The organism is Arthrobacter sp. D2-10, assembly GCF_054161285.1.
In genome coordinates this window covers 113,555-168,736 of record NZ_CP096431.1, presented here as the reverse complement: position 1 = coordinate 168,736, position 55,182 = coordinate 113,555, and the positions used below count along the sequence as shown (strand labels likewise).

Annotated in this window: 59 protein-coding genes, 4 tRNA genes and 1 pseudogene (2 of these 64 only partly in view); 28 read left to right on the top strand and 36 right to left on the bottom strand. The window is 63.9% G+C overall.

Annotated features, from left to right (window positions below):
• The 3 genes from M1D74_RS00910 to M1D74_RS00900 all read left to right on the top strand — a co-directional run.
• Positions 1-299, top strand: partial view of a hypothetical protein gene (locus tag M1D74_RS00910; RefSeq protein ID WP_458116176.1) — the 3' portion only. 37 nt of this gene lie to the left of the window's left edge; 299 of the gene's 336 nt are visible here — the last part of the coding sequence; its start codon lies beyond the left edge, outside the window; it ends in the stop codon at positions 297-299.
• Positions 300-373: 74 nt separating this feature from the next.
• A complete protein-coding gene (locus M1D74_RS00905) occupies positions 374-529 on the top strand; it encodes a hypothetical protein (protein ID WP_458116175.1) in 156 nt (51 codons plus the stop codon).
• A gap of 83 nt (positions 530-612) precedes the next feature.
• Entirely contained in the window at positions 613-828 is a 216-nt protein-coding gene (locus M1D74_RS00900) for a hypothetical protein (RefSeq protein WP_458116174.1), read from the top strand.
• Positions 829-1,091: 263 nt separating this feature from the next.
• On the opposite strand, the gene M1D74_RS00895 is transcribed toward M1D74_RS00900, so the two are convergent.
• From M1D74_RS00895 to M1D74_RS00885, 3 genes are all read right to left on the bottom strand, one after another.
• A tRNA-Phe gene (locus tag M1D74_RS00895) sits at positions 1,092-1,167 on the bottom strand.
• A gap of 56 nt (positions 1,168-1,223) precedes the next feature.
• Positions 1,224-1,297, bottom strand: a tRNA-Asp gene (locus M1D74_RS00890).
• 64 nt (positions 1,298-1,361) lie between these two features.
• Positions 1,362-1,434, bottom strand: a tRNA-Glu gene (locus M1D74_RS00885).
• Positions 1,435-1,575: 141 nt separating this feature from the next.
• Here M1D74_RS00885 and M1D74_RS00880 point away from each other — a divergent pair.
• From M1D74_RS00880 to M1D74_RS00870, 3 genes are all read left to right on the top strand, one after another.
• Positions 1,576-1,935: a metallopeptidase family protein gene (locus M1D74_RS00880; protein WP_309070130.1), complete on the top strand. Its 360-nt coding sequence runs from the start codon at positions 1,576-1,578 to the stop codon at positions 1,933-1,935.
• A gap of 37 nt (positions 1,936-1,972) precedes the next feature.
• Positions 1,973-2,890 (top strand): cation diffusion facilitator family transporter, encoded by a 918-nt coding sequence (locus M1D74_RS00875; protein ID WP_458116173.1) that lies wholly within the window; start codon positions 1,973-1,975, stop codon positions 2,888-2,890.
• A gap of 148 nt (positions 2,891-3,038) precedes the next feature.
• The gene (locus tag M1D74_RS00870; protein WP_458116172.1) at positions 3,039-4,505 is read left to right on the top strand and encodes an NlpC/P60 family protein; all 1,467 of its coding nucleotides are present in this window, start codon (positions 3,039-3,041) and stop codon (positions 4,503-4,505) included.
• A 13-nt stretch (positions 4,506-4,518) separates the two neighbouring features.
• On the opposite strand, the gene M1D74_RS00865 is transcribed toward M1D74_RS00870, so the two are convergent.
• On the bottom strand, positions 4,519-5,535 hold the full coding sequence (locus tag M1D74_RS00865; RefSeq protein WP_458116171.1) for a universal stress protein: 1,017 nt from the start codon (positions 5,533-5,535) through the stop codon (positions 4,519-4,521).
• Positions 5,536-5,799: 264 nt separating this feature from the next.
• Between M1D74_RS00865 and M1D74_RS00860 the strand changes: the two genes are divergently transcribed.
• Entirely contained in the window at positions 5,800-6,489 is a 690-nt protein-coding gene (locus tag M1D74_RS00860; RefSeq protein ID WP_309124310.1) for an FAD-dependent monooxygenase, read from the top strand.
• Between the two features lie 5 nt (positions 6,490-6,494).
• On the opposite strand, the gene M1D74_RS00855 is transcribed toward M1D74_RS00860, so the two are convergent.
• Positions 6,495-7,154, bottom strand: coding sequence for a copper resistance CopC family protein (locus M1D74_RS00855; RefSeq protein WP_309124311.1), 660 nt, complete (start codon positions 7,152-7,154; stop codon positions 6,495-6,497).
• Positions 7,155-7,266: 112 nt separating this feature from the next.
• Between M1D74_RS00855 and M1D74_RS00850 the strand changes: the two genes are divergently transcribed.
• The gene (locus M1D74_RS00850; RefSeq protein ID WP_458117213.1) at positions 7,267-8,697 is read left to right on the top strand and encodes an NCS2 family permease; all 1,431 of its coding nucleotides are present in this window, start codon (positions 7,267-7,269) and stop codon (positions 8,695-8,697) included.
• Positions 8,698-8,775: 78 nt separating this feature from the next.
• Here the strand turns inward: M1D74_RS00850 and M1D74_RS00845 are convergent, their stop codons facing one another.
• Entirely contained in the window at positions 8,776-9,597 is an 822-nt protein-coding gene (locus M1D74_RS00845) for a 3-hydroxybutyrate dehydrogenase (protein WP_458116170.1), read from the bottom strand.
• A 2-nt stretch (positions 9,598-9,599) separates the two neighbouring features.
• Positions 9,600-10,940: an MFS transporter gene (locus tag M1D74_RS00840; RefSeq protein ID WP_458116169.1), complete on the bottom strand. Its 1,341-nt coding sequence runs from the start codon at positions 10,938-10,940 to the stop codon at positions 9,600-9,602.
• Positions 10,941-11,176: 236 nt separating this feature from the next.
• Here M1D74_RS00840 and M1D74_RS00835 point away from each other — a divergent pair, with 236 nt between their 5' ends.
• On the top strand, positions 11,177-12,073 hold the full coding sequence (locus M1D74_RS00835; protein WP_309070054.1) for a LysR family transcriptional regulator: 897 nt from the start codon (positions 11,177-11,179) through the stop codon (positions 12,071-12,073).
• Between the two features lie 104 nt (positions 12,074-12,177).
• Here M1D74_RS00835 and M1D74_RS00830 read toward each other — a convergent pair whose 3' ends face one another.
• The 6 genes and pseudogenes from M1D74_RS00830 to M1D74_RS00805 all read right to left on the bottom strand — a co-directional run bounded on the left by M1D74_RS00830 (position 12,178) and on the right by M1D74_RS00805 (position 15,468).
• Positions 12,178-13,014, bottom strand: a complete 837-nt coding sequence (locus M1D74_RS00830) for a spermidine synthase (protein WP_458116168.1) — start codon at positions 13,012-13,014, stop codon at positions 12,178-12,180.
• 203 nt (positions 13,015-13,217) lie between these two features.
• A pseudogene (locus M1D74_RS00825) lies at positions 13,218-13,358 on the bottom strand (NINE protein); the annotation flags it as partial.
• Between the two features lies 1 nt (position 13,359).
• Positions 13,360-13,914, bottom strand: a complete 555-nt coding sequence (locus tag M1D74_RS00820; RefSeq protein ID WP_458116167.1) for an N-acetyltransferase family protein — start codon at positions 13,912-13,914, stop codon at positions 13,360-13,362.
• Between the two features lie 63 nt (positions 13,915-13,977).
• The gene (locus tag M1D74_RS00815; RefSeq protein ID WP_458116166.1) at positions 13,978-14,496 is read right to left on the bottom strand and encodes an N-acetyltransferase family protein; all 519 of its coding nucleotides are present in this window, start codon (positions 14,494-14,496) and stop codon (positions 13,978-13,980) included.
• Complete coding sequence (locus M1D74_RS00810) at positions 14,474-15,118, bottom strand: O-methyltransferase (RefSeq protein ID WP_458116165.1); 645 nt, start codon at positions 15,116-15,118, stop codon at positions 14,474-14,476. The genes M1D74_RS00815 and M1D74_RS00810 overlap by 23 nt, the downstream gene beginning before the upstream one ends.
• Positions 15,115-15,468 carry a thiamine-binding protein gene (locus M1D74_RS00805; protein ID WP_309070060.1) on the bottom strand — a complete coding sequence of 118 codons (354 nt, stop codon included), beginning with the start codon at positions 15,466-15,468 and terminating at the stop codon, positions 15,115-15,117. Before M1D74_RS00805 ends, M1D74_RS00810 begins: the two co-directional genes overlap by 4 nt.
• 138 nt (positions 15,469-15,606) lie before the next feature.
• On the opposite strand from M1D74_RS00805, the gene pta reads away from it, so the two are divergent.
• Together pta and M1D74_RS00795 are read left to right on the top strand one after the other, a co-directional pair.
• Complete coding sequence (gene pta, locus M1D74_RS00800; RefSeq protein WP_309070061.1) at positions 15,607-17,697, top strand: phosphate acetyltransferase; 2,091 nt, start codon at positions 15,607-15,609, stop codon at positions 17,695-17,697.
• On the top strand, positions 17,697-18,821 hold the full coding sequence (locus tag M1D74_RS00795; RefSeq protein WP_309123640.1) for an acetate/propionate family kinase: 1,125 nt from the start codon (positions 17,697-17,699) through the stop codon (positions 18,819-18,821). Before pta ends, M1D74_RS00795 begins: the two co-directional genes overlap by 1 nt.
• A 21-nt stretch (positions 18,822-18,842) precedes the next feature.
• On the opposite strand, the gene M1D74_RS00790 is transcribed toward M1D74_RS00795, so the two are convergent.
• Positions 18,843-19,154: an AzlD domain-containing protein gene (locus M1D74_RS00790; protein ID WP_309070063.1), complete on the bottom strand. Its 312-nt coding sequence runs from the start codon at positions 19,152-19,154 to the stop codon at positions 18,843-18,845.
• Complete coding sequence (locus M1D74_RS00785; RefSeq protein WP_309070064.1) at positions 19,151-19,870, bottom strand: AzlC family ABC transporter permease; 720 nt, start codon at positions 19,868-19,870, stop codon at positions 19,151-19,153. Before M1D74_RS00785 ends, M1D74_RS00790 begins: the two co-directional genes overlap by 4 nt.
• A gap of 101 nt (positions 19,871-19,971) precedes the next feature.
• Here M1D74_RS00785 and M1D74_RS00780 point away from each other — a divergent pair, with 101 nt between their 5' ends.
• A complete protein-coding gene (locus tag M1D74_RS00780; protein WP_458116164.1) occupies positions 19,972-21,147 on the top strand; it encodes a zinc-dependent alcohol dehydrogenase in 1,176 nt (391 codons plus the stop codon).
• On the opposite strand, the gene M1D74_RS00775 is transcribed toward M1D74_RS00780, so the two are convergent.
• Both M1D74_RS00775 and M1D74_RS00770 read right to left on the bottom strand, forming a co-directional pair.
• The gene (locus M1D74_RS00775; RefSeq protein ID WP_309070066.1) at positions 21,137-22,936 is read right to left on the bottom strand and encodes a glycoside hydrolase family 15 protein; all 1,800 of its coding nucleotides are present in this window, start codon (positions 22,934-22,936) and stop codon (positions 21,137-21,139) included. The genes M1D74_RS00780 and M1D74_RS00775 overlap by 11 nt on opposite strands.
• Before the next feature lie 12 nt (positions 22,937-22,948).
• Positions 22,949-23,839, bottom strand: coding sequence for a glycerophosphodiester phosphodiesterase family protein (locus tag M1D74_RS00770; protein ID WP_309070067.1), 891 nt, complete (start codon positions 23,837-23,839; stop codon positions 22,949-22,951).
• A 132-nt stretch (positions 23,840-23,971) separates the two neighbouring features.
• Between M1D74_RS00770 and M1D74_RS00765 the strand changes: the two genes are divergently transcribed.
• Positions 23,972-25,177, top strand: a complete 1,206-nt coding sequence (locus M1D74_RS00765; protein ID WP_458117212.1) for a DUF445 domain-containing protein — start codon at positions 23,972-23,974, stop codon at positions 25,175-25,177.
• Positions 25,178-25,189: 12 nt separating this feature from the next.
• On the opposite strand, the gene M1D74_RS00760 is transcribed toward M1D74_RS00765, so the two are convergent.
• The gene (locus tag M1D74_RS00760; protein WP_309070068.1) at positions 25,190-25,966 is read right to left on the bottom strand and encodes a hypothetical protein; all 777 of its coding nucleotides are present in this window, start codon (positions 25,964-25,966) and stop codon (positions 25,190-25,192) included.
• A gap of 111 nt (positions 25,967-26,077) precedes the next feature.
• Positions 26,078-26,344, bottom strand: a complete 267-nt coding sequence (locus M1D74_RS00755) for a GlsB/YeaQ/YmgE family stress response membrane protein (RefSeq protein ID WP_309070069.1) — start codon at positions 26,342-26,344, stop codon at positions 26,078-26,080.
• Positions 26,345-26,711: 367 nt separating this feature from the next.
• Here M1D74_RS00755 and M1D74_RS00750 point away from each other — a divergent pair, with 367 nt between their 5' ends.
• The 5 genes from M1D74_RS00750 to M1D74_RS00730 all read left to right on the top strand — a co-directional run bounded on the left by M1D74_RS00750 (position 26,712) and on the right by M1D74_RS00730 (position 31,452).
• Positions 26,712-26,969: a DUF6458 family protein gene (locus tag M1D74_RS00750; RefSeq protein WP_204533555.1), complete on the top strand. Its 258-nt coding sequence runs from the start codon at positions 26,712-26,714 to the stop codon at positions 26,967-26,969.
• Positions 26,970-27,209: 240 nt separating this feature from the next.
• Positions 27,210-27,977, top strand: coding sequence for a DeoR/GlpR family DNA-binding transcription regulator (locus M1D74_RS00745; protein WP_309070070.1), 768 nt, complete (start codon positions 27,210-27,212; stop codon positions 27,975-27,977).
• The gene (locus M1D74_RS00740) at positions 27,974-28,951 is read left to right on the top strand and encodes a 1-phosphofructokinase family hexose kinase (RefSeq protein WP_458116163.1); all 978 of its coding nucleotides are present in this window, start codon (positions 27,974-27,976) and stop codon (positions 28,949-28,951) included. Before M1D74_RS00745 ends, M1D74_RS00740 begins: the two co-directional genes overlap by 4 nt.
• A gap of 17 nt (positions 28,952-28,968) precedes the next feature.
• Positions 28,969-31,011, top strand: a complete 2,043-nt coding sequence (locus M1D74_RS00735; protein ID WP_458116162.1) for a PTS fructose transporter subunit IIABC — start codon at positions 28,969-28,971, stop codon at positions 31,009-31,011.
• Between the two features lie 165 nt (positions 31,012-31,176).
• Complete coding sequence (locus M1D74_RS00730; protein WP_458116161.1) at positions 31,177-31,452, top strand: HPr family phosphocarrier protein; 276 nt, start codon at positions 31,177-31,179, stop codon at positions 31,450-31,452.
• Between the two features lie 210 nt (positions 31,453-31,662).
• Here M1D74_RS00730 and M1D74_RS00725 read toward each other — a convergent pair whose 3' ends face one another.
• The 3 genes from M1D74_RS00725 to M1D74_RS00715 all read right to left on the bottom strand — a co-directional run bounded on the left by M1D74_RS00725 (position 31,663) and on the right by M1D74_RS00715 (position 33,513).
• Positions 31,663-32,403 (bottom strand): hypothetical protein, encoded by a 741-nt coding sequence (locus M1D74_RS00725; protein ID WP_458116160.1) that lies wholly within the window; start codon positions 32,401-32,403, stop codon positions 31,663-31,665.
• Positions 32,400-33,134: a helix-turn-helix domain-containing protein gene (locus tag M1D74_RS00720; protein ID WP_458116159.1), complete on the bottom strand. Its 735-nt coding sequence runs from the start codon at positions 33,132-33,134 to the stop codon at positions 32,400-32,402. Before M1D74_RS00720 ends, M1D74_RS00725 begins: the two co-directional genes overlap by 4 nt.
• Positions 33,135-33,300: 166 nt before the next feature.
• The gene (locus tag M1D74_RS00715) at positions 33,301-33,513 is read right to left on the bottom strand and encodes a hypothetical protein (RefSeq protein WP_458116158.1); all 213 of its coding nucleotides are present in this window, start codon (positions 33,511-33,513) and stop codon (positions 33,301-33,303) included.
• 401 nt (positions 33,514-33,914) lie between these two features.
• Between M1D74_RS00715 and M1D74_RS00710 the strand changes: the two genes are divergently transcribed.
• The gene (locus M1D74_RS00710; RefSeq protein WP_458116157.1) at positions 33,915-34,400 is read left to right on the top strand and encodes a hypothetical protein; all 486 of its coding nucleotides are present in this window, start codon (positions 33,915-33,917) and stop codon (positions 34,398-34,400) included.
• Positions 34,401-34,419: 19 nt separating this feature from the next.
• Here the strand turns inward: M1D74_RS00710 and M1D74_RS00705 are convergent, their stop codons facing one another.
• From M1D74_RS00705 to M1D74_RS00695, 3 genes are all read right to left on the bottom strand, one after another.
• Positions 34,420-35,700, bottom strand: coding sequence for an endonuclease/exonuclease/phosphatase family protein (locus tag M1D74_RS00705; RefSeq protein WP_458116156.1), 1,281 nt, complete (start codon positions 35,698-35,700; stop codon positions 34,420-34,422).
• 36 nt (positions 35,701-35,736) lie between these two features.
• On the bottom strand, positions 35,737-36,339 hold the full coding sequence (locus M1D74_RS00700; protein ID WP_309070079.1) for a hypothetical protein: 603 nt from the start codon (positions 36,337-36,339) through the stop codon (positions 35,737-35,739).
• A gap of 179 nt (positions 36,340-36,518) precedes the next feature.
• Positions 36,519-36,591, bottom strand: a tRNA-Lys gene (locus M1D74_RS00695).
• A 138-nt stretch (positions 36,592-36,729) separates the two neighbouring features.
• Between M1D74_RS00695 and M1D74_RS00690 the strand changes: the two genes are divergently transcribed.
• The 3 genes from M1D74_RS00690 (at position 36,730) to M1D74_RS00680 (ending at position 39,243) form a co-directional block, all read left to right on the top strand.
• Complete coding sequence (locus M1D74_RS00690; RefSeq protein WP_458116155.1) at positions 36,730-37,377, top strand: hypothetical protein; 648 nt, start codon at positions 36,730-36,732, stop codon at positions 37,375-37,377.
• Positions 37,378-37,614: 237 nt separating this feature from the next.
• On the top strand, positions 37,615-38,232 hold the full coding sequence (locus M1D74_RS00685) for a DUF47 domain-containing protein (protein ID WP_309070081.1): 618 nt from the start codon (positions 37,615-37,617) through the stop codon (positions 38,230-38,232).
• Complete coding sequence (locus M1D74_RS00680; RefSeq protein WP_309070082.1) at positions 38,233-39,243, top strand: inorganic phosphate transporter; 1,011 nt, start codon at positions 38,233-38,235, stop codon at positions 39,241-39,243. It begins immediately after the preceding gene.
• Positions 39,244-39,345: 102 nt separating this feature from the next.
• On the opposite strand, the gene pstB is transcribed toward M1D74_RS00680, so the two are convergent.
• From pstB to pstS, 4 genes are all read right to left on the bottom strand, one after another.
• Positions 39,346-40,125 (bottom strand): phosphate ABC transporter ATP-binding protein PstB, encoded by a 780-nt coding sequence (gene pstB, locus M1D74_RS00675; protein ID WP_309070083.1) that lies wholly within the window; start codon positions 40,123-40,125, stop codon positions 39,346-39,348.
• 28 nt (positions 40,126-40,153) lie between these two features.
• Positions 40,154-41,257: a phosphate ABC transporter permease PstA gene (pstA, locus tag M1D74_RS00670; RefSeq protein WP_309070084.1), complete on the bottom strand. Its 1,104-nt coding sequence runs from the start codon at positions 41,255-41,257 to the stop codon at positions 40,154-40,156.
• Positions 41,257-42,189: a phosphate ABC transporter permease subunit PstC gene (gene pstC, locus M1D74_RS00665; protein WP_309070085.1), complete on the bottom strand. Its 933-nt coding sequence runs from the start codon at positions 42,187-42,189 to the stop codon at positions 41,257-41,259. Before pstC ends, pstA begins: the two co-directional genes overlap by 1 nt.
• A gap of 149 nt (positions 42,190-42,338) precedes the next feature.
• Positions 42,339-43,454, bottom strand: a complete 1,116-nt coding sequence (gene pstS / locus M1D74_RS00660) for a phosphate ABC transporter substrate-binding protein PstS (protein ID WP_309070086.1) — start codon at positions 43,452-43,454, stop codon at positions 42,339-42,341.
• 262 nt (positions 43,455-43,716) lie between these two features.
• Between pstS and M1D74_RS00655 the strand changes: the two genes are divergently transcribed.
• The 4 genes from M1D74_RS00655 to disA all read left to right on the top strand — a co-directional run bounded on the left by M1D74_RS00655 (position 43,717) and on the right by disA (position 48,253).
• Positions 43,717-44,475, top strand: coding sequence for a hypothetical protein (locus M1D74_RS00655; protein ID WP_458116154.1), 759 nt, complete (start codon positions 43,717-43,719; stop codon positions 44,473-44,475).
• Between the two features lie 10 nt (positions 44,476-44,485).
• Positions 44,486-45,613, top strand: a complete 1,128-nt coding sequence (locus tag M1D74_RS00650) for an FUSC family protein (protein ID WP_309070088.1) — start codon at positions 44,486-44,488, stop codon at positions 45,611-45,613.
• 41 nt (positions 45,614-45,654) lie between these two features.
• Positions 45,655-47,031, top strand: coding sequence for a DNA repair protein RadA (radA, locus tag M1D74_RS00645; RefSeq protein WP_309070089.1), 1,377 nt, complete (start codon positions 45,655-45,657; stop codon positions 47,029-47,031).
• A 145-nt stretch (positions 47,032-47,176) separates the two neighbouring features.
• On the top strand, positions 47,177-48,253 hold the full coding sequence (gene disA / locus M1D74_RS00640; protein WP_309070090.1) for a DNA integrity scanning diadenylate cyclase DisA: 1,077 nt from the start codon (positions 47,177-47,179) through the stop codon (positions 48,251-48,253).
• Positions 48,254-48,272: 19 nt separating this feature from the next.
• Here disA and M1D74_RS00635 read toward each other — a convergent pair whose 3' ends face one another.
• Complete coding sequence (locus tag M1D74_RS00635; RefSeq protein WP_458116153.1) at positions 48,273-48,935, bottom strand: DUF4232 domain-containing protein; 663 nt, start codon at positions 48,933-48,935, stop codon at positions 48,273-48,275.
• Positions 48,936-49,054: 119 nt separating this feature from the next.
• Between M1D74_RS00635 and M1D74_RS00630 the strand changes: the two genes are divergently transcribed.
• Complete coding sequence (locus tag M1D74_RS00630; RefSeq protein WP_458116152.1) at positions 49,055-49,981, top strand: A/G-specific adenine glycosylase; 927 nt, start codon at positions 49,055-49,057, stop codon at positions 49,979-49,981.
• 66 nt (positions 49,982-50,047) lie between these two features.
• Positions 50,048-50,524, top strand: a complete 477-nt coding sequence (locus tag M1D74_RS00625; RefSeq protein ID WP_458116151.1) for a hypothetical protein — start codon at positions 50,048-50,050, stop codon at positions 50,522-50,524.
• Positions 50,525-50,554: 30 nt separating this feature from the next.
• Here the strand turns inward: M1D74_RS00625 and dhaM are convergent, their stop codons facing one another.
• From dhaM to M1D74_RS00595, 6 genes are all read right to left on the bottom strand, one after another.
• Entirely contained in the window at positions 50,555-51,283 is a 729-nt protein-coding gene (gene dhaM / locus M1D74_RS00620) for a dihydroxyacetone kinase phosphoryl donor subunit DhaM (RefSeq protein WP_309070094.1), read from the bottom strand.
• Entirely contained in the window at positions 51,280-51,918 is a 639-nt protein-coding gene (gene dhaL, locus M1D74_RS00615) for a dihydroxyacetone kinase subunit DhaL (protein WP_309123638.1), read from the bottom strand. Before dhaL ends, dhaM begins: the two co-directional genes overlap by 4 nt.
• A complete protein-coding gene (gene dhaK, locus M1D74_RS00610) occupies positions 51,919-52,920 on the bottom strand; it encodes a dihydroxyacetone kinase subunit DhaK (protein ID WP_458116150.1) in 1,002 nt (333 codons plus the stop codon).
• A 249-nt stretch (positions 52,921-53,169) separates the two neighbouring features.
• The gene (locus M1D74_RS00605; protein ID WP_309070133.1) at positions 53,170-53,343 is read right to left on the bottom strand and encodes a CsbD family protein; all 174 of its coding nucleotides are present in this window, start codon (positions 53,341-53,343) and stop codon (positions 53,170-53,172) included.
• 126 nt (positions 53,344-53,469) lie between these two features.
• Positions 53,470-53,979 carry an amino-acid N-acetyltransferase gene (locus M1D74_RS00600; RefSeq protein ID WP_309070097.1) on the bottom strand — a complete coding sequence of 170 codons (510 nt, stop codon included), beginning with the start codon at positions 53,977-53,979 and terminating at the stop codon, positions 53,470-53,472.
• A gap of 29 nt (positions 53,980-54,008) precedes the next feature.
• Positions 54,009-55,182: the 3' portion of a S9 family peptidase gene (locus tag M1D74_RS00595; RefSeq protein ID WP_458116149.1), read on the bottom strand. Its footprint extends 917 nt past the window's final position; 1,174 of the gene's 2,091 nt are visible here — the last part of the coding sequence; the start codon falls outside the window, past its right edge; the stop codon is at positions 54,009-54,011.

The window sequence follows — 55,182 nt, the reverse complement described above, 5'->3', positions numbered from 1 at the left end:
TCGACCGCAATTCGGCAGTTCTTGCCGTCACCGGTTGCCTCACCACGGAAAGCTATCGGGCCTTTCTTCCCGTCATCCGACGTGCCAACGCACTGGTGGACGGCGTGGCCGTGATTGTGGATCTGCGCAATGCCATCCACGTTGACGCAGCAGCGGCAGAAGCACTCAACGACAGCATTCGGCTGGAACATCACCACCACGAACTTGGTGCTGTCACGTTGCAGCTTCCCGATATGTACCCAGCATGCGGGCTACTGGCGAGCCTGCCCCCCGTACCGCGTCTGATTGCTGCGTCATGACCCGCGCACAAGGCACCGGCGCCTTAGGCTTGACGGCCGATGACCTCCCACCAGCCAAGGCGGGGATAGCAGCTTTGAGCACGAGACAGCTCAAACGCATGTGCGACGAGTACTTCACCCTGCTCGACCAGGTGAATCCTCCGGAATGCCTCCTGGCCGACTATGGAGACGCCTGTGATGAGCTGGCACAGCGGCTCACCCTGAAACGAAATGCCCGCACTACCCTCTAGATTCGCCGCCCCGCCGATCTTGACCCCTGTGGGTTATCCGTCTCGGCCCTGGAGCCATCACAATCGTCAAACCTGGAGACAACATGTTCATTGAGAATCGTCAATCAACGCACACGGGCCTGAGCCTTCCACACTACGACCAGGAGGGGCAGGTCGCACTAGGCTGGCGCACACAACAGCTTGCCGGAATTTCAGAAGGCGCACTGGGGCTCAATATAGCCACCGGCCCAGCCGAGGAGCTCGACAGGGAAACAGAGGATGATCGTTGCCTAACCACCGACATCAGTCCCACCGACTAGCACGTCCCGTCGGAACCGACTGGTCCTTCTGGCAGCTTTCGGTGCAGGGCTCGGTCTGCGTACCCTGCACATCAACGCGGATCGCGGCGATGACTTCGGTTCCGGCACAAACGGAACGGGTTCGCTTCTGCCGCTCGAATGACACACAGTTCCGCCCGAGCACACGGGCGACGTGGCGTGATTCAAACTCAAACACGGCCCTACGCGGAAACGAAGAAACCCCGCAGTTTCCGTGTAAACACTGGGAACTGCGGGGTTCTGGCTGGTGGCTCCGACCGGCGTCGATCCGGTGACCTTTCGATTTTCAGTCGAACGCTCTACCAACTGAGCTACAGAGCCTTGCAACCACCTGACGATGATCACCGTCGACGTCCGGATTTCTCCGACCATCTCAGCGACCCTGACGGGACTTGAACCCGCGACCTCCGCCGTGACAGGGCGGCGCGCTAACCAACTGCGCTACAGGGCCTTGCGATTTTGCAAGAGTTTCATCCTACCAGCACCGTGACGGTGCTTAGGACCACTCCCTTGCGTACCCCCAACGGGATTCGAACCCGTGCCGCCGCCGTGAAAGGGCGGTGTCCTAGGCCGCTAGACGATGGGGGCCAGGACCACACAAGTGCTTTACTCCTCGTTGTGGACCTCTAAAACTATAGGGCCTCGATCTCGATTACACAAAACCGGCTCTCACGCGCCGGAAAGTAACGTCCGGGCTACGGCAGTAGAGTTTCCTGCGTGCCCATTGACATGAGCCTCGAGGACTTCGAATCAGCCGTCGACGACGCCATCGACCAGATCCCCGACAGGTTGGCGCGGGCCATGAATAACGTCGCGATCTTCGTCAAGGAGGAGTTTGAGCCGGGGCCCGGTGAAGAACCTGACCCTGACCTGCTCGGACTTTACGAGGGAACTCCATTGACCGAGCGGGACTCGTGGTGGGACGCCGGGTCCCTGCCGGACCGGATCAGCATCTTTCGTCAACCGCTCCTGCGCATGTGCGAAAGCCGGGAGGAGCTGGTGGAAGAAATCCTCGTCACGGTGATCCATGAGGTGGCGCACCACTTCGGAATCGACGACGAACGCCTTCACGAGCTCGGCTGGGGGTAACCTGACCCTGCGCCAGATGGGGCTTCATACTTGTCATATGGGCGCACATACTCACGGGCACGCCGTCACAGCGACCGGCAAGCACCGCAAATCGCTGGTCCTGGTTGTTGCGATCACGCTCGCCGTCGTCGTTATCCAGGTGATCGGTGCGGCACTGTCTGGCTCGCTGGCCCTCCTTGCCGATGCGGGCCACATGCTTTCCGACGCCGCCGGCGTCTTCATCGCGCTGCTGGCTTCGTGGATCGCGGCGCGTCCCGCCACTGCTCGAAGCACTTACGGATACCAGCGGGCGGAGGTCCTGGCCGCCCTGGCGAACGCCATCATCCTGGTGGTAATCGCCTTCGTTATCACCATTGAGGCGATTCGCAGGCTGGGTGACGTGACAGAGGTTCGGACGGACATCATGCTCGTCGCCGCGGTCCTGGGCGGGGCAGCGAACCTGGTATGCCTGCTGATACTCCATGGCGGCCACAAGGAAAGCCTCAACATTCGAGGTGCCTACCTGGAGGTGCTGGGCGACCTGCTCGGCTCCATCGCCGTGGTGGTCGCCGCCGTCGTGATTGCGATGACGGGATTTCAGCAAGCGGATGCCATCGCTTCGATCCTCATCGCGCTCATGATCCTGCCGCGGGCGTGGAGCTTGTTAAGCGACGTGATCAACGTCCTTCTGGAATCAGCACCGAAGGGCGTCGACCCGGCAACGATCCGCGAACACATCTTGAAGGTAGAGGGCGTGGTTGATGCCCATGACATCCACGCCTGGACCATCACTTCCGGCGTGCCGGTGTTTTCGGCGCATGTCGTCGTGGATTCGGAGAGCCTGAATGCGGAAGGGGTGGACCGAATGCTGGACCGCCTCGCGCATTGCCTGAGCAATCACTTCGACACTGAGCACTGCACGTTTCAGGTCGAACCGCTTGAGCATGCGGTCCATGAGAGTCATCAGCACGCCTGAATCCTCCCGATCCACCGGCGCGACACGCCATGCCAAGTTCTCGATAATGGTGCTGTTGTTACTTAAGATACTCGTGTGCCTAATGTTGCCAATGTGACGATTGGGCCATACCCTCGGATGTGTTTGGATGTCGTCCGAGGATCGAGTCATGCTGCCAACCTTCCCTGCACGCAGGTTCCCCGTGCTCGCTGCCGTGCTTTCCGGAGCTCTACTCACCGTCGGGCTGACGCCGTCACCCGCGGTGGGCGCGCCGGACCTGCCCAGTGCCAGCGAGATCTCTGCGGCGAAGGACAACACTGCCCGGACCTCCCAGCTGGTCGACGAGATCGAGGCAATCCTTAAGACCGCTGCGACAGAACTGCAGGACGCGCAGGTTGAGGCGATGAAATCCCAGGGCGCGTACACCGACGCACTGGCCGAACTGGATGAACGCCGCGCCGCCGCAGAGCGACTCTCCGCGCAGACGCAGCAGGCAGAAGACGCGCACCGCGCGGCAACCACGGAGCTCGGGGAACTGGCGGCGGACATCTATCGCGCCGGGGGCATCATGCCGGACAGCAGCCTCCTCGCCTTCGCCCAGGATCCCCGAAACATCATGTACCAGGCATCAACGGTAGAAGGCATGGCGGCTTCGCAATCCCGAACTGTCAACCAGGCCGAAACCGCCGCGAGTTCGCTCGAGTCCCTGCGCGCCGACGCGAGAGAAGCCCAAACAGCCGCCGCCGACGCGGCCGAAGAGGCCACCCGCGCAGGTGCGGCTACCGAATCCGCCATGGCGGCAGCCGCCAGCCTGGTCGAACAAAAGCAGGCAGAGCGGGAAACCCTCGTTGCCCAGTTGGCACAGTTGCGCGACACCACTGCAGCCCTGGAGGAGCAGCGGATCGCGGGCCTCGAACAGGAACGCCGCGAAGCTGAACTTGCGCGTGTCCTCGCCGCATCCGCCGAGGTCACCCGGGCAGCTTCCACCGGGCAGTCAGCAACGCCTGCACAGTCTGCACAGACTACTCCGGAGACTCCCGCCGCACCGGCGCCGGCTCCCTCGCCACTTCCCGCACCGGCACCAGAGCCCGTGCAGCCGCCCACCGCACAGCGGCCTGTTCCGGCCCCGCGCCCGACAACACCTGCTCCCGCACCGGCACCTGCTCCGGTGGCGCCCGCACCTGCTCCGGTGGCGCCGAAGCCAACTCCTCAGCCGACTCCGCCGCCCTCACCGGTTCCGGCACCTCCCGCGACCAATCCGGGCGGCGTGGCCGCAGCCGTCAATTACGCCCGCGCGCGAGTCGGTGCACCCTACTTCTATCAGTGGGGCGGGAACGGCCCCCGGGGCTACGACTGCTCCGGTCTGGTTCAGCAGGCCTTCGCCGCAGGCGGTATCTCGCTACCGCGGACAGCTTCTGCTCAGTTCTACGCTGCCCGCACCCACGTTCCGCTCTCCCAGGTGCAGTTCGGGGACCTGGTCTTCTGGGGGGAAGGTGCCGGAATCTGGCACGTTGCGATCTACGTCGGCAACAACACGGTCGTGAACGCCCTCAATCCCTCTCAGGGCATCCTCGAAGTGAACCTGGCGAACATGAGCGGAATGGGCGCGCTCAATCCGATGGCTGCCCGATTCTAGGCGCCACCGCGTCCTAGGCGGCCATTGGTCCGAAACTGGCGCGGTCCGCCAGCCGTGGGTCCTCGCGGTCAGGAACCACAAGCACCGGGCCCTTCGCATGATGCAGCACGCCCTGGCTGGTGGAGCCCAGCAACATGCCGGCGAATCCACCGCGCCCCCGGGTTCCCAGCACAACCAGCTCGGCCGTGCGTGACGCTTCGATCAGTATCTCAACGGGCGGACCGTCCAGCAGTTCGATCGAAATCTCCAACCGGGGAAAGTGGCTCTGCAGCCATGCCTTTCCGGCGTTCAGCTGAACCATGATCTCGCTATGGAGCGCGTCCCGGTCAACCGGAGTCGGCATCCATGCGAGCGAGCCGGTGAACGGCGGCAGCGAACACACCACTCGCAACGGCAGTCCGCGGGACTCCGCCTGCTCAGCCGCGAGCAGCGACGCCATCCGTGCCTGTTCCGAGCCGTCGACGCCCACCACGACGACCTTTTCGACGTCCTCCGCCTTGGGGCAGGGCTCTCCCTTCGTCCTCGGCGCCGACACCCCGGCCTCGTTCAAACGGGGAGCGCAAAAGAGCGGCACGACGACGGTCGGACACTTCGCGTGCGCGGGAAGCGCTGAGCTGACTGATCCAAGCAGCCGGCCCACGAAGCCACCCCGTCCACGTGACCCGACCACCATCAGTTCGGCCTCCTCGGAGAGCTCAAGAAGCACCCCTGCGGCGTCCCCGCTCTCCACGCGCGGCACTATCTCAATGTCGTGTCGACTGGCGAGCCTGCCGATGGACTGGTCCAGAACCGACTGAGCACCCTCCCGGATAACCGTGTCGTCCACGGTTGCGTACCCTGCATCCATACTCGACGCCGCGAACACCGGTACCGTGTATGCCGTCACTACGTGCAGCGGCGACCGGCGGCGTTTGGCCTCGTGTGCTGCCCATACAAGGGCACACATGCTCTGGTCAGAACCGTCCACACCAACAACTATTCCGCGCCCCTGTGAATGCCTTGGCGCGCCCGGCTCGTGAGTCTCAAACATGTCCCGCCTCCTTGCGGTTGAACCGTTACTGACACCTTTGCTCAGCCGTCGAGTTATTTCTAGCCTACTCACCAGTAGGGGGTCTATTCAGCGCCCAAAAAGTTATATAGGCTTCGAGAATCGTTATCGGGCGGATGGTCTCCCTTGGGGTTCCCGCCCGCTTTAAGTGCGCTTGGTTGACCCGTTCGCAGCCAAGTGTCCGCACAGCCCGGAAGAGGCGCCGGGCTGTGCGGAGTTCTCCTTCCCCTCAGGAGGTTTTCATCGATGGTGCCGGAACCCGCCACCCGCGCGGCCGCAGAGTCTTCCGCGCCTGCCGCGGCAGAGATGACAACCACAGTGGTGATCGGTTCCGGACTGTCGGGTCTTGCCGTCGCCAGCGAGCTGAGTCGCCGCGGAGTCAAGTCCATCGTCGTTGAAAGCATGGAGTGCCTGAATTCGGGTGCCAATCGGACCGTCATGACGGACTCAGTGTCGCTCTCAGAGCGCACTGAGCTATTGCGCCTGCTGCGCTGTTATGCGTCCAGCCACTCGCTGGACATCCGGCAGGAGACGGTGGCGGAGGGCCTGTGCATGGTGGGCTATTCGCAACTGCTCCCGGCGCCCGTGCTCGGCTCCAAGAAGTGGGCTGTCCAGACCCGGAACGGCGTACTCCTCGCAGACCACGTGGTTCTGACGAAGTATCCCCAGAACCAGCTGCGGCGGTTCGTCCAGTCCCTCGGCCTGGCCGTGGGGATAGACATCAAGGCCGCCCTCCGCGCCATCGGGCTGTACCTTATCGGCGTAGGCGAGGTGCTAACGCCTACAACACGGGAGATAGTCCGGCAGGCCAAGGTCATCAGCGACGCGATCGTCTCGAAGGGCGCACTGGCCGCCCAGCTGGTCCAGCCCGTGAAGGCCTCTGTCCTGGCGGCCGGCCTTCCGCGCCCCGGACAGCCACCGGCCCTTAGCGCTTAAGCCCTTTATCCCGCGTCGTTATTGCCCTGCTTGAGGCGGCGCCGGGCTCCCAGCGCCAGAACTGTGGCAAGAGCAATCAACACCGCGATCATCAGGATGACGGCCCAGGACACGCCTGAGTCCGCTGCGGGCTCCTGATCGAGTGCGCCCGGCTCGGCGGTTTCGATGGGACCGGACGTACCTGCCGATGCCCCCGGCGTTTCCGAAGCAGCAGGGGAATCAGCACTGCCGCCGCCTGCGGCCGTGAACTCGAACGTCCCCTCGATGGGGTGCGAGTCGGAAGAAACCACACGCCAGTTCACCGTGTACGTACCGGCCGGGGCTCCATCCCGCAGTGCCTGGGTGGCCACCGTGTCCGTAATGGACACCTCGCCCTCGGCCCAGTCCTCGCCTGCCTCGTCAAGCACCTGCACTTCTGAACCGATCGTCGCCGGCACGTTACTGAACGTGAGCTCGATCATCTCGGGAGCGGCATCGAGCGTCGCGCCCGCCTCCGGGTTCGATGAGCTCAACTCGTCATGGGCGGTTGCCCCGTTCGCGGTGCCAAGGACCAGTGCCAGCGCCATCATCAACGCGCTCACCAGCAGAACGGCTATGCGCTGGACGGAATGTGCCCCCGGGAGCGCCGACGGGCTTGCTGCAACTACTGAGGAATGCTGCTTCATACCCCCAGCGTACGGGAGGCGGCTGGCAGGATCCTGAGCCGCTCATTGGATAGACTTTCGAGCGAACTCCCCCACCAGCAGAGGAATACCCGTGCCTGCACTGCGTACCGCGATGGACAGCTACTTTCAGGTAACCGCCCGCGGATCAACCTATTCACGAGAGATCAGGGGCGGGCTCGCCACGTTCTTCGCCATGAGCTACATCGTGGTGCTCAATCCGCTGATCCTTGCCGGAGCTGATGCCAGCGGCGAGAGCCTTGGCATCGAGCGCGTCGCCGCAGTAACCGCTCTCATAGCGGGTGTGCTGACGATTCTCATGGGCGCCTGGGCAAAGTATCCCTTCGCGCTGGCCACAGGACTGGGCGTCAACGCATTTGTGGCAATTACTGTCGCGACCAACCCGGAGCTGACGTGGCCGGAGGTGATGGGACTGGTGATGCTCGCCGGCCTCACCATGCTGGTTCTGGTGCTCACCGGCTTCCGTACTGCGGTTTTCAACGCGGTTCCCGAAAGCCTCAAGACGGCCATCGTCGTCGGGATCGGGCTCTTCATCGCCCTCATCGGTCTGGTGAATGCCGGCTTCGTCCGACGAATTCCTGACGTTGCACAGACCACCGTCCCGGTCGGGCTGGGTTTCGATGGGGTACTCCTCGGTTGGCCTACGCTCGTCTTTGTTTTCGGCCTGATTCTCACCATCGCACTGGTGGTCCGGAAGGTCCGCGGCGGCATTTTGATCGGCGTCATCGCGTCCACCATCCTTGCCGTCATGATCGAGGCTGTGGCTAACGTTGGGCCAAGCGTAGGGCCGGAGGGCGCCAATCCGCAGGGCTGGTCGCTGGTGGTGCCTGAACTGCCCTCCGGATCCTGGGTAGGCATCCCCGACCTCAGCCTCGTGGGCAGCGTCAGCGTCTTCGGTGCGTTCGGCACCCTGGGAGCAACAGCTGCCCTGCTGCTGACGTTCACCATCCTGCTGAGCATCTTCTTCGACGCCATGGGCACAATGGTGGGCCTGGCCAACGAAGCGAAGCTCGTTGACAGGCAGGGCAACATTCCAGGCGTTGACCGCGTTCTCATCGTGGACGCACTTGGGGCCGTGGCCGGCGGCGCGGGCTCTGTGTCGTCGAATCAGATCTATGTTGAATCGGGCGCCGGCATCGGTGAAGGAGCACGTACCGGTATCGCCAACATCGTGACCGGGCTGCTGTTCCTGGTGGCGATGTTCTTCACACCGCTGATCTCGCTGGTTCCGTTCGAGGCCGTTGCTCCTGCCCTCGTCATCGTCGGTTTCATGATGGTGTCCCAGGTGGGCAGGATCGACTGGCAAGACTGGGGTATCGCCATCCCGGCGTTCCTCACCTTCACGTTGATGCCATTCACATACTCCATCGCCAACGGGCTCGGTGCAGGCTTCGTCGCTTATGTGCTGGTGCGCACATTCCAGGGCAGGGCGAAGGAAATCCACCCGCTCATGTGGGCCGTCGCTGGCGCGTTCGTCATCTTCTTCGGGATCGGACCCATCGAGCAACTGCTCGGCGTCGGCTAGCCAACACCGAATTGGCAGGACACGCCCCGAGTGCGGGAGCAAACGGGGTGTGTCCTGCCAACTCACGGCGAAGACCGGTCAGCGTGCCGACCACCCGCCGTCCATCGTGTAGGAGGCACCGGTCACCATCCCGGCGTGATCGGAGGCCAGCCAGGCCACAAGCGAGGCCACCTCAGTGGGCTCCACCAGACGTTTGACTGCGCTTTCGGTGAGCATGATCTGCTCGAGCACCTCGTCCTCGCTGATGCCGTGCAGGCGGGCCTGGTCCGCGATCTGGTTCTCGACCAACGGAGTCCGCACGTACCCGGGGTTGATGCAGTTGCTGGTGACTCCGTGCGGTCCGCCTTCCAAAGCCGCCACTTTCGACAGGCCTTCCAGCCCGTGCTTGGCGGACACATAGGCAGACTTGAAGGCTGATGCCCTCAACCCGTGCACTGAAGACACGTTGATGATTCGGCCGAACTTCTTGGCGTACATCGACGGCAGGGCGGCCCGCATCAGCAGGAACGGCACCTCGAACATGAGCGTATGAATTCGCCGGAAGTCGGCAGGATCGAACTCCTCGATGGGTCGCACCACCTGGATGCCGGCGTTGTTGATCAGAATGTCGGCCTCGAGCGAGAGGGTCTCCAGCGCCTCGGTGTCGAGCAGATCAACCGCCCACGCCTCGCCTTTCACCTCCTTGGCGATGACGCCGGCTCCCTCCGCATCGCGATGGGCGACGACGACGGATGCCCCCTGCGTCGCCAGTTCACGGGCGCAGGCCGCTCCGATTCCGCTCGCGCCGCCGGTGACGACAGCGCGACGGCCGGCGAGCGCGAGGGGAAAAGGCGTGAGGGACGACGGCGGCTGTGCGGTGGGGCGCAAGCCGCCGTCGTCGTTCCGCGGTTCGGCAGGCATGGTTAGCGGTCCCTGCCGGCGACCGGGATTCCATGGCGCTCCGCGTCCGCCGCATCAATGTCCCGAAGCGAGGTTCCGCGTGTCTCGCGCAGGGTGATGACGGCGATGGCCGTCACCACGCTGGCGCCGAGGACGTAGAGCGCCACTCCCACCCAGGAGCCGGTTTCCTGCAGGATCGCCGTGGCGATGATCGGTGCGAGGGATCCCGCGAGGATGGAGGTCACCTGGTAGCCGAGCGAGACGCCGGAATAACGCATGCGGGTGGGGAACATCTCGGCCATCATCGCCGGCTGGCCCGCATACATGAGTGCGTGGAAGCAGAGGCCGATGGTCACGGCGAGGATGATGATCACCGGGTTCAGGGTGTCGAACATCGGGAAGGCGAAGAATGCCCAGCTCGCGCCGAGGATGGCGCCGGCGAGGTACACGGGCTTGCGTCCGAAGCGGTCGGACAGCCGGCCGACCTGCGGGATCACCAGGAAGTGCACAACGTGTGCGATCAGCAGCGCAAGGAGCAGCGAGCTGGTGTTGTACTGGTGGACCTGCGAGAGGTACACGATCGAGAAGCTCACGATGATGTAGTACAGGATGTTCTCCGCGAACCGCAGACCCATGGCTCCGAGGATGCCGCGGGGGTACTTCTTCACAACCTCGAAGACGCCGTAGCTGATGGCCTTCTCGCGCTCCACCTGCTCACGGGCTTCGAGGAAGATCGGCGATTCGCTGACGTGGGTACGGATGTAGTAACCGATCACCACGATGATCGCGGACAGCCAGAACGCTACGCGCCAGCCCCAGCTGAGGAACTCGTCCTCGGGCAGGATGGAGGACATCGTCAGCAGCACAACGGTGGCGAGCAGGTTGCCGACCGGTACCGCAGACTGCGGCCAGCTCGACCAGAAGCCGCGCGACTTGTTGGGGCTATGCTCTGCAACCAACAGGACCGCACCACCCCATTCGCCGCCCACTGCAAAGCCCTGGACGAAGCGGAGGATGACCAGTAGAGCCGGCGCCCAGTAGCCGATGGAATCGAATCCGGGCAGGCAGCCCATCAGGAACGTGGCCACGCCGACGAGGATGATGGTGACCTGCAGCGTGTGCTTACGGCCCAATTTGTCGCCGATCTGGCCGAAGAAGATTCCGCCAAGGGGACGGGCAACAAAGCCGACGGCGTAGGTCAGGAACGCTGCGATGATTGCGTCGAGCGGGGTGTCCGCGTTGGGGAAGAACACAATGCCGAAGACCAGGGACGCCGCCGTGGCGTAGAGGAAGAACTCGTACCACTCGACGACGGTGCCCACCATCGAGGCTGCGACGATCTTCTTGAGGCCGTGGGGCTGCATCGGCCTCTCCTGCCGGACCCCTTCCCGGTTTGGCTGGGCGCGAACTGACGCTCATGGACTGCTCCTTCTGTGTCGGCTCTGACACTCTTTGCTCGGTGGGTGAATCCAGGGGTTTTTGATTCGGGTGGTGCGCGCTTGTGACGCCTGTCACCCAGGTGGGCCTCATTGAGTATGTGTGCACATGCCGGGGCACTTCAATGGCCAGTTAAGCAGGAGCGATCTGCGAAAATGCAGATGTGCCCCTTCAGCCGGACGACCTGCTCATCCTCCTCGCCGTGTCCAACTCCGGCCGCTTCACCTCCGCCGCTGAGAGCCTCGGCCTGAACCACACCACGGTCTCGCGTCGGATTGCGGCACTGGAGCGAGCGCTCGGCGGGCACGTCCTGGTACGGGCGAGCGGTGGTTGGGAACTGACGGACCTCGGCCTGCGCGCGGTGGCCGCTGCCGAGGAGGTCCAGCGGGCACTTTCGGAGCTGGAAACCGACGACGACGGCGCGAGCCGCCTTTCCGGCGTCGTGCGCATGAGTGCCACGGACGGTTTCAGCGCGTACATCGCCGCTCCGGCGTTCGCAAGGCTGCGGCGCGAGCATCCACGGCTAAGCGTCGAGATTGTGGCAGCAACGCGGCGGGCGTCGCAGACGAGGAGCGGCCTCGACCTTGAGGTGGTCGTTGGCAGGCCGCAGGTGCATCGGGCGGAAGCCATCCGGTTGGGTGAATACGTGTTGGGGCTCTACGCCTCGCGGGAGTACCTGGCCGAGTTCGGCACCCCGTCCAGCATCAATGAAGTACTGAAGCACCCACTGGTGTACTTCATTGACTCGATGCTGCAGGTGGACAGCCTTGACGCGCCTCGGCGCTTGCTGCCAAGCATGAAGGACTCTTTGAGCTCGACGAATGTCTTCGTTCATGTGGAAGCCACCCGGGCGGGAGCGGGCATTGGCCTGCTCCCCTGCTTCATGGCGAACCTGCACAGCGACCTCGTGCGGCTGTTGCCTGAGGAGGTCGCGGAGCGGTTGGGTTATTGGCTCGTGGCACGCCCGGATTCGCTGCGGCAACCGGCTGTTGCCGCCGTCGTCGGCGCTTTGCGGAGGGCCACCGACGAGTATGAGGACCGGCTGCTCGGCAAGACCTGACCGCTTGAGTTGGCTTAGGCTGTGAGGACTCAGTCTGTGAGGATTCAGTCGGTGAGAACTCAGTCTGTGAGAACTCAGTCTGTGAGGACTCAGTCGGTGAGGATTCAGTCGGTGAGAACCGGGGCGCCGCTGATGAATCGGGTGAGCTGGTCGCCTTGCCACAGGTGCGCGGGCACACCGCCGCCCAGCAGTTCCCGGGCCAGGCCCGGATCCTCCCCGAGCGGTGCATCACTCGCGGCGATGATGACGTTTCCATAGCGCCGCCCCTTCAGCATGGCCGGGTCCGCGATGATCACCGTGTGCGTGAAGGCCGAGGAGATGGTGGCCGCCTCCCGCCGCGCCATGGCGAGGTCCGGGGAGTCACCGCAGTTGACGATGTAAACACCGGCGGGATCCAGGACGCGTTTCGCGTGTTCCACGAATTCGTGGGTCGTCAGTGCGCTCGGAGTGCGGCTGCCGGCGAAGACGTCACGGATGATGACGTCGCGGCTGCTGGCGGAGAGAGACTCGGTGACTTCCCGCGCCTCTCCGACGCGGATCCGCAGCAGCGGCGCACGCGGTAGGTCGAACCACTCGCGCACCAGCACAGCGAGTGCACCGTCGAGTTCGACGACGACCTGCCGCGCGTCGGGGAAGGTTGCTGCGAAGCTTCGCGCCAGTGAACATGCGCCGCCGCCCAGGTGAAGTGCGCGGAGGCGGAACGTTGAGGGCCACTGCGAGGTCACCAGTGAATTGATCCATCGCATGTATTCGAAGTCGAGCCGCGCCGGGTCCGCGAGATCGATGTGCGAACTCGGGACCCCGTTGATGTGCAGCACCCAGCCGTTGGGGTTGAAGCGGTCGGGCACGAGCTCACAATTACCGGTGTCGATGGTGTGAATTCCGGGGACCGGACCACCGTCGGCGGCAGCCGTTTCCTTGTTTTCCCGCTTCCGTCCCACGAATCCTTACTCTCTCGCCCGATGCCGGTCAGTAAGGACGGACAGCGCCCTGATGATGCAGATACCCGTTGACCTGCCGAACGCGGCCGGGGATGGTGAAGAGGGTCGATGATCATGAGAATCCACAGCGGTATCAGGAAGAGGAAACCGAGCAGGAACCAGGCCGTGGCGTAACCGACCAGCCCGAGTGCCAGGTACAGAAAACCCATCCCGTTCTGGCGCAGATAGAACTTGTGTGCGCCGAAGTTTCCGAGGAGGAACCAGAGCAGGTACGCGAGCCAGCTTTCTTTGGCGGCATAGACCACCACGTGCTGTTGGGGCTGATTCCCATAGTAGTTGGACATGTCATTTCCCTGTCTGTTGTAAGACTGATGCGGACCCGCCGGTCGCGGGCGGACGCGGTGTCTGCGCCGAACGTACAAACCGGATCTCGTAGAGCCCGTTCCACCGCTCGGAGAGCTGTTCCCTTTCGCCGTCCGGCGTGAATCCCAGTTTGCGGTAGAAAGCGATGGCGCGCTCGTTCCCCTCAAGAACCCAGACGCACGCCGCGGCATCACCGATGGCTGCATCGGCGAGCGCACGACCCAGGCCGGTGCCGTAGTACTGCTTCAGTACGTACAGCATGAAAAGTTCGACGGCGGCGGGCGGACTCTCACCCCGGGCGTCACCGCCCGCCGCGATCCCGACAATCTTCCCCAGTTCATCCACTGCAACGAAGGGAACGCTGTCCTGGGTGTCAAACCCCATCCGCCAGGCTTCGGCCTGCGCCTCCACCGTGTCGTCCAGCCCTGCCAGGACCCCGGATTCGAGCCGACCTTCGTAGGCCTGGCGCCAACCCTCGTTCTTCATCCGCAGCGCAGCCTCAAGCTCGTCGATACGCAACGGACGGATGGTGACCATGCCGTTCATGCTATCGTCCGGCAGCGACAACCCTGGGTCCTGCGCCCTGGAGAATGACGGCGGCTAGGTTCGGTGCATGCGGAACATGGGCCTGGAATGCCAGACCGGTCCGCAGAGGGCGGTCGTTCCATCGGGGACGAACCCGTTGCGAACGTAGAAACGCTCCGCCCTCGGGTTGTCATTGAGGATCCAGAGATAGGCCGAAGAATCACCGATTGATGCATCAAGCAGCTGCTGGCCCAGACCGCACCCGTGCGTCGAGGCCAGCGTATAGATGTGGTGCAACTCGAAATCGGGGCGATCGTCGTCCCTGCCCGGCCCCGAGGAAGCAATCCCTACCGCCCGACCCCGGCCGTCGAAGGCAATCCAGCCGGTGACGCCGTCGTCACGCGAAAGTGCGGCCCGACGTCGGCTGATGATGTTCGGCAGGTCCGCATCGTAGTGGTCGTGGAACTCGCGCGGCATGATGTTCGCGTAGGTTTCATGCAGCGCGGCGACATGCGTGCGCGCGTAGGCTTCCGCGTCGTCGACGGTGGCCGTACGGATCGAGAATTGAGTTCTAGTTGACGACGGCGACCGCAAACCCGTCCCAGTCCTTGGTTCCTACGGTTTGAAGCGCGGTTGCCTCCAGGCGAGGATGGCCGCCGAGAATCTCAAGGGCCGTCCGGGTGCCGCGCGTGTGCTCGTCGCCGTCCGCATCCAGGACGGTGCCGCCGCGCACCACATTGTCCAGCACAATCACCGAGCCCGGGCGGGACAACTTCACCGCCCATTCAAGGTAATGGGGATTATTGACCTTGTCTGCGTCGATGAAGAACAGGTCGTAGGGTGCGGCAAGAGTGGGAAGCGTCTCAAGAGCAGCACCCACATGCACGGTGACTTTGTGCCCGACGCCGGCTGCATCCAGGTTGCGGCGCGCCACCTCCGCGTGTGCCGGCTCATACTCGCACGTGTCCACGGTGCCGTCCTCGGGAAGGCCCCGGGCCAGCCAGATGGTGCTGAAACCGCCCAGCGTGCCGATCTCCAACACACGACGCGCTCCGTGAATCCGGGCCAGCAGCATCAGGAATTTCCCCTGCCCAGCGGTCACCTCGATGGCGGGCATTCCGGCGCTGCGCGTGTTCTCCACAGCGGCGAGGAGTGCGTCATCGGGCCGGACGACCGTGCTGTTGAGGTACGCGTCCACCTCAGCCCAAGTGCTCATGAATGCCCCTGGTACTCGTCCATCTCGTCAATGGCGCGTTCCAGGCGTTCCACTTTCCCGGTCAGCTCACCGGTGCGTCCGGGACGGATGTCTGCCTTGAGTACGAGGGAGACGCGGCTGCCGTACTTCGCTACCGCCTCGGTGGCGCGTTTGACGACGTCCATTACCTCGTCCCACTCACCCTCGATCTCGGTGAACATGGAGCTGGTGGAGTTCGGAAGTCCTGAATCACGCACGATCTTCACGGCCTCAGCCACGGCGGCGTGAACAGACCCCTCAGCATTGCCGGAGGTGTCCTCGTGTGCGCCGCTGGGCCGGCCGGAAGGTGCAACTGAGAAGGCTACGAGCATGGGGACAGTCTGTCAGGTTTGGTCCCGCTGGTCACCCGTTTGTGCAGATGCCTCCGTGTCGAATGGATAGCCCGGAAGGTAAGGCAGCCAACACTGACGGACAGTGACTAAGCATCTGTGATCGTGCAGGATGAAGTAATGACCACCCGCGGAATTTACGTCAGCGCAATGGCTCCCGGCTCGGGAAAGTCCCTCATTTCACTGGGTCTTGCCAGCATGCTGCAGGGGCACGCTGACCGCATCGGATTCCTCCGGCCGATCTCCGAAGCGGAGGACGGCGCGGACGATCCGATGGTCCTCCTGATGCGCCGTGCGTTCGGGCTGGATGCGCGAACCGCCCGGAGCGGCATGACGCGCGCAGAAGCACGGGCGCTGCTCGTCGCAGGTGAGCGCGAGGAGATCGATGCCCGCTGCGTCGCGGTCTACAGCGAAATGGCGCAGTCCTGCGACGTCATCATCGTGGAGGGCACCGACCTGAGCGGGCAGGACGCCGCGGTTGAATTCGACCTCAACGCACGGTTGGCGAACAATCTGGGCGCCATGGTTCTCGCCGTCGTGAGCGCGAAGGACATGAGCGCGGCCGAGGCTGCCGACGCCGTCGACGTCGCCCGGCGGGAGCTGGACGCTGCGCAAGTGTCCCTGCTGGCCATGATGGTGAACCGCGCGGCGGAAGACGCCGTCGGCACCATCCGGGAACAGGTACGCCCCGGAAAGTCGGGCCGTCCGGTCTACGTCATCCCCGAGCTGAGCGAAATCTCGCAGCCCACCATGGCTGAGGTCGCGAGCGCCCTTGACGCCCGGCATATCGCCGGTGGGGCCACGCTTGAACGGGACGTTTCCTCCATCCGCGTCGCTGCCATGAATGTAGGGCACTTCCTCGAACTGCTCCGGGACGGCGCGCTCGTAATTGTGCCCGGTGACCGGGCGGACGTGCTGGTGGCCACGGTGGCGTCGTCGTTCTCGCCTGAGTTCCCCGTACCTTCCGGCATGATCCTCACCGGGGGCCTCACGCCCGATCCCAATATCCTTGCCCTGCTTGCCCACGCAACCTTCCCGGTGTTCGCGGTCGACGACGACACCTACACCGCCGCCAAACGCGTCAGTGAGGTGCGCGGCGAGATCGCGACCGGCCTGCGCCGGAAGGCAGCAGCGGCGCTGGGCGTATGGTCCAGGCAGGTGGACGCGGTGGAGCTGCTCGAACGGCTGGAGTTGCCGCGGCCGGTGAAGATGACCCCGCTGCGGTTTCTGCACGAGCTCATCGAGAAGGCGCGCAGCGACCGCAAGCACATTGTCCTTCCCGAGGGCACGGACGAGCGGATCCTGCGCGCAGCGGAGATCCTGCGCCGCAGGGATGTCTGCGACCTGACAATCCTCGGCTCGGAGTCACAGGTCCGGGAGATCGCGGCGAGTCAGGGCATCGACCTCGCAGGCCTGACCCTGCTCGATCCTGCCACCTCCGAGCTGCGTGAGGAGTTCGCTGCGGAATACGCGCGGCTGCGCTCACACAAGAACGTATCCCTCGAGGATGCCCGGGAACGCATGCTCGACGGCTCCTACTTCGGGACCATGATGGTACAGCTCGGCCATGTGGACGGCATGGTCTCGGGCGCCGCGCACACGACGGCCAACACCATCCGCCCGGCGCTGGAGTTCGTGAAGACCAAGGAGGGCGTGAAGATTGTGTCCTCAGTGTTCCTCATGCTCCTTCGGGATCGGGTTCTGGTGTACGGCGACTGCGCGGTCAATCCTGATCCCACCGAGGAACAGCTTGCTGACATCGCCGTTGCGTCGGCGGAGACCGCTGCCCAGTTCGGAGTTGAACCGCGGGTGGCCATGCTGTCCTACTCCACGGGAGAATCCGGATACGGCGGGGCCGTGGACGAGGTCCGGCGTGCAACTGAGTTGGTGCGGTCCATCCGGCCGGACCTTCCCGTTGAAGGACCCATCCAGTACGACGCCGCGGTGGACGCGTCGATTGCGCAGTCCAAGCTGCCCGGGTCCACGGTCGCCGGGCAGGCAACCGTCTTCATATTTCCCGATTTGAATACGGGCAACAACACGTACAAGGCGGTGCAGCAGTCGGCCGGTGCCGTCGCCGTCGGGCCGGTTCTGCAGGGCCTGCGCAAGCCGGTGAACGACCTCTCGCGGGGCTGCACCATCGAAGACATCGTGAACACCGTAGCCATAACGGCCGTCCAGGCACAGGGCACCACATCCCAGGAGGCGTAATGATCATCCTTGTCATCAACTCAGGCTCGTCCTCACTCAAGTACCAGGTGCGGGACTCCGCTACCGGGGAGCGTCTGGCCAACGGACTGATCGAGCGCATCGGGGATTCTGCCCATGGCGGGCCCAGAGACCACGCAGAAGCACTCGATCGGGTCACACAGGAACTCGAATCAACGCTGCAGGGCCGATCGATCGACGCCGTCGGTCACCGTGTGGTCCACGGCGGGGAGCGCTTCAGCGAGCCGGTGCTGGTCACCAACGAGATCATCCGCGCCATCGAACGCCTCAACCCGCTGGCCCCGCTACACAATCCCGCGAATGTCCAGGGCATCCGCGCCATCGCCGACCGGTGGCCGAGCATGAAGCAGGTCGCCGTCTTCGACACCGCCTTCCACCGCACCCTGCCCGAACACGCGTGGCGGTATGCCGTGCCCGACGACCTGTACAAGAAGTTCGGCATCCGTCGGTACGGCTTCCATGGCACGTCCTTCGAGTACGTGACACGGCACGCGGCCGGGCTGCTCGGCCTGCCGGCGCAGGAATTCACCGGGATCATCGCGCACCTGGGAAACGGTGCGTCCATCACGGCCGTCCAGGGTGGACGCAGCATCGATACCTCGATGGGTTTCACACCTCTGGAGGGCCTGGTCATGGGCACCCGATCCGGTGACATCGACCCGTCCATCCTGCTGTTCCTCAGTCGCGAAGGCTATACGGAGAAGGATCTCGATCGACTCCTGAACCGCGAGTCAGGGCTCGTGGGCCTCACTGGCCACAATGACATGCGGTCGGTCGAGGAATCAGGCGACGCCGGGACGGTCGCCCTCGACATTGCTTCCTACCGGCTCGCCAAGTACATCGGCGGCTACCACGTTGCCGTCGGCGGCGCGCAGGCGCTCGTCTTCACCGCCGGAATCGGAGAGAACTCGTGGCGGTTCAGGGAGCGCGTGGTGAATCGACTCAGTGCGCTGGGCATCTTCATTGACGACGCCGAGAACCAGAAGCCGGGCGGGTCCCCACGCGAGATCAGCACCGAAGAATCGGCGTTCCCGGTGTTGGTGGTGCCCACAGACGAAGAGGCGGCGATCGCAGAGGCGACTGCCGCCGTCGTCGGCTCCGCTTAGGTTCTGCTGTTCAATCGCTCGTCAGGCGGCACCGAGGAAGCGCGCCAGCGCGGCCGCAGCGGCGCCGGCCAGCACAACGACGAGGAACGGTGCCCGCAGCCACAGTGCCACCGCGGCGGCCAGGAGCGCGGCGAGGCGCGCATCAACCACCAGAGCCTGACCGCTCGAGAAGGTGTTGACGGCCGTCAGCGAGGCGAGCAGGCCGATGGTCAGAGTGCCTGCCACGCGGGTCATCCGCGGGTTCTCCATCAGCCGCGCGGGCACAAGGTATCCGGCGAGCTTCGTGAGGTAGCTGAGCAAGCAGGCAACAAGGATCCAGATCCAGAGGTTCACGGCCGCCCTTCCGAGGGATACGGCTCGACATCGGGTTCGAGCCCTTCACGTGAGGGACCGAAACTGAACCAGCCGAGCAGGCCGGCGACGAGTGCGGCCACGAGAATGGGGACGCCCGGCGGCACGAAAGGAACCGCCAGCAGGGTGACGAGGGCGCAGACCACGGCGATGGCCGCGGGTTCCCGCGCCTTCAGCCGGGGCCACAGCAACCCGAGGAAGGCGGCCACCGCAGCGCCGTCGAGACCCCATTGCGCCGGATCACCGAGGGCGTTTCCGAGCAAGGCGCCCACCAGGGTGAACACGTTCCACAGCACGTAGATGCCGATTCCGGCCACCCAGAAGCCCCGGCTTTGCTCCAGTGGATCGCTCTGCCCGGTGGCGGTTGCGGTTGATTCGTCGATGGTGACCTGTGCCGCGGCGAAGCGGCGCCAGCGGCGCGGGCGGAGCATCGCGTTCATCTGCATGCCATAGACGGCGTTGCGGATGCCCAGCAACCCCGACGCCGACATGGCCGCCGCACCGCTTCCGCCGCCACCCACCACTCCAATGAACGCGAACTGTGAGCCGCCGCTGAACAACAGGAGACTCAGCGCCATCGTCTGCAGGAGGTCAAGCCCGGACGCCACCGAGAGGGCGCCAAAGGACACCCCGTAGAGCCCCGTCGCTACGGCAATAGACAGACCAACCCGCGCAGCCGGGGATTTCGAAAACTCCACCGGCCAAGCCTATGCGGAACCCCGGCCTCGCTTCACTTCGGGTCCGATGGCGGCAATACTGAGAAAGGTCAGCATACTTACGAATCTGTGGAGGAGTATCGATGAAGGCACTTACCTGGCAGGGCAAACGATCGGTCAGCGTCGAGGAAGTTCCCGACCCGCGAATCGAAGATCCCTCGGACGCGATAGTCCGGATTACCTCGACGGCCATCTGCGGCTCCGATCTCCATCTGTACGAAGTTCTGGGCCCGTACATGAAAAAGGGGGACGTGCTGGGCCACGAACCGATGGGCATTGTCGAAGCCGTGGGGAGCAGCGTCACCAACCTGAAGCCCGGCGACCGCGTCGTCATCCCGTTCAACATTGCCTGCGGCCACTGCTGGATGTGCAACAACGGGCTGCAATCCCAGTGCGAAACCACGCAGAACCACGATCAGGGTACGGGAGCGCGCATCTTCGGCTACTCGGAGCTGTACGGTTCCGTTCCCGGCGGCCAGGCCGAATACCTCCGGGTTCCCCATGCCGACTACGGCCCCGTCAAGGTGGGCGATGACCTCCCCGATGAGCGTTACCTGTACCTCTCGGACATCCTTCCCACCGCCTGGCAGGCGGTGCAGTACGCGGACGTGCCCGACGGCGGCACCCTCGCCGTTTTCGGACTTGGTCCCGTCGGTCAATTCGTTGCCCGCAGCGCACGGCATCTGGGTTACCGCGTGATCGCCGTGGAGCCGGTCGCTGAGCGGCGTGCAATGGCCGAGCGGCACGGCATCGAGACAGTGGACTTCACCAAGGAGGTCGGCGATGTGCTCCGCGAGATGACCAATGGCCGCGGACCTGACTCCGTGGTGGACGCCGTCGGCATGGAAGCCCACAACTCACCGCTGGGGGCCTTCGCACAGAACGCAGTGGGGCTGCTCCCGGACCCCATCGCCAGAAAGGCCATAGAAACCGCCGGCGTAGATCGGCTGACGGTCCTCCATGCATCAATCGACGCCGTCCGACGCGGCGGAACGGTCTCCCTCAGCGGCGTCTACGGCGGCACCGCCAGCCCCATGCCACTGCTGACCATGTTCGACAAGCAGATCCAGACCCGGATGGGCCAGTGCAACGTACGCCGATGGACCGATGAGCTGCTGCCGCTCGTCGAAGACCCCTCGGACCCGCTGGGCGTGATGGACCTCAAGACACACGAGGTGTCGCTGGAGGAAGCACCGAACGCCTACAAGATCTTCCAGAAGAAGCAGGACGGCTGCATCAAGGTGATTCTCAAACCATGACGGTCTGAACGGCGTGGATCGCGTCCGCGGCCCGCACCAGCGCAAGATGCGAGAACGCCTGGGGGAAGTTTCCAGCCATCCGGGCGTTCTCGGCGTCGTACTCCTCAGACAGCAGGCCGAGTTCGTTCGCGTAGCCCACCAGCTGATCCATGAGGCGCTTGGCATCCTCGAGACGGCCCGTGTGCGCGTACTGCTCAACGAGCCAGAACGAGCAGGCGAGGAAGGGGTGCTCCCCAGGGGCAAGACCGTCGATGGCCGATTCAGTGCGGTACCGCAGCAGCAGCCCATGACGATCCAGGAGCTGCTCCTCAAGCCGCGCCACCGTGCCCAACATCATCGGATCGTCGTAGTCGATGAAACCGACCTGCGGCAGCTGCAGTAGTGACGCATCGACAAGCGTGGTGCCGTAGTACTGGGTGAAGGAATTCACCTGGCTGTCGTAACCCTGTGCCAGGATCTCCTGCCGGAGGGTGTCGCGCAGCTCCTCCCAGCGATCGGCCTCGCCCTTCAGCCCGTACTCCCGTACAGCGCGGGCACCGCGGTCAAACGCAGCCCACATCATCACGCGGGAGTGCGTGAAGTAGGCCGGTTCGCCGCGCATTTCCCAGATGCCGTGATCCTTCGAATCGAAGTGCTTCTCGAGGAAACCGAGCAGGGCGTGCTGGAGGGGCCACGAGAATTCATCCTCGTTCACACCCCGCTCACGCAGCTTCTCCAGGGCGACCATCACTTCACCGACGACGTCGGCCTGATATTGATTCACAGCCCCGTTGCCGATTCGTACGGGAGCGGAATCCGCGTAGCCCGGCAGGTGGCCGAGCACCTTCTCCGGAAGCTGCCGCTCACCGGAGACGCTGTACATGATCTGCAGGTCCTCCGGGTCCCCGGCGACGGCCCGCAGCAGCCAATTCCGCCACCCGGACGCCTCATCCTCATAGCCGTGCGTCATCATCGCCTCGAGGGTCAGCGCTGCGTCGCGTAGCCAGCAGAACCGATAGTCCCAGTTCCGTTCGCCGCCGAAGGCTTCCGGCAGCGAAGTGGTGGGTGCTGCCACAATGCCGCCGGTATCTTCATGAGTCAGCGCCCGAAGAACCAGAAGGGAGCGCTTGACGATGTCGTCGTATTCGCCCTGCTTCTCGCAGCTTTCCGCCCAGTTCTGCCAGTAGTCGATGGTTGACTGGAGCGTCACGTCGAAGTCGAGGGGCGTCGGCTGCTCCCGGTGCGAGGGGTACCAGACCAGCTCGAGGTCGACCTTCTCCCCGGCTTCGACCGTGAACTCGCCCGCGTGACGGTGGTCAGCAGCGTGGGGAAGATGGGTGCCGCGCAACAGCAGTGCATCCGGACCGGCCATCGCCAGGATCCCGGGACCACCTTCTTCATGGGTTCGCCGCACCCACGGCAGGACGTCACCGTAACCGAACCGGACCACCAGCTCCTGACGCATCGGCACGGAGCCCGCGATGCCCTCGATACGGCGCGCCAATGACGCCCGTCGGTCGTGCATGGGCATGAAATCGGTTACGAGCACTTCTCCGGCCTCAGTCCGCCACCGGGACTGGAGAACAAAAGTGGACTCGACGTACTTCCACTCAACAAGCTCCGCCACCCCGGCGTCATGGGCAGGAGCAATAAGCCATCTCCCGTGGTTCTCGTTGCCCAGCAGAGCGGCAAAGACCGACGCCGAGTCGAACCTCGGGTAGCAGAGCCAGTCGACGCTCCCACCCCTGGACACCAGGGCCCCGGTGTGGAGGTCGGAGATCAGTGCATAGTCCTCAATCGGCATAGCCATGCGTTAACTCAATCACAAACGCCCGGTGGTGGGCTCCCCCTTCAATCTGCGAAGGACATGAGCGGGCCGGTTCGTGGTGATCTCCTGGACGCCGAGCTCGCGAAGGAAGTCGACGTCGTCGTCCGTGTCCACCGTCCACACCCTCACGCGCAGCCCCGCGGCGAGCCACCGCTTTACCCGCTCGGGGTGCGCCCGCACGTACTCGATACCGGGCCCGGCGATCCCGACTGCACCGCTCGCGATGATCCGCTCTCCCTCATGGAGGGCACGGCGCAGGAGATTCATGACGGCGGCGGCTGTAAGCGGCCCCAGGGTCTCCCTCACATCCTCGGGGTGGACATCGGCAACCAGCTGGCAGACGACGTCGGACGGGACCCGTTCCAGAAGATGCCTCACCGAGTCCGGGTTGAAGCTCATGAAGGAGATGTGCAGGTTAGCCAGCCGGGAGGTCTCCGGATCGTATCCCTCCCGCATCAGGAAGGCGATCAGCCTTTCCTCGAGCTTGAGCCCGAAGGGGCTTGGGTGCTTCAGTTCGATGGCTAGTTCCAGCTCCCGGCCATCCCCGCGGAGAAGTTCGATCAGCTCCTCGAGGGTAAGCAACTGATCCGCCACGCCACCGTACTGCGGCGGGATGTTGGCGCCCTTCCAGGACGCGAAATCCAGTTCGCGCAACTGCCGCAGCGTGTGGTCACCGACATCACCCGTGCCGCTGGACGTCCGGTCAAGCGTGGGGTCGTGAATACAAACAAGTTCCAGGTCTTCTGTGAGATGGACATCGCATTCAACGCCGTCGGTCCCCTCGGCGAGCGCCTGGAGGAACGCGGCGCGTGTATGTTCGGCGTATTGCTTGCTGGCGCCCCGGTGGGCGAAAACCAGATGCTTCACTCCTTGTTGTTCTGCCACAGGCCTTACGCTAGCGAATGCGGCAGGAACTGACCTAAGAGCGGCTGATGAGATGGGGAATTCAGCACCGATGCGGAGGACCAAGTGAGCATTGCGTTGACCGATACGGAGCGCGCAGCAGGACTGAGGCGGATGAAGACCGTCGCAACGGGCCTGCTTGGCGTCATGGCGGTGATCTTCCTGGTCGCGTTCGCGCTGCAGGAGCAGTACCCGTGGCTGCAGTATGTCCGGGCGGCCGCCGAGGGTGGCATGGTGGGCGCGCTGGCCGACTGGTTTGCAGTGACAGCCCTGTTCAAGTACCCCATGGGGTTGAAGATTCCGCACACGGCGATCATCCCCCGCAAGAAGGACCAGATCGGAGCCTCCCTCGGGCAGTTTGTGGAGGAAAACTTCCTCGCCGAGGACGTTGTCCAACAGAAGTTGACCTCCCTCAACGTTGCGCAGCGCGCCGGCACGTGGCTCGCCCGCCCGGAGGGTGCGGACCGGGTAGCAGTGGAAGGCGCGGCACTGATCCGTGGCGCGTTCACGGTGCTGGATGACGACGCCGTCCAGCAGGTCATCGAGTCAATGGTGCGCAAGCACGTGGTGGACCCACCGTGGGGCCCGCCGGTTGGGCGGATGGCAGCCCGGATCTTCGAGGAAGGTCACCACCACCGGCTGGTAGACCTTCTGGTGGACCGCGCAGCCGAGTGGGTCGACGCGAATTACGACGTCGTCTCGCGCGTGGTGTCGCAACGATCCCCCACCTGGGTTCCGCATTTCGTGGACGGGCTGGTGGGCGACAAGGTCTATACCGAGTTTCTCAAGTTCGTGCGCGCCGTCCAGGCCGATCCGCAGCACGATGTCCGGCTCTCGATCGACAAGTACCTCACGGACCTGGCACAGGACCTGCAGTATGACCCGGCGGTCATTGCGAAAGCCGAGGAGATCAAGGCCGGCATCCTGGATGACCCACGTGTTCACGATGTCGCTGCGCGGGCATGGAAGACCGTCAAGACGGCGCTGCTCGAGGCGGTGAACGACCCCGACAGCGAACTGACCCGGAACTTCAAGTCAGCTGTCCGGGATTTCGGACGCCGGCTGACCACCGACGAGGAGCTCGCGGGCAAGATCAACCGCTGGATCTCCGACGGCGCCGGCTACCTCGTACGGACTTACCGCAGCGACATTGCCGGAATCATTTCGGAGACCGTGGAACGCTGGGATGCAGAGGAGACCTCACGGAAGATCGAACTCCAGGTAGGTAAGGATCTTCAGTTCATCCGAATCAACGGCACCGTGGTGGGTTCACTCGCAGGCCTGGCGATCTTCACGATCGCTCACGCGCTGTTCGGCTGACCTCCGCCGGACTCAGGGGTGGCCGTAATCCTTTGTCGCCGCAGGCAGCTTCTCGAGTTCGGTGAGCAGTTCACCGGGAATCACGGTGGGCGGAGGGCCGAACGCTTCGCGCGTGGCATTGATGACCGTACGGCCCATCATGTGGTTGCCGGCTCCGCCCACGGCAGCGCCCACCCCGAATGGCAGTGCACGTCCCAGCAGTGCCCCGCCCTGACGGGCCAGCATGCGCCGGATGAACCGCTTGCGGATACTCGCGCCGATTCCGCGTACCGCTGATGAAGACATCGATCCACCGACCACGTTGCCCCAGTGACGCGTTACACCGCCCGCTGAGGAACCCATTGTGGCCTGTATCAGCGCTGACCCCTCTTCGCCCATCAGGATGCCCATGACGAGCGTTCGTGCGCGTTCCGGATCATCGGTGGAGATCCCGTGAAGCTCCGCGACTGATTGGGCGTAGAGGGCTGTTGCCTCCAGGAAGCCGACCGTGGCTGCGGCTGAAAGCCCCAGGGAAACGACGGTGCCGATCGCCGGCACGACGGCGGTACCTCCGACGGCCGCTCCCGCCGTCGTGATCGCGACAAGGTAGTCCCGCTCCAGTTTTGCGTTCAACTCGGCGGCGGTAGCTGTTGGGTCTTTCTTGCGTAGCCGCCGCAGGTTTGCAAGCACCAACGGCCGCTGAACGTCGATAGCCCGTTCCACTGCACGCTGGATACCCGGCTTCGGTCGGCCGTGGCGATCGAAAACTGCCCCACTCGCGAATTTGCCCGCTGGGTTGAAGGGTGCCATTGCTGATCCTTCCGTCGAGTTGTTCAAGTCTGGCTTAGTTGGCTTCGCAAAGCCATGCAAAACGCCCCGTCGGATGGGGCCGACGGGGCGCTTTAGTAGATGTCGCCCAGATTATGCGTGCGAGCGATTCTTGGTGATGGCACCGTACACGAGGAGAACGATGATCGCTCCACCGATGGCCAGCAGCCATGAAGAAAGCGAGAAGAATTCGTTCACGCCGACGTTGAAGAGGAGGTTGCCAAGGAAACCTCCGAGCAGGGCGCCGATCACGCCGAGAATAAGCGTCATTACCCAGCCGCCACCCTGCCGTCCAGGGAGAATCAGTTTGGCGATGGCGCCTGCAATAAGACCGAGAAGAAGAAATGCTAGGAAATTCATGAAGTACTCCTTAATCGAACTTCTATCCACGCAACTTGTTTGTCGATTTCGACCGTGCACCGAAGTGCAACTGCACACCACCCTACTTCATCAGTGAGCTTAGTAATAGCTTATGGTCCTGCTGGTGCAACCATTAAACTCCTGCCTGCCCGCATTGCAACCCCCCGTAATCAAAACTTTCACCGGGGGCAGGATTGATCCGCAGAAAAAGGGCTCGTTCAATTTCTGCGCGATGCTCGGAGCCACACCAACCAGAAGACAGTATGCTGATTACATAGCGTGTTATTCGCCACCCGCTTCTGCTGCTGCAACAAGCAGCGAACAAACAGAAAAATTGCCAAGCGGGTCAAATCAAGGAGTAGTTGGTATGAGAATCGGTTCCTCCATCGTCCTGATTGCACTCGGGGCAATCCTGGCCTTCGCCGTTGCAGACAATCTGGTGAACTTCATCGACCTCACCCTCGTGGGCTACATCCTCATGGGAGTCGGTGTTCTGGGACTCATCATCTCGCTCCTGATGAATGCGCCGCGCAACCAGAAGCGAGTGAGCGAATCGCGCACTGTGCAGGATCCGAACACCGGTGAGCGGATCACCCGCAATGAAACCCGCGACGGCGGGATCTAACCCCTACACGAATCGACCTGGGCCGGCGGCCCGGATCAGCGAAGAAGCCACCTGCCTCTCGGCGCGGGTGGCTTCTTCATTTAAGCCGACACCTCCCGTCCGGGAACAGGACTACGTGTACGACCGCCAGGCCCCCTATCTGCTTTTTCTTCCGTTTTCCATTGACATCCAAACATAAACACAGATAGAGTCACTGAAACAGAAATACCTGTGACCCTGGTCACCAGTCGAGGAGGCGCTGTGTTCGCCGAGGAACGCTATAACAGGATCGCCGCGTTGGTGGCGTCCGAAGGCCGCGTTACCGTGGCGCAACTCGCCGCCCGCTTCAACATCACCAAGGAGACCGTCCGGCGGGACCTCGCGCTTCTGGAAAAGGACGGAATTCTCCGCCGCGTACACGGAGGTGCCGTCCCGGCCACCAACGCCAGCACCAGCGAGCTCAGCCTGTCCAGCCGCGAAGGTCGGAATCAGGCGGAGAAAGCCCGCATAGCCAAGGCTGCGCTGGCCATGGTGCCAGCTGAGGGATCGATTGTGCTGGACGGCGGAACCACCACCGGAAGCCTCGCAGCCCTCCTCGTTCAGGAAGCGGCGGATCAGCTCCTGATCATCACCCACTCCGTCCCTGTCGCCCACACTCTCATCGGCTCGTCCCTCCAGCTCGAGTTCATCGGAGGGCGAGTCCGCAGCCTTACCAGTGCCTGCGTGGGAAGCGGCACCGTAGCGCGTTACAACGGCTTCCGACCGGATGTCGTTTTCATCGGCACAAACGGTGTGCACCCGGAATTCGGGCTCAGCACTCCAGACCCAGAGGAGGCCTCCGTGAAGGCGGCGATTGTTCGATCGGCGCGCCGCGTCGTCGTACTGGCAGATGCATCGAAACTGAACGCGGAGACCCTTGTGGGCTTCGCCGGTCTCAACGAGATCGACGCACTCATCACCGACGTCCAGCCGGACGCTGCGCTCTGCGAAGCACTGGCTGACGCGGATGTCGAGCTGGTGGTCGCATGATCATCACGCTCACGGCCAATCCCAGCCTTGACCGCACCATCGAGTTGGCCGCTCCCCTCGCCCGCGGTGCGGTGCAAAGGGCAGTGGCCAACCGGCAGGAATCGGGAGGCAAGGGCGTTAACGTCTGCCGTGCACTGTCAGCAGGTGGAACCGAAGCCCTCGCGATCCTTCCGGGTCAGGACGGTGATCCGGTACTTGCCGGCCTGCTCGCCGCAGGTGTCGCCTACCGCAACCTGCCGATTCGGGCGGCCCTGCGCTCCAACGTCACCATCACGGAACCGGACGGCACCACCACCAAGATCAACGAGCCCGGTCCAGCGTTGAGCGAGCAGGAAGCCGCCACGCTCATCGACCTGGTGGTGGACTTGTCCGACGGCGCGCGCTGGCTGGTTCTTGCAGGGTCACTTCCGCCGGGCCTGCAGCAGGACTTCTATGCAGCAACCGTGCGGGCAGTCCGTACCCGGCACGGGAACCGCGCACCACTGATCGCCCTTGACGCATCCGAAGCGGCGCTCATCGCCGCGATAGAAGGAAATGCCGCTCCGGACCTGCTCAAGCCCAACGCCGAGGAACTGTCGCAGCTCACCGGAATCGGTCATGGTGACGAACTGGAGGACCAGCAGGACCTCGCCGTGGAGGCAGCAACCCGCCTGCTTGCCCGCGGCGTCCGCGCAGTACTGGCAACGCTCGGATCCAAGGGTGCGCTGCTGGTAACCCCCGACGGCGCCTTGCACGCACAGCACCCCCCAATCACAGCAATTTCCACTGTCGGCGCGGGTGACTCCGCCCTTGCCGGCTATCTCCTGGCGCATACCCGCGGCGCCAGCGCTCCCGACTGCCTACGCCAGGCAGTCGCGCACGGTTCAGCGGCGGCCTCGCTGCCCGGGTCGACCGTGCCCGCCCTGCACCAGACCACGCCCGACGCCGTCACGGTCCGGGCTCTGACTCCGGCTACTTCCCCCAACCACCCATAACCTCCGAAGGAAATCCCATGTCCGCAATGATTACGCCTGAACTTGTCGTCCTCGACAAGTCCCTGGGCAACGACCGCGCCGACGTTATTCGTCGGCTCGCTGAACTTGTGGTGGCGCAGGGCCGCGCCGATCAGGTGGAAGGGCTGTTCGCTGATGCACTGGCCCGCGAGGAAAAGACGGCAACCGGAATCCCCGGTGGAATTGCCATTCCGCACTGCCGATCCACCTCCGTCCTTGAGCCGACTCTGGCCATGGCCCGTCTCGAACCGAAGGTCGACTTCGGCGCCAAGGACGGACCGGCAGACCTCGTGTTCTTCATCGCCGCTCCCGAGGGCGCCGACCAGCAGCACCTCAAGCTGCTGTCGAAGCTGGCCCGTTCCCTGATCAAGAAGGACTTCACCGCGTCGCTGCGCTCTGCTGCTTCTGAGCAGGAAATCGTGGCGCTGGTCGAGGAAGCAATCGAAACGGCACCTGCCAAGAAGGAGGGCGGCGCCACCTCGGTCACCCCGTCCGCAGCCGACCCCGGCACCGCCACCCCTCCGGAAGCAGCCCGCACCAAACGCCTGGTGGCTGTAACGGCTTGCCCCACCGGTATCGCCCACACTTACATGGCGGCCGACTCGCTGGTGGCGGCGGCGAAGGAAAAGGGCGTTGACCTCCAGGTTGAGACCCAGGGATCCTCTGCATCGACTCCCCTGGATCCTTCCGTGATTGCAGCGGCAGATGCGGTGATCTTCGCGGTCGACGTCGATGTCCGGGACAAGCACCGGTTCGCCGGCAAGCCGGTTATCAACGCTCCCGTCAAGCGCGGGATCGATGAGCCCGGCGTCATGGTGGATGAGGCGCTCGCGGCGGCGGATAACCCGAACGCCCGCCGAGTCGCCGACTCATCCATGCCGGGAGCCGACGACGACGGGCCGCGTGAGGGTGTCGGCGGACAGTTGAAGCGCGCGCTACTTACCGGCGTGAGCTACATGATCCCGTTCGTCGCCGGCGGCGGTCTGCTGATCGCCCTCGGATTCTTCCTCGGCGGCTATGACATCACCGGTTTCGCCGACGACATGGTTGTCAACAACAGCCTGTGGAACCTCCCAGCCGAGTTCCCGGAAACAGCAAAGGGAGCGCTGGGTGCCTATCTGGGTGCGGTGCTCTTCAAGATCGGTGCCCTGTCCATGGGCTTCCTGGTTCCCGCTCTTGCCGGGTACATCGCATACGCTCTGGCCGATCGTCCCGGTATCGCACCGGGCTTCGTCGCCGGCGCAGTTGCCGGATTCATGGGCGCCGGCTTCCTCGGCGCGATTGTTGGCGGTCTCCTCGCGGGTTACGTTGCCATGAGGATCGGAAAACTGTCCGTGCCGCGCTGGCTCCGCGGCCTGATGCCGGTAGTCATCATCCCGTTGGTCGCCTCGATTGTGGCCTCCGGACTCATGATCCTGATTCTCGGCGGGCCCATCGCCGGACTCACCGTTGCGCTCAATGATTGGCTGTCCGGTCTCACCGGCACGGGGGCTGTTCTCCTCGGCGTCATCCTTGGACTCATGATGGCGGTGGACCTCGGCGGGCCTATCAACAAGGTCGCCTACGCCTTCGCGGTTGCCGGACTTGGCGCCGGAGCGGTGGATAACCAGGCACCGTGGCAGATCATGGCGGCAGTCATGGCCGCAGGCATGGTCCCGCCGCTGGCTCTGGCTCTGGCGACGGTGATCGACCGCCGTCGTTTCTCCCTGGCCGAGCGCGAGAACGGCAAGGCGGCCTGGCTCCTTGGATCGGCATTTATCTCCGAAGGAGCGATTCCTTTCGCGGCCGCCGATCCGCTGCGCGTCATCCCGGCGGGGATGGTGGGATCCGCCATCACGGGTGCAATGATCATGGGCACCGGTGTGACCTCCCAGGCACCCCATGGCGGCATCTTCGTATTCTTCGCGATCGGCAATGTCGCTATGTTTGTTCTATCGATCCTCGTAGGCATGGTCGTCTCGGCCCTCGCGGTGGTGGCCCTGAAGCGGTTCGCTGTACGTAAGCCGCAACCAGCTGAGGCCCCCGAGCCGGTCGCCGCCTAGTCTTTCATCGAGGAGTTGGACCATTGAGCGTTTTCGCGGCCGTGGTCCAACCCCACGGTGGATGAGGAAACAGCCCTGCTGAAGGCCGCCGCGAAAGGCCTCGTTGCCGATTCTGCAAACCCTGGGCCTGTAGGCTCACAACCAAACGCAACCGGAAGGAAAATCATGATCGAACGCAAAGCAACCGTAGCCAGCCGGGTGGGGCTCCATGCTCGTCCTGCCGCCATCTTCGCCGAGGCGGCGGGTGAACTCCCGGTTGAGGTGACCATCGCGCTGGAAAGCAGTCCGGCAGACGAGGCCATGGACGCGTCGAGCATCCTTTCCCTGATGAGCCTCGGAGCCGAACACGGCGATGTGGTGGTGCTCCGGTCGGAGGACGACGGCGCTGAAGAGGCTCTGGACTCATTGGTGCGGATCCTCGAGACGGATCACGACGCCTAGCAGGCGGGAGACTTCGGGCGCCGATATAAGTGCCTAAAGCAAAATAGGTGCGTCCACCCGTTCTAATGGACGCACCTATTGCTGTGTAACCCGAGGACCCCCCACGGTCGCCGGGAGTTACATAATCATAATTTTGACACAGCTTGATGAAAACGTGAATAGTGTTTCTTCTATAAGACGAAAAATCATCCAAAAGGACTAATGGGTCCCCTAGAGCTTCCGGTCCTCGCTCGCCAGGAAGTTGGATGCTCTGCCGCTTGTAGCGCGTCTGCCTGACAGCCAGATCATGGCGAGACCCATGGTCACCAGGACGATTGCGCCGAACGGCAGGATAAGGTCAGCCGCGCCGGTGGGCAGGCCGGTGAGTTGGAGAGTAGCGTGCGCGAGCACCATAGCGAAGCCGACGGCCATCAATCCCGCGGCACTCCGATGGAGGCGCAGTGCGGAAGTGTCACGTGCCCGCGCAACCGCAGAACCTATGAGACAGGCGCCGATGTAGGCCGGGTATAGCCGTCCCAGATGGGCGTACCACTGCACTGACGTCTGGCCGGCATAGGCCCTCAGGCCTGTCGAGGACTCGGGCAGGTCGCTGAGTGCGAAGAGAAGTACCGTGCCCACCACCGTGACGGTAAGCGCCGTCACGCCGAGAGGGCCCCGGATCAGCCGAAGGGCGCGCTCAGACCCGAAAGCGGCTGCACCGCGCATGCCGAGCAGCAGCATGATGGCATAGAGGCTGAGCCTGATGACCAGGTTGGCGATATTGACTCCGCCAAGCAGACTGTCAACAGCGAGGTAGATGTGCGGCAGGCTCAGCGCCACTGCGACGCACAGCAGGACCAGCACAGCAAAGACACTGCGGCCCCGTCCCCGCAGGGCATCCGGCAGCCTTATGGCAGCGAACAGCAGACACAGTCCGAGGGCCAGCCACTGGATAACCACTCCCACGCTCATCCCAGGTTCTCCCATAACGCCTTGTCGCGTGTGCTGTCCTGCTCCTGCTTGCGCAACCTTTTGCCCAGACCGTCCAATCTGTCCCGCGCGATCAGGATGAGTTCGGAATCGGGCAGGGAGCTCAGGACCTGCTCACGGCCATCCTCGGCCCACCCCCCTTCTTCCGGAGTGAGGAGCCCGGTTACCACCAGGCCGTTGGCAAGGGAAACCCCGGAGACACGGGCAACTTCCACGCATAGCTGCGTGCTCAATCTGCCGGCGCTGAGCTGGGCAGAAAGGTTTTGGGGTGCAATCCCTGTTCGCGCCGTCAGCGCCTGACGCAGTTCGCCACGGTCGACGGCGTCGAACCAGGTCCTGACCGAGTACCGGTGCGGGAGCGGCGCAAGTCGGAAACTCACTGGTCGGCCCACACAGTCCGCATCTTCGCTGCGGCCGAGAATCAGCCTCAGCAGATCCATCGGTGAGACCTGGCTGAGGTATTCCGCCGGTGTAGGCGGCAGTATCCCATCTGCGAGATCAAAATAGCCGTCGAACTGACTGAGCGCTTGCACCGGAGGAACGCCATAAGCGCGGGCAATGCTGACGACGGTCTCCACCGAGACCTTCCCGCGCACCAGCTGCTGGGCAAGGGTAGACCGCTTGATGTCGGCCTTGCGGCAAAGATCTGACACCGTTGCGTCAGGGGCAATCTGGTTGCGCCACAGCTGAAAGGCTTTAGCTGTGACCGTCATTGTTGCCCTTCACGTTGAGATTGACGGGATTGAAGTCAGCTGGACTTTCCACCCCTACTGTGAAGTATAGTTGGAGAGCTGGCTCCCCATTCTGCGATTCCCCCATACGCAGAACGCGGAGCCAGTCTCACGTTAAAGGCACATACGCGTGCGCTCCCCTACCGGGTTACCAGCGCACCTTCTTCTCGGGCTTTCCCTGCTTGCCGCTGGCGTGAAGGGATTTGTTCCTCCGACCGGTGCTATGGGCACTGTCAAGCTCCCCGAAGGCTGGATTCTTTTTGGCAAGCGCCTCGCGGGCGCGCGGATCGTCCACGAGCTTCTTGGCCGCGGCTTCAGTAACGCGCACGCTCAGGGGCTGTTGGTTGTCTTGCTGGGTCATGACTCTCCTCATTGTGACTGAGACCGCAGGCTGCCAGGCCTACAGGAGACGGCAGGGCAACAGCGTTTTCGTCAGCTGTTGGCTACCGGTTCCGCGAGGTCACCTCTACGACACGAGGCCCTGATCAGCACTTTGATCGACGCGTAGGGGGAGCGGGATACAACCTGGAGGCGAAAGCCTCAACACGGTCTATTTCGAATCTGTTGATGTGATGCGATGAGTGCTCAGCGCACTCAACCGGCACGATTTACTCGAAAATTAGTGTTCCCATGCGCTTCAACGTACACGAGGCTTCCGGCCTTGGCCAGAGGGTTAAGCAGTATTCGCCGGCCTAGCCGGCGCATACTTATATTCCACTGCTGCAGAACCGGTAGATTCTTCGGACAGCCAAGGGAGGCAGAATGGGCGAGAATACGCCGAACATCGACAGCCGTTACAGCCCCATTTATCAGCGCGGCGGCACCGGCGTGCCCACCGCGCATGGCAGCCGCTGGGCGTCCCCGGGTGAACCACCGCAGCAGCGGCGGGACGCCCCAGCGGAACCTGACCTTCCCCCGGCGCCCGACGCTGGAGCGAACGTCGTGGAAGTGGTCCCTGAAGGTGTTCCGCACAACGACGCAGCTGTGTCGACCGGCCGGCGGTTCAACCCGTTCCTGCTCGCGCTCTGGTTGCTCGGTGCGGCGCTCCTGGCGTTGGGCCTCTGGGCTGTTTTCGCGCCCCTGCAGGTGGATGAAACCGCGGTCAACGGCCCGTTCCCCCAGTGGATCTTCATCATCAGCCAATCAGCCGGAGGGATCGTTGTCAGCGGCAGCATCCTGCTCGCTGCGGCCGGCGCGCTCAGCGCAGTTCGCTGGGACCGGCAGCGGGGCAGTGCTCAGCAGAGGTAGAAGCGTTGCGCCGCTGCGGCTAGTGCTTTCTGACGTCGACGTCCGCGTACACCAGTCGATGGTCACTCGTCGGAAACGGGAAGACACCCGTCAGCTCCGAACCCGGAGTGCCGGCACGCGGCCAGAACATTCCTGCTCCGCGCACCTTCAGCGTCTTCGAGGGCAGAACGTAATCGGAGCGGAGGTTGCCTGCCGCGGCGTCCTCGAAATCTGCGGTGTCGAGGGCCGGGTCTCCCCGGTGTTCCAGGTTCACCCGTCCCTGCAGGACCGATGCTTCAGCAGCACCGTCTGCGGCTGGCTTCGGATCCTGCACTTCCTTCAACGCAAGCAACTGGCCGATCGAGCCCGGCCGGGAATCGCCGTCTACAGGATCACTGTTGAGATCGCCTAACACCACGAAGTTGGCGCGCCGATCAAGTCCGCCTTTGCCGCCGTCGTCGTCATAGATGTAGCGGGCGTGCAGGCCGCCGCGGACGTAGTCCGCCCAGAACCGGATCTCATCGCTGTTTCGACGGCCGTTGCGGTCTTCATCGGTGTCGAAGACCGGAGGAGTCGGATGGCTTGCAAGCACGTGTACCGTCGAGTCCCCAACGAGGACCGGAACGTCCCAGTGGGATTTGCTGGAGAGCCTGACGATCGCCAGTTCATCGTCGGTGAACCAGTCGTTGGACCTGGTTGTGGCCGGGTCATCGGGCAGGAGTGCACCGCGCATGTCTTTCCAGAGAAAGTTTTGGAAGGTTCGAACGTTCTTCGTATCGATGGGGTACTTCGAGTAGAGCACCATCCCGTACTGCCCCTCGAACTGGCCGAATCCGAGCGCATCGTCCGGGCCGCCCACAATGCCGTCGTTGTTGAGGTCCATCCCGCTTGGGACGCCGGTGTTGGAGGGCGCGGTGTACATGTAGGGGTAGCGCACCGGCGCCTTGCCGTTCTGACTGACCTCAAGGTAGTTGGTCCGGAAGAGGTTCGCAGCCAGATGATCAGCGTCGTAGTCGAACTCATTGATCAGCACCACATCGGGGTTATTGATCTGAATGACCTCGGCGATTTTTTGCGCCTGCCCATTGTCCCGGGTGCGAAGGTCCGTGACGAGGGCACCCTCCGCGGACCGGTTGAGACTCGCGTTGTAGGTTGCGAAGCGAACGGTCTGCTGGGCCTGCCGCTGTTGCTGTTCGGCATCGCGGGGCTTGTCCGGACCGGCAACCGCCGACGGCACTGAGATACCCAGGGCGGCGACGGCGAGCGCTCCCGCGAGGAGGACGGTGGACGCCGTGCGGCGTGGTGAACGTGCGGAAACCACGGGACTCCCCCTTCAATCCGGACTGTCCGATACAGCCTAACCGTCCCGTCCGCGAGGGGTCGAATGGGCACCGGCGGCCCGCTCGGCAGCGAAGAAAGCCGCCTCCAGCTCGGCGACGGCGGACTCATAAGCCGGTGCGGCGGTGTCGTCTGTGTCTATCTTCTCGCGCAATAACGCGGCTTTTCGCATGGTGCGCACCAGGTGCGCCGTCTCGGGCTGCCGCAAATCGGTCATACCCGGAAAGTCGATGGCGACGGCAGGGTCCAATTCGTAACTCACCCACCGCTGCACAACAGATTCATGCCGTGCCCGCAACGCTGTCCTTGCCTCTTCCGCGCTTCGACGACGACGCCGTGCCGCCCGCTCCTGCTCCCCGCGCCACAACCAGCCGGCAGCCAACCCGAACCCCAGCACGCCGGTCAGCCCGGTCATCGCTGCGGTCTCCGGGATGAGGACCATGGCGCCGGTGATTGCCCCGAGACTGGCGAAACCACCGGTGAAGCCGTACCAAAAAACCCCGTCGCGGTCTTCATCCGCTGCCAGGCCGCGCGACACTGCCAGCGCTGTCATCGCCGTCAGCGCACAAATCACGACGACGGCGAGCACCGTCTGGGCGGGAATCGCCATGAGGGCGGGCATCGGGCTTCCTCTCGGCACCACCGTGCCGTTGTACTGGAAAGGTGCTGCACTTCCAGTACAGGCTTCCACAGCGCGGGAGTCAATGGTTGTGGAGGAAAGGAGCCGACTGAGGATCACGGGCACACTTAACCGGCTCATCCCCGCCGCTAGGCGACGGGGATGAGCTGCGATATTCAGGGTGGGCCCTGTGGGACTCGAACCCACGACCCACGGATTAAAAGTCCGATGCTCTACCAACTGAGCTAAAGGCCCACACCGCCCGGTCAGCCCAGACGACGTGTCTACTTTATCGCACCCGATCGGGCGTTGTTGCAACCGTGTTCCGGGCTGCCTGGGCCGACGATCACAGCGTGCCTAGCCCCTCAATAGGCGCAGGAGTATTCTCGACCCATGGACGGCGAATATATAAACAACAGCCCTCGGCATCACAAACCCAAGCCGTTCGCGCCTGCAGACTTCGAGATCTTTGCTGGAGGAGCTGACCCCTCCAGGGTTTCCGAGGCGGCCCACCTTGCAGCGCACGCCCTGGTCCATCATGGTCGGGAGGCCGATGACCCGCAGGTGACGCAGCGTCTGGTGCAACTGGCCGATCAACAGGGCCTGGAGGCGATCGCCGAGCTGTGGGCGGAGAGCCCCGCGCGCTCGCTACCCGGAGCTCTTTGGCGGCTCTATGCACTTCGTGCAGCCACGCAACAGAATCCCGAGCGGATCGCCTCCTACTTTAAGGCCGGCAAGGAAGTTGCCCAGGTCTCCAAGGTTGTCGCCGGAGTTGCGGAGCCCCCGGGCGCCGATGAGGTCCAACAGATGGCGGACACCATTCTTTCCGGCGCTTTTGACGGCGAGTTTGATGTGGCACTCGAGCGTTTTGCCGCATTCTGCCGGGTAGTTGCTCTTGGCCAGACCAATCATGCGGACGACGCGGAGCCCTCCAACGGCGCTCACGCCAGTAAGCTGACCCGCAGCTCACACCAGCTGATCAAGACCGCCGAAGACCTTGAGCACGCCGCCGCGTCCTGGCGTCGCGGCGAACTCGACTGACAATCCCGGACGCCGCGTTGACATGGGGGCGGGTCAGTAGCAGACTGAAACTGGTGTCGGACCGTGGAACCCCCGGGCTTCAACATTAAGCCGCTTCGAGCGGCCTTCCGCCGAGAGGCGCTCCCGGTTCGGCGCCACTTTTATGTCCGCGTGGCAGGCTGTACGCGCCGATAAACCCATGCCGGGGCACAGGTATTCTTAGGTGGCAACCGTCCGTGCAACCCCTAGGTGACTTTAGTGAAGCTCCGCCTCTTCCCTCAGGAGAATGCAGGACTGGAACTACTTTCCAGCATGGCTCAGCAACTGGTAATCGGCGTTCGCACCATGTCCCGCATCCTTGGTGCCCCGCCTGAGGATTACGACGCCCTAGCAGAGGAGCTGCACCAGGCCGAGGGCACCTCCACCGAGATGCACTTCGCGCTCCTGACATCCATGCGCACCAGCTTCATCAATCCGCTGCCGCGCGAAGACCTGTACGCCATCTCGCGTTTGCTGGGTGAAGCAATGGAGAAGCTCGACGGCGCTGCTGAGCTGATCGCTCTGTATAGGCTCAGCAAGCTCAGCCGCAGGGCGTCGGAGCAACTCGAAGTAATCACCCGCCAGGCTGAGCTCACTGCGGAAGCGATGCGGCAGCTCACGGACCTGGATGAGCTCGAAGATTACTGGATCGAGATCGTCCGCCTCTCCAAGCGCGCCGAGCGCACCCACCGGATCTGGTGCTCGGAACTGATGCACGACCATAAACCGCTGGTCTACGCCCGGCACCGGGACGTCGCGGAACAACTCATCGATGCCACCAAGGACATCCGCAAGGTCGCCACCCACGTCGGCGCGATCATCGTGAAGGAATCGTAGGTGGAGTTGTTCCTCCTTGGTACAGCCGTGGTGCTCGCCGGAGGTTTTGCCTTCATCAACGGGTTTCACGACGTATCCAATTCCGTTGCAACCTCCGTCCGTACCCGCGCACTGACGCCGACGGTGGCCGTGCTCCTTGCCGCCCTGTTCAACCTCGTCGGTGCCTTGATGAGCGTCAGCCTTGCCGACCTGTTCACCGGTGACCGGATCGCCCTTCCCAGCGGTCAGACCGGGCTCGGCATCATCATCGCCGGGCTCCTCGCCGCATCCTCCTGGGGCCTATTCACCTGGTACCGGGGAAAGCCGTCGTCGTCGACCCACGCGCTCCTCGGCGGCCTGGTGGGTGCCGGCCTCGCCTCGGCCTTCCTGAGCGATCAGTCGATCGCGTGGTCCGGAAGAGTGTTCCTCCTGGAAATCGGCCTGCCGCTGCTCCTCTCCCCGGTCATAGCCTTCCTGCTGGCCTACCTGGCGGTTTTTCCCGCTACCTGGTTCCTGCGGAACAACTCCCCGCGCAAGGTCAACGAGGGCAACCGCATGGCGCAGGCGGTCCTGACGGGGGCCTTTGCTCTGGGGCACGGGCTGCAGGACGGTCAAAGGACCATGGTCGTGATCGTGCTGGCGATGGTGGGAGCCGGAGTCTACACGGGCAGCACGGTACCGATCTGGGTACAGGTGTTCGCCGCCGTCGTGCTGGCTGCAGGGTCCCTGCTGGGCGGCTGGCGGATCACCCACACCCTTTCGCACAGACTTGTGCGCATCGACCCGCTTCACGGCATGGCAGCCCAGGGCGTCAGCGCGGTGATGCTTTTCGTCGGAGCTATCGGCTTCCATATGCCGCTTTCAAGCACCCATACGATGACCTCTGCCATCGTGGGCGCCGGCACCAACCACCGCTACAGCACGGTGCATCGTCGCGTGGTCAGGACGGTGCTGCTTGTCTGGATTACGACGGCGCCGGTCGCCGCGCTGCTCGGCGCCACCCTGTATCTGGCAATCAGCCCGTTGCTTTAGCTGGGCGTCCGCTCGCCCGCCTCGAAGGTTGAGGGTTGGAAAGCCCTGCGGGCGCCCACCACACGATGTGTTGAGCGCCCGCAGTCTTCGACCTGATTCGTTCTATCCGAACCGCCCGGAGACGTAGTCCTCGGTTGCCTTCTGGGAGGGCATATTGAAGATGTTGGTGGTGTCCCCGTATTCGATGAGCTTGCCGGGCTTGCCGGTGCCCGCGATGTTGAAGAAAGCGGTCTTGTCGGAGACCCGCGCCGCCTGCTGCATGTTGTGGGTCACGATGACCACCGTGTACTCGCTCTTGAGCTCGTTGATGAGGTCCTCGATCGCAAGGGTGGAGATAGGATCCAGCGCCGAGCAGGGCTCATCCATCAGAATGACCTCGGGCGAGACCGCGATGGCGCGAGCGATGCACAGGCGCTGCTGCTGGCCGCCGGACAGACCGGAACCCGGACGGCCGAGGCGGTCCTTGACCTCATTCCAGAGGTTGGCCCCGCGGAGGGACTTCTCGACCAGCGCGTCGGCATCCGCCTTGGAGATCCGCTTGTTGTTCAGCTTCACACCGGCCAGCACGTTGTCGCGGATTGACATGGTGGGGAACGGGTTGGGCCGCTGGAAGACCATGCCCACCTGGCTGCGCACCGTTACCGGGTCAACTGCAGAGTCATACAGGTTGTCGCCGTCGAGCAGAACTTCACCCTCGACACGAGCACCGGGAATGACCTCGTGCATGCGGTTCAGCGTCCGCAGGAACGTCGACTTGCCACAACCGGACGGGCCGATGAACGCAGTGACGGAGCGTGCCTCGATGCTGATGTTCACATCTTCCACCGCAAGGAACTTGCTGTAGTAGACGTTCAGGTCCTTGACGTCGATTCGCTTGGACAATGGTGATCCTTCTGGTTGTGCCGGCGGGTCAGCGGCTGGTCTTGGGAGCGAAGAGGCGGGCGATCAGGCGCGCCACGAGGTTCAGGAGCATGACCATGATGATCAGCACCAGCGCGGCCGCCCACGCACGCTGCGTGCTGGGGTCGGTGGCCGTTGGGGAGGTCGGGGTGAGGATCTGGTAGTAGATGAACGTGGGCAGGGTGCTCATCCAGTCACCGAACACGTTCCAGTTGATCGCGCTGGCGAATCCGGCAGTCACCAGAATCGGAGCGGTCTCTCCGATCACGCGGGCGATCGCGAGCGTGACACCGGACGCGATGCCGGAGATCGCCGTCGGAATGACCACCCGGGTGATGGTTCGCCATTTGCGCACGCCCAACGCATAAGAGGCTTCCCGAAGCTCATTCGGGACGATCTTCAGCATTTCCTCAGTGGAGCGCACCACTACCGGGATCATCAGGACGGACAGCGCCACCGCGGCAACGAACCCCGTACGGGTTCCAGGGCCGAACAACTGGCCGAACAGTGCCGCCGCGAAGAGGCCGGCGACGATGGAAGGGATACCGGTCATGACGTCGACAAAGAAGGTGATGGCCCTTGCGAGCCTGCCGCCCGTTGAGTACTCGATCAGATACACGGCCGCGAGCAGGCCGATCGGTACGGAGATGAGGGTCGCCCACAGGGTGATCTGAAGCGTACCGATGATGGCGTGGTAGGCACCGCCAAGAACCGGCGTGCCCTCTTCGACAGTCTGGTTGTCGATCGCTCCGGTAACGCCGTTCATCGAAGTGAACAGGAAGTTGTAGGTCAGCCCGGGCAGCCCCCGCTCCAGCACGGTCCAGATCACCGACAACAGGGGAAGCAGCGCCACCAGGAATGCACCGTAAACCAGGAACATCGCCAGACGGTTGCGCGCTTTGCGCGCCCCTTCGATAACGCCGGTGGCAGCAGTTCCTGCAACGATGAAGATCAGTGCGCTGAACAGGGCCCAGGGCACCAGGCTGAAGCCGACCAGGGCGGCCAGCGCAGCACCCAGCACGAGTGATCCTGCCAGCACCACCCAGAGGGTGTAGGAGGGCATCTTGCCCTTGGTCAGTTGGGAGCGACGCGGAGTCAGAGTGGCGTTGGCCATTAGTTAGCCCCTGAGAATTCTTTGTGCCGGCTGATGATCCACCGTGCGATGACGTTGACGGCAAGCGTGATGACGAAAAGCACCAGGCCGGCTGCGATGAGTTCGGCCAGCCGCAGGCCATATGCCTCCGGGAAGTTGAGCGCAATTTCCGCAGCGATTGTCTGATTTCCGGACGTGATCAGGCTCGCGGTCAACCCACCTCCCGAGAGAACCAGGGCCACAGCCATCGTCTCGCCGAGCGCGCGGCCCAGACCCAGCATTGCGGCGCTGATGATGCCCGGACGGGCGAACGGCAGAACCGCCATGCTGATCATTTCCCACCGTGTGGCTCCCATGGCGAGGGCTGCTTCTTCGTGAAGCTTCGGCGTTTGAAGGAAGATTTCACGGCTCAGCGAGGTGATGATCGGCAGGACCATGACTGCGAGGACGATGCCGGCGGTAAGAATGGTGCGTCCGGTCTGGCTTGCGGGGCCTTCGAACAGTGGAACCCACCCGGCATTCTCTGCCAGCCATGCGTAAGCAAGGGCCAACTGCGGAGCCAGGACGGCGTAACCCCAGGCACCGTAAACCACCGACGGGATGGCGGCGAGAAGATCGATCACATATCCGAGGCCCTGGGCGAACCTGCGGGGCGCATAGTGTGAGATGAACAGCGCAACGCCGATGCCGAGCGGTGTCGCGATGAGGAGAGCAATCGCTGCCGCAATGATGGTGCCGATGACGATCGGGAAGATGTAGGAGAAGAAGCCCTGACCACCGGTGATCTCCGCTGGGTCTTCACCGAGGACCGGAAGGGCTTCGATGATGAGGAACACGGCGACGCTGAAGAGGGCTGCCAGGATCAAACAGCCGGCTAGCAGGCTGGCGCCGGAGAAGATCTTGTCTCCGGATTGACCTGCACCACCCGTTCGTTTCACTGCATTGGTGGACACGTGTGGACCTTTCGGCGCTGCGCGGAATCAAATGGGACAGCGCTCACGCTACTGTCTCGCTCTTACAAGGTACCCGCAACCCGCTTGGGTTGCAGACAGCCAATTGCCCCGCCGGGCCGGGATCGGCCAGGCGGGGCATTGTCGGCTGATTAGGAAGCAACCGTGATGGAATCGATGGCTTCCATTGCCTGCTCGCGCAGGGTCTCGGAGATCGGGGCGTTGCCCGCCGAACCCTCTGCGTCTGCCTGGCCATCTTCGCTGACTGCGTAGGTGGCGAAGGCCTTGACGAGGTCCACGGTCTCCTGGTCCTCATACGTGGTGCAGTACACGTGGTAGGAGATCAGAACGATGGGGTAGGCACCGGATTCAGTGGTATCACGCTCAAGGTCGAGGGACATGTCGAGGTCTCCACGGCCCTCAACAGGAGTAGCTACCTCAACTGCACGCGAAGCAGCCTCGGCGCTCAGCTCTACATACTCTTCGCCAACCTGCACGTGCACCTGTCCAAGGTCGCCCACAGCTGAAGCATCAGCGTAGGTGATAGCGCCCTCGGTTGCCGAGGTCGTGGAAACGACGCCGTTGGTTCCCTGGGCATTCTCTGCGACGATGTCGGAAGGCCAGTCACCGGACACCTCGTAGGTCCACTGCTCAGGTGCAGCGGCAGCAAGGTACTCGACGAAGTTTTCAGTGGTGCCCGACTCGTCGGCGCGGTGAACTACGGTGATCGCGAGGTCGGGCAGATCGACGTCCTCGTTCTGGGCGACGATTGCCTCGTCGTTCCAGTTGGTGATTTCGCCCTTGAAGATGGACGCAATGGTTTCTGCATCGAGGTTGACTGCCTCAACGCCCGGCAGGTTGAAGGCTACGGCGATCGGCGACACGTAGGCAGGGATGCTGATCGCGCCGTCAGGTCCGCAGATCTCCTTGGAGGCTTCGTACTCCTCGTCCTTCAGGTATGCGTCGGAACCGGCGAACTGCACGGCCTGGGCGAGGAATGCTTCACGTCCCGCGCCGGAGCCGTCCGGGGAGTACTGGACTGTTGCATCAGTGTTCAGTTCCTCGAAACCGGCCTTCCATGCGGTCATTGCTGCCTGCTGCGATGAGGCGCCGGCGCCGGTCAGGGTTCCGGAAACGGTGCTTTCGGGGGCTGCGCTTGACTCGCCCTCCGACGCCGGAGTGACGGCGTTGTCCGAGCCACACGCCGTGAGGGCCAGAGCGGCCACAGAGATTACTGCCGCAGCGCGGCCAAAGCGAAGAGCCTTCACTTGAATATTGCCCCTTCCAGGGTTTTTGAACAGTCGGTGCTCACAAAAGGCACGGATCCTGTCTTCGACAGTTGTCTGTACGAGATTCGGTACGCATGACACGCTAGGCACCGCAGGTAACGAGACTGACCGGTGAAAGTGAACGGAAAGTGAACGCTGGGAGGATATTTACCCCAACTTCGTCCGCGGCCCTTGTGCTTTGGATTGAATGGGTTATTTAGGTCTCATCCTTTTCCCCAGGAGACGGACTAGCGTTAAACGCATGACCACCGAAAACCGGCCGGAGCATCCGGAGACGGGTGAAAGGTCCTCGGTCGGAGGGCATGACCACCCGCTGCGCTGGCGCCGCCTGTTGTTCCCGCTCGGGGTGGTTCACGTCCTGGTTGTGACACTCAGTCTCATCTCCCCCTTGCTCACCGGCGAGGAGCGAGGAGCAACTCCCTTCAGCGCTTACTTCGATGTGAACGGCGAGGGCAACTTCCCCACCTGGTGGTCGGTTGCGCAGCTTGCCGCAGCAAGCACCAGCCTTGTGTTCGTCGCGGTCTTGGCCCAACACCAAAAAATCAGGGGCGCCGCTGCCTGGTGGATTCTTGGCGGAATAGTCTTCCTCTTTTCCCTGGATGAAGGCACCGAGCTCCATGAACGCCTCGACGGCCTCGTCCTGCAGTTTGCAGAGGTACCGGATTTCACCTTCGTCTGGTTGATCCTCGGCGTTCCGCTGGCGGCGGTCGTCCTGATCATGGCAATCATCAGCACCCGTCGCCTGCCCGAAAAATCGACCCGGCTGATAGTGCTTGGCATAGCGACACTGCTCTTTGCCGCCGTCGGGCTGGAGTTCGTCGCCGGTGAGTTGATTCGCCTCGGGGCGCCGGTGATCGCGCTGGAGCTGCTCTCCCATCTCGAGGAGTTCATGGAGCTGATTGCCGGTTCACTCCTGCTGGTAGCTCCGCTCGCCGCCGTCCGGACGCGGACCAGCGGCAGGGCAACCAGCTTCACCCTCGTGGACCGCGACCGGCGGTAGGGTCAGGCGTATGACCCGGCGATCCAGAGTGGACCGTGCACGTTCCTTCGTGCGCAACCGATCCCGCGTCGGTCTGCGCCGCAGCCGATCCTCTCTGCTCCCGGCCGTCCAGATCACCGTCGGCGCCGTGGGCGCATACGCGTTCGCCGAGCAGGTACTGGGCCATGAGGGTCCCCTCTTCGCCGCCACCTCATCCCTCATCGCCCTGGGCTTCTCCCGCGATCCGCGGTTGCGCCGCGTGCTCGAGGTCGGTTTCGGCTGCACACTGGGAATCGCCGTGGGCGATGTTCTGCTTGCCGTGCTGGGCACGGGACTGTGGCAGGCCGCCGTCGTGCTTTTTATCTCTGTACTTTTGGCCCGCTTTCTGGACAGCGGCACCATCTTCACCACCCAACTTGCCCTGCAGTCCCTCCTGGTTGTGCTGCTGCCCGCTCCGGACGGCGGGCCGTTCACGCGCAGTGTGGATGCCATCGTCGGTGGCGTCTTCGCCCTGCTGATCACCATGGTGATGCCGCGCGACCCGCGCCGCGAACCGAAGGGTGATGTGCGCAAACTGCTCGGCGAGCTCTCGGGCGTGCTCCGCGAGAACTCGCGGGCGCTCTCCGCGAGCGACTCGACTCAGGCCTGGCACGCGCTGGTGAGGGCACGGAACTGTCAGCCGCTCATGGACGGCCTGTCCGGTTCGATGCGCGCGGCTGCCGAGGTCGCCCGGATATCACCGGCATACCGGAGGCATCGGGGTGAGCTCGGTGAGCTTCGGGGGTCGATTGGTTTCATTGACCTTGCCATCCGCAACAGCCGGGTGTTCTCCCGACGCCTGACGTCCGTGATCAACCACGCCGCCCTCTCGGACGAGGCGGTGCAGTCACTCGCGCAGGTGATCGAGGAGACCGCCGACGCCGTGGATGTCCTCGCGCTGGCACTTCACTCGTCCTCCGCCTCCGAAAGGGATCAGCACCTGCGAAGGGCCCGTGAGGATCTGGCGGCCGTCGCCACGGTCCTGCATCCTGCCCGGCTCAACGTGACGCGCCTCGAGGGTGAGGGCCTCGTCATCCTGTACCGGCCCCTCGTCGTCGACCTGCTCGAAGCCACCGGCCTTTCGCACGAGGATGCCGCCGGCTACCTGCCGAAGCTGTGAGCTTCGACAGGACTGTCAGAAGCACCCGGTACGTTTGAGTCATGGCAACAAAGACCGCGCGCTCGCGCGCCCAATCCCCCGCCTATCGCTGTGGAGAGTGCGGCTGGACCACCGCCAAATGGGTCGGCAGGTGTGGCGAGTGCCAGGCCTGGGGAACAGTGGAGGAAACCGCCGCAGCAGGCGTTGCCCGTACGACGGCGGCTACTACCGTTGCGCGGCCGGCCCTCCGCATCGCCGATGTGGACGCCACCACCGCTTCCTACCAGCCCACTGAAGTAGGTGAACTGGACAGGGTCCTCGGCGGTGGGCTGGTGCCGGGAGCAGTCATCCTTGTCGCCGGTGAACCCGGCGTCGGCAAGTCCACCCTGCTCCTGGATGTCGCGGCACGGGTGGCACGGCTGGGACGTACGGTCCTCTACGTCACCGGTGAGGAGTCCTCGGCGCAGGTGAAACTCCGGGCGGAGCGCATCGGTGCCCTCGCGGACACGCTCTATCTGACCGCGGAGTCAGACCTCAGCCAGGCGCTCGGCCAGGTCGAGAAGGTGGATCCCGCATTGCTCATTGTGGACTCGGTGCAGACCCTCAGCAGCCCGGCGGTGGACGGTAGCGCCGGCGGGGTTACCCAGGTACGGGAAGTGGCTGCGTCCCTGATTAATGCTGCCAAGACCCGGGGCATGACCACGCTGCTGGTTGGGCATGTCACCAAGGACGGCTCCATCGCGGGACCCCGGCTGCTGGAACACCTGGTGGATGTCGTCTGCCAGTTTGAGGGCGAACGGCATTCACGCCTCCGTCTCATGCGCGCAGTCAAGAACCGATACGGTCCCACGGATGAGGTGGGGTGCTTCGACCTGACGGACACCGGCATCGAGGGTCTTGCTGATCCCAGCGGGCTGTTCGTCTCCCGCACCAAGGAACCCGTCGCGGGAACCTGCATCACCGTCACGCTGGAGGGCAGGCGGCCGTTGCTGGCGGAGGTTCAGGCCCTCCTTGCCGAGTCAGCGAACGCACAGCCGCGCCGCGCCACCAGCGGCCTGGATGGCTCCCGGGTGTCCATGCTCCTTGCCGTCCTGCAGCGGCGTGCGTCGCTGCAACTTCACAAGGACGACAGCTACGTCGCGACGGTAGGTGGAGTGAAGCTGAGCGAACCGGCAACGGACCTCTCGGTGGCGCTGGCAATTGCGTCCGCCAAGACCAACCAGGCGCTGCCCTCCCGCATGATTGCGTTCGGCGAGGTGGGCCTTGCCGGGGAAGTACGTCCCGTTCCGGGCATCTCCCGGCGCATCCAGGAGGCTGAGCGCCTGGGCTTCACCCACGCCGTCGTACCGGAGTCGCCGAACGGGCCCGGCCGCATACCGGCCGGATTCACCGTGAAGCAGATCAGCACCCTCACGGAGGCTTTGGAACTGCTCTTCTGACGCTGCCGTTGGTCGTTTCGGGGCGTAACAGATCCGAACGTTATGGATTTGAGCAGAAACGGGGCCAACAGCCGATTGCGCGCTCCCATAGGATTAGGAACTGCCGGATCGTGCATTCGCCCGTCCGGCAGGAAGAGGGAGTGAGATGGCACGCAGTCCGGAGGACGCGCTGAAGGCAACCCTTGCGCGGGTAGCGCCGGGTACGCAGCTGCGCGACGGCCTTGAGCGAATCCTGCGCGGCCGCACCGGCGCCCTGATTGTTCTGGGGTTCGACCGCACGGTGGATTCAATTTGTTCGGGCGGCTTTGACATCGGAATCGACTTCTCGCCGACGCGCCTGCGGGAGCTCGCCAAGATGGACGGTGCAATAGTCTGTGACCGGGACGCGAGCAACATCCTCCGCGCCGGCGTGCAGCTGGTGCCGGACCACCGCATCGAAACGCAGGAATCAGGCACCCGGCACCGAACCGCCGAACGCGTGGCAATCCAGACCGGTTTCCCCGTTATTTCTGTCAGCCAGTCCATGCAGATCATTGCGCTTTACGTTGACGGCCTGCGGCACGTCCTCGAGGGTTCCGAGCCGGTGCTGGCGCGCGCCAATCAGGCGCTGGCCACCCTTGAGCGGTACCGTGCGCGGTTGGACCAGGTCACGGGGTCGCTCTCGGCTCTTGAGATTGAAGCGATGGTCACTGTTCGGGACGTAGCAGTCACCCTGCAGCGCCAGGAAATGGTGCGTCGCATCTCCGAGGAGATTTCCCAGTACGTACTCGAGCTGGGCATCGACGGCCGTCTCCTGTCGCTACAGGTGGAAGAGCTCACCACGGGCCTGGGCCCGGGCAGCGAGATGGTGCTGCGTGACTACTCAGGGCTGGATGGAAACGCGGCGCCTGTCGAGGAACAGCTGGCACGCCTCCAGGGGTTCAGCTCAACGGACCTGATCGACCTCGGAACCATTGCCAGTGTCCTTGGTTTCAACCCGTCGTCGGATTCGCTGGATGCCGTAGTGCAACCCAAGGGCTACCGGTTGCTCTCCGGTATCAAGGCGGTTCCTCCCACGGTCGCCAACCGGCTGGTCGATCATTTTGACGGGCTGCAGAACCTCATGGCCGCCAATATCGATGACCTGATGGCCGTGGACGGCATCGGTGATCAGCGCGCCCGCACCGTCCGTGAAGGTCTCTCAAGAATCGCGGAAACCAGCCTGCTCGACCGCTTCATGTAGCCGCGCCTGAGACCAACCCTCACTCAAGGCTGAACGAGACCTCGTCGCTGACGCGCTCGCCCAGGCGGGTCTGGAACACGTACTGGCCGGCTCCGGGCACTGCGTCGACTGCGGCGCACTCGGGCGTGCTGCGGATCCTCCCCCATGTGAACCGCGCCGTCTCCGAATCTCCCGGTTCGATGGTCACCTCCAGGTCCTCCGCGCCCTCCTGGCAGTCCCTGGACGAGAAGATGCGGTCATCGCCGCTGGTGATGAGGAATTCCATCTGGGAAGTGCCGACGTTGATCGGGCAAGGAACATCACCGGTGTTGCTGACAGTCAGGGACAGGACCGGCGATTGGTCCTCTGCGTAGCTCTCCGAGTCGGTGCTGCCGGTGACTTTGACAGCGGCCGGGTTGCAGCTCTCACTGGCGGTTGCGGACGGTGTCGGAGACGGTGAAGCGGTAGTCGGGGCGGACGCGGTAGCTTCGGGAACAGCACCTGGGGAGTTTGCCGCGACGGGAGTAGGCTCCGGATCACCACGGAACAGGCCCGCGATGGCGATGGCCGCCCACACCAGAGCGCCTACAAGCAAGAGCGCCAACACCGCGGCCACCTGGCGTCGACGCCGGTACACCTGTGGGCTCGGTTTCCGCCGGGGGATTTTCACCCGGCTGCTGCCTGTACCTCCTGCCGAGCTCATGATTCAAGGCTAAGAGACACGGGGGCAGCAGCAGTGCGCACCACGCCGCAAAGCCTCCACTTCCGACCGAGCTTCGATAAGGTGGATCCTGCCCTTTTACCGAACACCTGGAGCTCACCGTGGACACTGCAGTGCTGCATGCCCGCCTGAGCGACTGGTTCGATAATGCTGCCCGCGACCTACCGTGGCGTTTACCCTCCCGGACGCCGTGGGGCGTATTGGTCAGCGAGATCATGCTTCAACAGACACCGGTCTCCCGGGTGCTGCCCGTGTGGGAGGAGTGGGTGACCCGCTGGCCGACGCCGGCCGACCTGGCCGCCGTTCCGTCAGGCGAGGCAGTTCGGCACTGGGGTCGACTGGGCTACCCGCGAAGGGCGCTCCGCCTGCACGCTGCGGCGACCGCCGTCGTCGTCCGTCATAACGGTGAGGTGCCCAGCTCGTATGATGCCCTGTTGGCGTTGCCAGGTGTCGGCACCTACACCGCTGCCGCCGTCGCCGCCTTCGCTTTCGGGCGCAGGGAGACCGTTGTGGATACCAATATCCGGCGGGTGCAGGCCCGCCTGGTGGGCGGCGCGGCACTGCCCTCGCCCTCGTTGACCGCGGCTGAGATGAAGCGGGCCGCGAACCTCATGCCCGACGACGACGACGCTTCCGTGCGATGGAACGTCGCCGTGATGGAGTTGGGTGCGCTCATCTGCACCGCCCGGACACCTGCCTGCGAACGTTGTCCTGTCCTCGACCTTTGTGCCTGGGTCGCGGCGGGGAGACCTGCCCCCACCTACGTGCCGAAGGGCCAGTCCTGGGCGGGCACGGACCGGCAGGTGCGCGGCGCCATCATGCACGTCCTGCGCCACGCGGAGACCCCCGTTCCGCGGTCGTTGATTCATGAGCGCCCTGTCGAGCTGACACACGGCACCCCCGCGACCCTGGAGAAACTGTACGGGCTGAACGCACCACTCGAGCAGCTGGAGCGCGCGCTCGACGGCCTCCTGTCTGACGGGCTTGCTGAAGAGACATTGCACGGACTGCAGTTACCCGCTCGCTGAATGGCGCGGCGGGATTGGTACCGGATCGTATCCGCCGGCTCTCCCGCTGAGGCCTATCCTGCTTCCATGGGATTCATCCGGGCAGCCCCGGCACTCACCGCCGCTGTGCTCTGCACCGCGTGTGCCGGCGGCGGAGCGAGCCCGCTTGTGTGCACGGAGATCGGCGCCGAGCCCGGCGTATCAGTCACTGTCGGGGAGGACATGGCGGACGCGATCGAGAACCCTGTGCTCGAGGTCTGCATTGACGGCTGCCGGACCTATCAGCTGGAGCTTCACCCCGGAAGTGAGACGGTCGATCTCGGCTGCGACTCTGACGAGCCGGACGGCAGCTGCGCAGGGAGTGCGCGGCCGAACGGCACCCTGGTGGGCTTCGTCAGCGTTGATGGGCTGACCGCCGAAGAGATTGGCGTGACGGTGATATCCGGCGGACAGTATTACCGCACTGCTGCCACTCCCGAAGTGGTCTATCCCAACGGTCGCGGTTGCCCTGGCGAGGCGCTCCAGCTTTCCCTCACCCTGGACCGTGGCGCTTTGTCCGCCTGACGCGGGACCGGTCTGACCCGGGATTCCGGACTAGAGTTCGCCGAACCCTGCCTTGACCGCACCCGCGATGTACTCGATGGCTTCCTGCGCCTGCGGGCCGGTTGCTTCGGCGCGAAGCTCCTGCCCCTCGCCGAGCGCGAGCGACATCAGCAGCATCACCGATTTTCCGTCGACGCCGTTGATGGTCACCTCGGCGTCCAGATCGGTGAGCGCCCTGGCGAGCACGGCAGCAGGCCGCGCATGCAATCCCATTTTATTCGGCAGCGTCCAGGCGCCGGTCACCGGGATTCCGGCGGGTTCGTCCAGCGGTAACGAGTGGCCAGGAGCGGCCGCCCCGTGGGACACAAACGGCTCAAGTGACTCGGGGTCAATTGAAACGACGGCACCCTCGGCTGCCGTTGCAACCTCGTCGACCGTACTGCCGGACTCCGCCTGCACCGCCGCCGCTACCGAGCCTTCCACCAGGGCAGCCCGGGGCAGCCGGATCCTCGAGCGGGCGTCGGGAGCGAGAAATTCCAGTGTCATCTCCGCAGTCATGACCGCGGAGCCGAGGTCAGTGAGCACAACCACCCCGTCACCCTGATCTGCCTCTTCGAGCGCCGACTGCACCTTCTCAAGGCTCGTACCGATTCGCGGCGGGGAGTCACTGGTGCCGCCGGCGGCGACCATCTGAACGTTCGGCGCCATCTGTGCAGCGAGCTCAATCACGCCCTCGGCGATTTTGCTGCTGTGGGAAACGATGACCAGCCCGACGGTCACTGCTCCCGCCCCGCGGTGTCTGCTGCTGCCTGAAGAATCAGGGCCGTGGACTGCGCACCCGGGTCGCGGTGGCCCGCACTGCGCTCACCCAGGTAACTTGCCCTGCCTTTCCGTGCGATGAGCGGTTCAGTTGCCAGAGCGCCGGCCTGCGCGGCGTTGGCGGCGGCCTCGAGCACCTCCGTACTCGAGGCACCCGCCGACTTCGCCGTTTCGGCGGCCTCCACCGCGGGAGTCCAGGCGTCGATCATGGTCTTGTCCCCCGGCTCCGCCTTGCCGCGTGCCACCACGCCGTCGCGTGCTGCCGCCAGAAAAGCGACGACGGCGGCAGGATCGATCTCCGCTGCGTCACCAAGCGCGGTGGCCGCGCGAAGAAACGCCGTGCCGTACAAGGGTCCGGCCGCTCCGCCGACGGTGGACATCAGGGTCATGGCCGTGAGCTTGAAGACCGCCGCCGGTGTGTCCTGTCCGCCGCCGTCGAGCTTTGCCGTTACGGCCGCGAAACCGCGCTGCATGTTCTCGCCGTGGTCTGCATCGCCGATGACGCGGTCAAGTTCGATCAATTCAGCGCGATGCTCTGTGAGGACCTTGGAGGACTCACGGATCCAGGCTTCGGCCCAGTGTGCAGTCAAACCCATTTACACTCCCCATCGCAGGGCCGGCGTCCACACCGGCGTGTCCCAAAGTTCCACCATTTCATCGTCCAGCTTCAGCACTGAAATCGACGCGCCTTCCATCTCCAATGCCGTGATGTAGTTGCCCACGAGGGACCGCTCGACGGAGACGCCGCGTTCAGCAAGAACCTGGCGAGCCCGGCGGTACACGATGTAGAGCTCGCTGGCAGGGGTTCCGCCCATACCGTTGACGAACAACAGAACACGGTCGCCTTCCGCCGACTTCAGGTCACTGAGGATCGGCTCCAGAAGGCGGTCCGTTATACCGTCAGCCTTCTCCATCGAGATGCGATGCCGGCCCGGTTCTCCATGAATGCCGATGCCGATTTCAATTTCTTCCTCGGTCAGCTCGAAGCTGGGTACACCGGCATGCGGCACGGTGCAGGCGGACAACGCCACGCCCATCGAGCGGACGTTGTCGTTGACGCGCTGGGCAATCTCCGCGACGGCGTCGAGGGAATCACCACGCTCCGCTGCCGCGCCGGCGATACGTTCCACAAGCACCGTCCCGCCAACGCCACGACGGCCGGCAGTGTACAGCGAGTCCTCCACCGCGACGTCGTCATTGATCAGGACGGAGCGGACCTCAACCCCCTCCGCTTGCGCCATCTCTGCGGCCGTTTCGAAATTCAGCACATCGCCGGTGTAGTTCTTCACAATGTGAAGAACGCCGGCGCCGCCGTCCACAGCGAGGGTGGCAGGGATGATCTGGTCCGGGGTGGGCGAGGTGAAGACAGCACCGGGCACCGCAGCATCAAGCATTCCCCGGCCCACAAATCCGGCGTGAAGGGGTTCATGGCCGCTTCCGCCGCCGGATACCAAACCCACCTTGCCCTGAACCGGCGCGCCCGTTCGGGTGATGAACAGTGGATCGGAATGAACCTCGACCAGGTCAGCGTGCGCGGCACCGAATCCCTCGACGGATTCGGTGACTACTGCCTGCGGGTCGTTGATCAGCTTCTTCATGCGAGTCTCCTTGACGGTGATCGACGGGTGAAAACCGGTTCGCCACTGATCGACCCGCTGTGTGTCCGCTACAGCAAGAAGCCTCACCCGGCGGGTCGCGAGGGTATTTGAACAGTACTCTGCGGCAGTGACGGTTGCCCAGACCCTATCCGTCCGACCCTGCGCCGCCAGCCCCCGGAAACAACTGTGGGAAGGACCAATTGGTCCTTCCCACAGGTGACGGGCTGGTGCCGCCGTAGTCAGTGCCGCCTATTTCTTGAACGCGTCCTTGATGTTCTCGCCGGCGTTCTTGAGGTTGGCCTTGCTCTGGTCTTTCTGACCTTCGGCTTCCATGTCCCTGTTGCCGGTAGCCTTACCCAGGCCTTCCTGGATTTTTCCACCCAGCTTCTCGGCGTTGTTCTGCGCTTTCTCGTCTGCACCCATGGCGTTCCGCCTTTCGTCGACGTGTCCGTCCTCCAGTCGGGAGGACTCACCCGATATCCGAACTTTCGACTCAAATACCAAGCACCCTTATTATATCGGCGGGAAGAGTCTCTGGCTAGGCAGAGGTCACAACTCCCGGATCATCCTTGTGTTGCCGAGCGTATTCGGCTTCACCCGCGCCAGGTCCAGAAACTCCGCCACACCCTCGTCGTGCGAGCGCAGCAGCTCCGAGTACACGACCGGATCAACCGCCGACTGATCCTCCATTACCCGGAACCCATGCCGGCGGAAGAACGCCTCCTCGAAGGTCAGGCAGAAAACCCGCCGCACTCCGATTGCGCGCGCTTCCTCCAGTAGAGAATTGACGACGGCGCTGCCTACTCCCCTGCCTCGTGCTCCCTCTGCGGTGGCAAGGGTACGGATTTCCGCGAGGTCCTCCCACATCACATGCAGTGCTCCACACCCCAGCACACCGCCGTCGTCGTCTTCGGCGATCTTGAACTCCTGGAGACCCTCGTAGTAGGCGACCGTTTCCTTCGCAATCAGGATGCGCTCTTCCGCGAGCGGGGCCACGAGCTGCTTGATGATCGGCACATCAGCGGTAGTTGCGCGACGGATTCGAAAGGAGTGGCTCATTTGATCCAGTCTAGGGACCTGCGCGCCCGCTAGATTCCCAGCTCGGCGGGCAGGTCGACCTTCTCACCGAGTACGTGCCGCGCGAGGAAGTGCTCGACGACGGAGTACCAGATCTTCGCGTGCTGCGGTTTGAGGATCCAGTGATTCTCGTCAGGGAAGTAAAGAAATCGGTGCTCGGTCTCCCCGTTGGGGCCTGCCGGCAGCGCAGACTTGGACAGCAATTCGTACCAGAGTCGCAGTCCCTCGCCGATCGGCACCCGATAGTCCTTGTCTCCATGGATGACGAGCATCGGGGTGCTGATCTTCCCCACGTGGGCGTGCGGGGAGTTAGCCAGCGCCATCTCCGGCGTCATTTCCTTCTCCCAGTAGAAGGAGGCGTCGGTGGTTGGGCCGAACTGATCCAACGCCCAGAGGCTCGCGTGGGTGACGATTGCGTTGAAACGGTCAGTGTGGCCGGCTACCCAGTTGGCCATGTAGCCGCCGAAGGAGCCGCCCATCGCGGCAGTCCGGTTCTCATCGATGTCCGAGCGGGCTACCACGGCGTCCGTCGCCGCCATCAGGTCCGTGTACGGCGCGTCTCCCCAGGCACCCCAGCCACGCTCGACCATCTTTTGGCCGTACCCGGTCGAAAGAGCGGGATCCGGCAGAAGCACGGCGTACCCCTTTGCTGCCAGCAGCCAGGGCGACCACCGCCACGTCCAGGCGTTCCACGATCCAAGCGGTCCGCCGTGAATCCAGAGCAGGAGGGGCGCCGGCTTTGATCCGTCCGCTCCTTCCGGCAGGACGAGGTAGGACTTCACGGGGTGCCCGTCCGCTCCGACAGTCTCCACGCGTTCGAGCCGGCCCGGGAGCTCAGGCCGCGCACTCGGAGCGGGCAACGGCACGACCGTCCCGGTAGCAAGGTCAATACGAACCGGCTCGGCAGGGAACTCGTACGAGCTGCGCAGGGCGTAGGCAGTGTCACCGTCGGGTGAGACCACGACGTCGGTGTACGCCGCAGCGTCCATGGTCACTCTGCGGACCTGGCCGGAGGTCACGTCCACCGAGAAGACCGGGCAGGCGCCGTCGTCGTCGGCTGTAGCGAGCAGGGCGCTGCCGTCCGGCAGCCAGGCGGCAGGAGAGGGCCAGCGGTCCCAGGCGTCCGCCAGCGGTGTCAGGTGCCCACCCAGGGCGGGAAGAAGACCAAGCTCCACGTTGGGCGGC

What these genes read in the sequence shown, in the direction of transcription:
- M1D74_RS00900 (WP_458116174.1), top strand. Translation starts at nt 613, where the DNA reads ATGTTCATTGAGAATCGTCAATCAACGCACACGGGCCTGAGCCTTCCA.
- M1D74_RS00880 (WP_309070130.1), top strand. Translation starts at nt 1,576, where the DNA reads ATGAGCCTCGAGGACTTCGAATCAGCCGTCGACGACGCCATCGACCAG.
- M1D74_RS00875 (WP_458116173.1), top strand. Translation starts at nt 1,973, where the DNA reads ATGGGCGCACATACTCACGGGCACGCCGTCACAGCGACCGGCAAGCAC.
- M1D74_RS00870 (WP_458116172.1), top strand. Translation starts at nt 3,039, where the DNA reads ATGCTGCCAACCTTCCCTGCACGCAGGTTCCCCGTGCTCGCTGCCGTG.
- M1D74_RS00865 (WP_458116171.1), bottom strand. Translation starts at nt 5,535, where the DNA reads ATGTTTGAGACTCACGAGCCGGGCGCGCCAAGGCATTCACAGGGGCGC.
- M1D74_RS00860 (WP_309124310.1), top strand. Translation starts at nt 5,800, where the DNA reads ATGGTGCCGGAACCCGCCACCCGCGCGGCCGCAGAGTCTTCCGCGCCT.
- M1D74_RS00855 (WP_309124311.1), bottom strand. Translation starts at nt 7,154, where the DNA reads ATGAAGCAGCATTCCTCAGTAGTTGCAGCAAGCCCGTCGGCGCTCCCG.
- M1D74_RS00850 (WP_458117213.1), top strand. Translation starts at nt 7,267, where the DNA reads ATGGACAGCTACTTTCAGGTAACCGCCCGCGGATCAACCTATTCACGA.
- M1D74_RS00845 (WP_458116170.1), bottom strand. Translation starts at nt 9,597, where the DNA reads ATGCCTGCCGAACCGCGGAACGACGACGGCGGCTTGCGCCCCACCGCA.
- M1D74_RS00840 (WP_458116169.1), bottom strand. Translation starts at nt 10,940, where the DNA reads ATGCAGCCCCACGGCCTCAAGAAGATCGTCGCAGCCTCGATGGTGGGC.
- M1D74_RS00820 (WP_458116167.1), bottom strand. Translation starts at nt 13,914, where the DNA reads ATGGTCACCATCCGTCCGTTGCGTATCGACGAGCTTGAGGCTGCGCTG.
- M1D74_RS00810 (WP_458116165.1), bottom strand. Translation starts at nt 15,118, where the DNA reads ATGAGCACTTGGGCTGAGGTGGACGCGTACCTCAACAGCACGGTCGTC.
- M1D74_RS00805 (WP_309070060.1), bottom strand. Translation starts at nt 15,468, where the DNA reads ATGCTCGTAGCCTTCTCAGTTGCACCTTCCGGCCGGCCCAGCGGCGCA.
- pta (WP_309070061.1), top strand. Translation starts at nt 15,607, where the DNA reads ATGACCACCCGCGGAATTTACGTCAGCGCAATGGCTCCCGGCTCGGGA.
- M1D74_RS00795 (WP_309123640.1), top strand. Translation starts at nt 17,697, where the DNA reads ATGATCATCCTTGTCATCAACTCAGGCTCGTCCTCACTCAAGTACCAG.
- M1D74_RS00780 (WP_458116164.1), top strand. Translation starts at nt 19,972, where the DNA reads ATGAAGGCACTTACCTGGCAGGGCAAACGATCGGTCAGCGTCGAGGAA.
- M1D74_RS00775 (WP_309070066.1), bottom strand. Translation starts at nt 22,936, where the DNA reads ATGGCTATGCCGATTGAGGACTATGCACTGATCTCCGACCTCCACACC.
- M1D74_RS00765 (WP_458117212.1), top strand. Translation starts at nt 23,972, where the DNA reads ATGAAGACCGTCGCAACGGGCCTGCTTGGCGTCATGGCGGTGATCTTC.
- M1D74_RS00760 (WP_309070068.1), bottom strand. Translation starts at nt 25,966, where the DNA reads ATGGCACCCTTCAACCCAGCGGGCAAATTCGCGAGTGGGGCAGTTTTC.
- M1D74_RS00755 (WP_309070069.1), bottom strand. Translation starts at nt 26,344, where the DNA reads ATGAATTTCCTAGCATTTCTTCTTCTCGGTCTTATTGCAGGCGCCATC.
- M1D74_RS00750 (WP_204533555.1), top strand. Translation starts at nt 26,712, where the DNA reads ATGAGAATCGGTTCCTCCATCGTCCTGATTGCACTCGGGGCAATCCTG.
- M1D74_RS00740 (WP_458116163.1), top strand. Translation starts at nt 27,974, where the DNA reads ATGATCATCACGCTCACGGCCAATCCCAGCCTTGACCGCACCATCGAG.
- M1D74_RS00735 (WP_458116162.1), top strand. Translation starts at nt 28,969, where the DNA reads ATGTCCGCAATGATTACGCCTGAACTTGTCGTCCTCGACAAGTCCCTG.
- M1D74_RS00730 (WP_458116161.1), top strand. Translation starts at nt 31,177, where the DNA reads ATGATCGAACGCAAAGCAACCGTAGCCAGCCGGGTGGGGCTCCATGCT.
- M1D74_RS00725 (WP_458116160.1), bottom strand. Translation starts at nt 32,403, where the DNA reads ATGAGCGTGGGAGTGGTTATCCAGTGGCTGGCCCTCGGACTGTGTCTG.
- M1D74_RS00720 (WP_458116159.1), bottom strand. Translation starts at nt 33,134, where the DNA reads ATGACGGTCACAGCTAAAGCCTTTCAGCTGTGGCGCAACCAGATTGCC.
- M1D74_RS00715 (WP_458116158.1), bottom strand. Translation starts at nt 33,513, where the DNA reads ATGACCCAGCAAGACAACCAACAGCCCCTGAGCGTGCGCGTTACTGAA.
- M1D74_RS00710 (WP_458116157.1), top strand. Translation starts at nt 33,915, where the DNA reads ATGGGCGAGAATACGCCGAACATCGACAGCCGTTACAGCCCCATTTAT.
- M1D74_RS00700 (WP_309070079.1), bottom strand. Translation starts at nt 36,339, where the DNA reads ATGCCCGCCCTCATGGCGATTCCCGCCCAGACGGTGCTCGCCGTCGTC.
- M1D74_RS00690 (WP_458116155.1), top strand. Translation starts at nt 36,730, where the DNA reads ATGGACGGCGAATATATAAACAACAGCCCTCGGCATCACAAACCCAAG.
- pstA (WP_309070084.1), bottom strand. Translation starts at nt 41,257, where the DNA reads ATGGCCAACGCCACTCTGACTCCGCGTCGCTCCCAACTGACCAAGGGC.
- M1D74_RS00655 (WP_458116154.1), top strand. Translation starts at nt 43,717, where the DNA reads ATGACCACCGAAAACCGGCCGGAGCATCCGGAGACGGGTGAAAGGTCC.
- M1D74_RS00650 (WP_309070088.1), top strand. Translation starts at nt 44,486, where the DNA reads ATGACCCGGCGATCCAGAGTGGACCGTGCACGTTCCTTCGTGCGCAAC.
- radA (WP_309070089.1), top strand. Translation starts at nt 45,655, where the DNA reads ATGGCAACAAAGACCGCGCGCTCGCGCGCCCAATCCCCCGCCTATCGC.
- disA (WP_309070090.1), top strand. Translation starts at nt 47,177, where the DNA reads ATGGCACGCAGTCCGGAGGACGCGCTGAAGGCAACCCTTGCGCGGGTA.
- M1D74_RS00635 (WP_458116153.1), bottom strand. Translation starts at nt 48,935, where the DNA reads ATGAGCTCGGCAGGAGGTACAGGCAGCAGCCGGGTGAAAATCCCCCGG.
- M1D74_RS00625 (WP_458116151.1), top strand. Translation starts at nt 50,048, where the DNA reads ATGGGATTCATCCGGGCAGCCCCGGCACTCACCGCCGCTGTGCTCTGC.
- dhaL (WP_309123638.1), bottom strand. Translation starts at nt 51,918, where the DNA reads ATGGGTTTGACTGCACACTGGGCCGAAGCCTGGATCCGTGAGTCCTCC.
- dhaK (WP_458116150.1), bottom strand. Translation starts at nt 52,920, where the DNA reads ATGAAGAAGCTGATCAACGACCCGCAGGCAGTAGTCACCGAATCCGTC.
- M1D74_RS00605 (WP_309070133.1), bottom strand. Translation starts at nt 53,343, where the DNA reads ATGGGTGCAGACGAGAAAGCGCAGAACAACGCCGAGAAGCTGGGTGGA.
- M1D74_RS00600 (WP_309070097.1), bottom strand. Translation starts at nt 53,979, where the DNA reads ATGAGCCACTCCTTTCGAATCCGTCGCGCAACTACCGCTGATGTGCCG.